Source organism: Agrobacterium tumefaciens (assembly GCF_031801495.1).
In the GTDB taxonomy this organism is placed as follows: Bacteria; Pseudomonadota; Alphaproteobacteria; order Rhizobiales; family Rhizobiaceae; genus Agrobacterium; species Agrobacterium tumefaciens_K.
Map to the genome: position 1 here is coordinate 2,328,286 of NZ_JAOEGC010000002.1, position 49,504 is coordinate 2,377,789.

The following is a 49,504-nucleotide window of genomic DNA, read 5'->3' on the forward strand; positions in this document are numbered from 1 at the left end:
CGATGGATTTCCTGTTCGTCAGCATCATGCAGCACCTGAAGGAGGCAGGCTACGAAAGCTTCAACCTTGGTATGGCGCCGATGTCGGGCATGTCGAAGCGCGATATCGCTCCGGTCTGGGACCGTATCGGCGGCACGCTTTTCGAGCACGGCGAACGCTTCTACAACTTCAAGGGCCTGCGCGCTTTCAAATCCAAATTTCATCCGAAATGGGAACCGCGCTATCTTGCCGTGCAGAACGGTGCGGACGCGGCGCTGGCGCTGATGGACGTCACCGTCCTCATCAGCGGAGGGGTCAGAGGAGTGATTGGAAAATGAGAAAACTGAGCCTGCTGAAAGCGGCTTTCGCCACCTTCGCCCTGCTTGCGCCAACCACGTCCTTCTCGCAGGACAAACCGGCTTATGAAACGGGCATGATCCCCGCCGATCACATCATGCTGCCGGATGGCGATATCCTCGCCAGCATCTTTCTGATCTCGGACGAGAACGGCTGGACTGACAGCGACGAACAACGCGCCAGGGCGCTGGTGGACAAGGGCGCTGTCGTCGTCGGCATCGATTTCCGCGACTATATCAAGACGCTGGATGCAGACGAAGACGAATGCATCTACATGATTTCGGACATTGAGGCACTATCGCAGCAGATCCAGCGCACCGCCGGTACCAGCAGCTACAAAACGCCGATTCTGGCTGGTATCGGCGAAGGCGGCACACTTGCGCTTGCCATGATCGCCCAGAGCCCTCCGGCAACGATTGGCGAAGCGATCGCGGTCGACCCCAAGGCTGGCCTGCCACTCCGGAAAATCCTCTGCACTCCGGCAAGCAAGGAAAAGGTAGGCAACGACACCGTTTACGGCCTGACGGACGGGCCGCTGCCCGCGCCGGTCAGCGTGTCGTTCACGCCGGATGCGGACCAGAAGGGGCGCGATCACGTCAATGACCTCGTGAAACTGCACCCCGACATCGATGTCGAGGACACGACCGACACGGCGGGGGATGCATTGTCGCAGGCTCTGTCCGACCATATTGATGCCGCAGGCGATTCCAGTTCGCCGCTTGGCCTGCCGATCACGGTTCTGGAGGCGGCACCAACCATGGACACGATGGCCGTGATCTACTCCGGCGACGGCGGATGGCGCGATCTTGACGAGGAAGTGGGTGGCGCACTGCAGAAACAGGGTGTGCCCGTCATCGGCGTGGACGCCCTGCGCTACTTCTGGAAGGAGCGTACGGCACAGGAAACGGCAAATGATCTCGGCCGCATCATCGATACCTACCGCAAGGAGTGGAAGGTTCGAAACGTGGTGCTGATCGGTTATTCCTTCGGCGCCGATATTCTGCCCGCAACCTACAATCAGCTGCCGGATCGCGACAAGTCGCACGTCGTTCAGCTGACGCTGATGGGCCTTTCCGATCAGGTGGATTTCGTGATCTCGGTTGGCGGCTGGCTTGGCATGGCCGGCGAAGGCAAGGGCGGCAAGACCGTTGACGACATCGCCAGGATCGATCCGAAACTCGTGCAATGTATCTACGGAACCGAGGAAGAGGAAGACGACCCCTGCCCACGGCTGAAGGCAACGGGCGTCGAGACGCTCGGCATCGAGGGCGGACACCATTTCGATGAGGACTACGAAGCGCTCGCCAGACGCATCCTCACCGCGCTCAAGACACGGCTTCCGAAATAAACGACGAAGACGACGCGGCGCACTGCCGCGTCGTCCATATGTCAAAAACTAAACGAACAGGCCATCTGCCAGGACGAAGCCACTCCTCTGCAGATCGCTGAGCGTCGTATCGAGAAACTGGATCGAACCGCCATCCGCCGTCGCAACGAAGAGCTCATTGGCCGAAACCACGGTGACAGCCGCCAGCAGCGCCGCCTTCGACGCGAACAGATCGCTGGTGAAAACCAATGTGTCGTCAGCCCGTAACTGATCAACGATATCGGCACCATGGCCGCTGCTGAACCAGAAGGCATCAGCACCCGCGCCGCCCTTCATGCGATCGTTGCCGGTTCCACCGTACAGCACATCGTTGCCTTCGTTGCCTTCCATGATGTCGTTGCCCGCACCACCAACGATAACGTCATCGCCCAGCCTGCCCTTGATGGTGTCGTTCCCGCCCCTACCCTCGATGATATCGTTGCCCGCAAGGCCGGATATGGTTTCGCCCGCCTCGGTGCCGACGATGGTGGGCGTGCCATATCCCGGCCCGCCGGAGGGTGGTGGAGCCGCCTTCACCGTGAGGGAAAGGCTCGCCGTCGCCGTCGCGCCCTGGCTGTCGCGGATCGTGTACTGGAAAACATCCGTGAGGCTGGAGTTTTGCGGAAGGCTGGCCACGGACGCATTCGTCTCGTCGACATCGTAGCTCCAGCTTCCATCCGCCTTCAGCAGAAGCGTTCCGAAACTGCCGGTAATCGTGGTACCGGAACCGCTGACCGCGACTGCCGCGCCGCTGCCGCTGGCGGACAACACCGTCAAGGTGTCGCCAACATCCGCATCGCTGTCGTTGCCAAGCACGAACCCGGTTGCGTTGGCAGCACTCGCCGTCGCCGTAGCCGCATCGTTTGCGGCGACAGGCGTGTGGTTCACGCCCTTGATCGTGAACACGAGGCTCGCAGTCGATTGCAGACCCGTCTCATCGCGGATGGTATAGCTGAATGTTTCCGTCAGTGTCGATCCGCCGGACAGACCGGAAACAGCCGGATTGGAGGTATTTGGCACGTAGCTGTACGTGCCGTCCGGATCGATGACGAGCAGGCCATAGGCGCCCGCGACCTGCGTATCGTTTTCGGTCACCGCCACGCTGGACGAACCGTTCACCACGCGCGTCACGGCCATGAAATCACCCGCATCGGGATCGGTATCATTGGCAATGACGTTGCCAATCGTGCTCGCATTGGCCGAAACGGTGGCGGCATCATTGACGGCCACCGGCGTATCGTTGCTACCCGCAATCGTGATCGACAGGTTTGCCTTGGCCGTACCGCCGCGGCCATCCGACACCGTGTATTCGAAACTCTCGACCAGATTGTCGAAATAGAGCGCGTTGACGACCGGGTTGGTGGCGGATGGCGTGAAACTGTAGGCGCCGTTCGCAGCAATCGTCAGTGCGCCATAATTGGTCTGGATGGTTTGCGATGACCCGAGCGAGTAGGTCACACCCTTGACCACGACAGACGCCACGGACAATGCATCACCATCGCCATCCTGATCGTTGGTCAGCAGGTTGCCGGAAACCGTGTTGGCCGGACCATCCTCGGCTACGGTTCTCGTCTCTCCTGTCACGACCGGCGCAGTGTTGGCTGGCCCGGAGGGAACCGATGGCGTGACGATGAACTGCGCCGCCTTGACATTTGCCGCGGCAATACCCGTGAGCGTTGCAACGGTCGCAAAGGCGGCGGGACCGGATGCACCATCCACGTCCACCTCGACGATGGCATCGGTACCTGACTGCGAAACGCGAATATAACCCGCTGCAAACGCGTTTGCGCCCGTCGTTCCGGCTGGCATCGCCAGTATGCCGGAGAGATCGAAAAAGTCCTCGGACCGGAAGTCGGAAACGATATCGCCGATCTCGCTCATGCTGTTGATGACGAAGGTATCCGCACCCGCGCCGCCTTTCAGCGTATCGATACCCGCACCGCCGATCAGCCGGTCGTTGCCTTCATTGCCTTCCAGATAGTCGTTCCCGTCACCACCGATAAGGATATCGTCTCCAGTGCCGCCCTTGATCGTGTCGTTGCCGCCGAGGCCCGCAATCACATCCGCGCCGGTGGCGCCACGCAGCGTATCCGCACCTGCCGTTCCGCTGATCGTCGGTTCGGGTTCGCCGCCCGAAGAAGAGGCGCGGATGGATACCGTCAGAGATGCCGTGGACTCGAGCCCGGCGCCATCGCGCACCGTATAGCTGAAAACCTCCGACAGGGACGCCGAACCGGAAAGTGCGGCAACGGCGGCATTGCTCTGGTTCGGTTGATAGACCCAGCTTCCGTCGCTTTTGAGGACCAGAGATCCGTAAGTGCCGACGATGGTCGTTCCGCCAGCCGTGACGCCCTGCGCGGTTCCGCCACCGGTGCTGGCTGAAAGCACCAAGAGCGTGTCGCCCGTATCCGGATCGACATCGTTGCTCAGGAGATTGCCGTTGCCCGATACGGTTTTGACAACCGAGGCCGTATCCGCAACGGCTGTCGGCGCATCGTTCAGGCCAGTGATTTTTACCGCGAGGACGGCACTCGCGGTTCCGCCCCGTCCATCGGAAATGCGGTAGCTGAGGGTGTCTTCCGCCGTCTGCCCGGCCGCAATGGCGTTGGTGGCGGCAAGGGTCGGGTCGGCCTTGTAATAATAGCTGCCATCGGGGCTGATATAGAAGGTGCCATATTTGCCTGCGACGGCAGTTTCCGCCCCCTGGATGGCTGTAGCCTTGGAGCCGTGGCTCGCCTGTGTCACGCGCAGAACATCACCATCCACATCGCTGTCATTGGCGAGCACATTGAAGGTGTCGCTCGCACTCGCGTCGTTCTCGCTGACGGTGATATGGCTGTCTGCAACAGCGACGGGCGCGGTGTCGCCGGGCTCCATCACCTCATCCGGGTCAGGTGAAGGTCGCGGCCCGGAAATCGTTGCCGTCAACCCTTCCGTATAAGCGATATAATTGGCCAACCGCCCGCCGACCACCTCGTAGGATTCATTGTCCGTGTGGACCTGATCCTTGAGCGGCAGATCCTCGGTGATTGCGCCGATATAGATATCGTCACGGCTGGCCGCGATTTCGCGCTGTGCCTCACGAACGATATCCTGACCGCCATTCCAGCGGGCATCCGAACCAGTATAGGCGGTATCGGCAACCTCCTGTATGAAAACCGGCGCGGACGGATCTGTCTGGGCGCGGATATAGTCCAGCACCTCCAGCGTCGCTTCCTTGTAGGTTTCGACGTCGCTCGTTCCGTCCATGATGCGCTTGGCATCCGCCTCGCCCTGCGCCCAGACGATTTTCAGCTCGACGGTGTAACCCTGCGCCTCCAAGGCAGCGATGGACGCGTTTATGCCCTGCACCGCGGCAGTGGCCAGCGATCCGGGCGTGTTTGTATCGGGATACCACCACAGGAGATCGGCACCCGGCGCATCGGACGCATTCCCGTCGACGCCGCTCGCCCCTTTGGCGAAATCCTGCACCACGACATTGTTGGCCGTCGCGAATTTCGAAGATGTCCCCGTGCCCTGTATGACCGTCTTCAGCGTGGATGCCGAAGCGCCATCGGGATCGCCGACATGGGAAGACAGATCCGCAGCAAGAACCGAAGCGCCTGAATCAGTGTCACCGTAAAGGTTGAACATGTTGTCGGCATTCGATTGCCCCATAAAGGCGATAAACTGAATGACTGTCATGGTTCTCTCCGGGCAAACGCCTTTTCGTTAAACTGACTGCCTTGTCTGATACCGGGCGTGACTGACGTTTGCCGTCCGGTTCAGTCCTCTCGAAACACGTGGTTGAGCTGGTCCGTCAACGGTTTGACGAGATAGGAAATCACCCGTCGCTCCGCTGCAGGCATCAGCACTTCCGCCGGCATTCCGGGATATAACTGCAGGCCACCAAGCCCCTGCAGACTGACCGCCTCCGGCCTGATCCGCACCGCATAAAAGGGCATTCCGGTTCTCTGATCGGTCAGCACATCGGGCGAAACGGAAACGATCTTCCCTTCGACAACGGGAGTCGTCGTGCGGTCGAAAGCGGTGAAATGCAGTTGCGCTTCCTGACCCGGCACGACCTGATCGATATTGCGTGGCGCGATTTTCGCCTCCACCATCAGGCCATCATCACGCGGGGCGACCAGCATCAGCGTTTCGCCGGGCTGCACGACACCGCCCACCGTATGGAGCGCCAGTTCAAAAATGCGGCCACTGACAGGCGCGCGTATATCCAGCCTGCCGAACTGCTCCATAACATCGACCCGGCGTGCTTCCATTTCCGCGATTTTCGCTTCGGTTTCCGCCAGCTCCTTGGCGTTTTCCCCACGGCGGTTTTCATCGAGCTGGAGGATCTGCAGCTCCACTTCGCTGATACGACCTTCCGCCTGCGCCCGCGACGCCAGCCGTTCACCGAGGTTGCCCTGCAGCTCCGCACGCCGCTGCTTCAAGGACGTCAACCGTTGCAGCGTGACGAGTTTCCGCCGATACAACCCCTCAACAGACGCGAATTCTTCGTCCACCGCTGCAATTGACGCCCGCAACGCATCGACCTGGACGTTTTCGCCGTTGATTTCATCGGCAAGCTGCCTCTTGCGCTCGGCAAGCTGACGCTTCATACCATCAAGACCGTCACGCCTCGTTTCGAGCAGGTTCCTCTCCAGAAACACAAGCTCACCATATCCGGGTCTGGTCAGCCCCTTCTGTCCGAGAAAATCCGCCTCGAAATCCTCCTGATCGGCAAGTTCCGCCCTTAGCCGCGCGGCCCGCACCAGAAACTGCACGAGCGCATTTTCAACGATTGCCAGATTGGCCTCGACGGTTGTGCGGCTGAGACGCAGCAGAACATCTCCGGCGGCAACATCACTCCCCTCCCGGACCAGAAGTTCCGACACCGTGCCGCCACTCAGATGCTGCACTTTCTTGACGTTGTTCTCAATTATGATGAAGCCTTGCCCGCTGACGGCACCTGCCAGCTTCGTGGTCGCCGCCCAGCCACCGACACCGCCGAACAGGGCAAGCCCAAGCCCGAATGCAAGGGCGATGTGACGGCGGATCGACCGGCGCCAGAAAGCTGTCGCTTCACCGCTCAATGTGACACCTCCAGCCTGCCGGTGGCGCCGACGACCTTGAGAACCTTTGCCGAGTGAGCGGCCGTGTCCTGGCGAACGACGTGCCCCATGATGGCCTCACGCGGACCGAACGCCGCCATTTTCCCTTCCTTCATCACCAGAATCTTGTCCGCATGGGTGAGGATTCCTGGCCTGTGGGTGATGACCACCGCAATCCCGCCTCGCACCCTGATCCCATCGATGGCGCGCGACAGGGCTGCCTCACCCTCCGCATCCAGACTGGCATTCGGCTCGTCCAGGACGACAAAAAACGGCTCGCCATAGAGTGCGCGTGCCAAACCGATGCGCTGCCGCTGACCGGAGGACAGCGCGGGAAACTGGGGATCGATCATCGTGTCGTAGCCATCCGGCAATTGCAGGATAAGATCGTGCACGCCTGCCGCCCGCGCAGCCGCGATGACCGCCGCAGATGGGATATCCTTGCGAAAGCGGGCGATGTTCTGAGCGATGGTTCCACCAAAAAGCGGAACCTCCTGCGGCAGATAACCCATATGGCGGCCGAACCGGTCGACCTCCCACTGATCTATGGTCGCACCGTCGAAACGAAGGGTTCCGGCACTGACGGGCCAGATGCCGAGAAGCAGGCGGGCGAGCACCGTCTTACCGGACCCGCTGTGGCCGATAATGCCAAGGATCGTACCCGATTCCAGTGAAAAGCCGACCTCCGAGATGAGTGGTTTTTCACCTTCCAATGGACCACCAGCCATGGCTTCCACGGTGACCCTTCGCGATGGAAGCGGCAATTCCATCAAATCCGCGCGTTCCGTTTCCAGCGCCGCACTATCCTTCAGGCGATGCCAGCTGTGCCGTGCGGCCGCGAATGCGCGCCAGTTCACGATGGCCGATTCCACCGGCGCAAGCGCTCGCGAGGTGAGGATCGACGACGCCAGAATGATGCCGCCCGAGGCGTCACCATCGATGACAAGCACGGCACCGACCGCCAGAACACCCGATTGCAGGGCAACACGAAAAACCTTCGTTATCGTGGCATAGGTGTTGGCCACATCGGCATGGCGCATGCCAAGCAGGCGGAATGCCGCATTCTGAGTGGCCCAACTGTCCGCAACATCGGCAGACATACCCATCGCCCGGAACGCACCAAAATTCAGCCGGACGGAATCGGAAAACATACGACGCGTCGCCGTCAGTATGGCCAGATCGCGTTGCGATCGCTTCAATCTGACATGGGCAAGCACCGTCAAGGCCGTCAATATCAATACGCCGGAGAGCGCCACGATGCCGATGACTGGGTGCAACATGAAGCAGATCGACAGATAGATCGGCAGCCAGGGAAGATCGAAAAGCGCTGATGGCCCCGGCCCGGAGAGGAAACCGCGCACGATATCGAGATCGTCGCTTGCGGACACCGTCTCAGATTTGCCGCCCAACAGCAGCGACTGCCGATACAGCACCTGATCGAGACTGGCTTCGAACAGACCGCCTAGGCGCGAAAGCATGCGGCTTCTGACGACTTCAAACACACCCTGGCAGATGAACAGCATGCCCGCCAGAAGACTGAGCGCAATCAGCGACCCGAAACTGCCGCTTGGAATGATGCGGTCATAGACCTGCAGCATGAAGAACGGGCTTGTCAGATAAAGCAGATTTATAAAGCCGCTGACGATGGCAACAACCGCAAAACCGCTCCTGCAGCGGGCGAAAGCCTGATGCAGGAGCGGGGCTCGGGCACGTCCCCCGCCCGTTTTACGGTTAAAAACGCCATCGTTCGGCATGATCATTCGCCTGCTGATGTTATTGCACAAAATTCGATATTGTTCGGACCTTGCAAACGGGAGCCTGAAATTACCCGACAAGCGTCAATTGGCAGGATGCGGCTCATCATCGAGATTGCTTTCCGGCACCATATTGAGGTCGAAGGCTGCGACATCCGCTTCGACGGAAATGATGTCGAGAAGCGTGTCGGCGGTAAAACGATGCGGCATGACGGCCAGATTGCGTTCGGAACTCCGCTGGCGGGTAACGACTATCGTCGTTTCCCGTGCCGCGCCATTGTAAAGCGAAAGCACCTCCCCTTCAGTAGGCGAAAGGCTGGCCATCGGGACCAGATGCCGGACGAAACCGTTGCGGATAATGTCGATCTTGCCGGCCGACACCGCCCAGTTCTCCCAGTAACCCTCCGGAATGCGCAGCGCGATGGTAGCATTGCTGCGCAACGTCACCGTAAACACCGATAGGTCGCCCTGATCGCTGAGCAGCCGCACCTTGCCCCAGCCATAAAGCTGTTCGCGCGTGGCACGCGACTCGGGCATCTTGTTTTGCTTGAGCAGGTTGACGGCGTCCTTGACTTTCTGTGCCTGGGACATCCTCGCAACAAGAACCGCATCGTCATCATCGATGACGATCATGTCTTCAAGGCCGATCAGCACGACTTTCCGCCCGCTGCGCGCATAAGCAAGGTTATTGCTGGACGCGATGGACAGAACCGGTCCGGAAACGGCATTGCCGTTTTCATCCTTTTTGCGGTCGATCTCATGCAGCGCTGAAAGGGATCCGATATCCGACCAGCCGATCCCCTCGCACCGGACAACCGCCCCACGAGCCGTACGCTCCATAATGGCCGTATCGATCGGAACATCCGCTGGCGCGGTACGAAACGCGGAAGCTTCCAGCATGATGGCAGGAATATCGTCAAACATATCGACAGTGGCGTTCTCGAACGCTTCCTCTGCAGCCTGCAGGGTTTCCGGCGCATGGCGTGCCAGTTCCTCCAACATGACGCCAGCGCGGAACATGAAAATGCCGGCGTTCCAGCAGAAACCCTCTGCGACATAACGCTTTGCGTTTTCAAGCGAGGGCTTTTCCAGAAAATCGCCTGCCGTGATGGCGTACCCCCTGACCTCACCGTCTATTTCGAGCGCCTCACCCGGACGGATGTAACCGAAACCGGTTTCGGGGTGCTCGGGTTTTATACCGAAAGTGACGATGCGATCGGCAAAACGGGCAATTGGCAGGGCAGCGGCAACAGTCGCATTGAAAAGCGCAGGTTCGGCAATGATGTGATCGGACGGCGCGACCAGCAGCACGGCATTACTTCCCGCCGCATCCATACGCGAGATCGTCACGGTCAACGCTGCGATAGCAGCTGCCGTTCCCTGCATCGATGGCTCCACAACCATCCCGTCAACTGCAAATCCACCAGCAGCGACCTGCTCTTCCGCGTGGATCAATGTGTCCCGTGCGCACATCAGCCACGGCAGGCTGTAACCTGGCACAGCGAAACGTCGCAGTGCCTGCTGAAAAAAGCTGTCATGCCCGTCACCGCCAAGTGCCAGAAACTGCTTCGGCTTGTTCGAACGGGACAGAGGCCAGAGCCGGGTGCCGGAGCCACCGATCATGATGGCGGGAACGATCCGGGCATTTTCCTCGGCAGCGGCGGTCGATACCTGACGCATATATTCCTCGCAAACTCAAAAAATATATATTTTTAAAACAGGCAGCGGACGTGTTTGCAGCGTCACCAGCAAAGACCGTGATAAACGATCTGACCGCTACGGTTCGGCACCTCGACACGCGCAAGATCAACAACCACAAGCGGCCTGCCTGCCGCCTCGATGGCCCCGGTCAGGCCCGCATATTTGTGCCCGACCACAACGATATCGGCATTGTCGATGACATCGTTGATGGATGGACGGACCCTTGGCGCGATGTGGCGCATATAGTTACGGCCCTCGCTCTCATCCTGGACGACGTTCGGATCGAAGATCGAAACCTCCTTGCCGTTGCCGATGAAGTTTTCGACGAGGTTGAGCATCGGGCTTTCGCGCATGTCGTCGGTATCGGTCTTGAAGGTGATGCCGATAAAACCGATACGATCCTTGCGGGCATCGGTAATAAGCTGCTTCGCCCGGTCTATCTGCACCTGGTTGGCCGCCTTTGCCGCATCGAGCATTGGCGTCGCAACATTCATGCGGCGACCGAAGGCCGAAAGCGCCCGGAGATCCTTGGGAAGGCACGAACCACCATAGGCAAACCCCGGCTTCATATAAGCCTTTGAAATATTGAGGCGCGTATCCGCGCACACCACATCCATCACCACATGGCTGTCGATGTCCTTGGCCTTGCACAGATTGCCGACCTCGTTTGCGAAGCTGATCTTCACCGCATGCCAGCAGTTGTTGACGTATTTGACGATTTCAGCGCTGCGCATCGGAATGACATGCGGAACGACGGCGATGTGAGCCACCATTGCCTTGAGAACGTCGATCGAGCGCGTATCGTCGCCATACTGACCGAAAACGATCGCACCGGGTTTGTAATAGTCGGCGATCGCCGAGCTCTCCCGCAGGAACTCGGGGTAATAGGCAACGCCGAAATCGACACCGGCAATTTTGCCGGAAGCTTCTTCAAGCGCCGGAATGACCACCTCTTCCATCGTACCGGGCAGGATCGTCGAGCGCATGACGACGACGTGAAATTCGCTTTTCCGTCGCAATGCGCGACCGATCTCAATCGAAACCTGGCGCACGTAGTCCGTGTTTAGGGTGCCGTCGAGCAGGCTGGGTGTACCAACACAGCAAAGCGAAACGTTGGTCATCTCGACGGCTTCCTCAGCAGAGGTCGTTGCCGTCAGCATGCCATTCAGGTTGGCTTTTTCCAGAAATTCCGCGAGATCAGGCTCGATGATTGGCGCCTCACCACGGGCAAGGCAAGAAACCTTGAAGCTGTCCGGATCGACCGCCACCACGCGGAAACCGTCGTTGCTCAGACATGCGGCCGAAACACAGCCCACGTAACCGGCCCCGAAAACACTGACCCGAAGACCCATTGCGCTGACGTTAATATCAATTTTGGTCATATGAACCCCCGAAATCAGACAAGCGATAAATTCAAGAAATCTGGAAAATGCACGTTTTTCGAAATATAAAAATCTGCCGAAATCGTCAGCATGACGTTCAAAACGCGATGCCGGTTTAGACCGGACGGCGCCCGAACCTCGACGAAACATATATTTTTATTTATTCCGGCTCCACCGCACACAGGAAACGAGAGAAGTCGGCCTGAGGATAAACGAAATAAGATATTGATATGAATTCTTAAAATTCACACGCCACCAGAAAAAGGTCGCGCCACCCAAATTCCAATAAATATATAAAAGGCCTACTGCTAAGTGGGCATGCGATTAAAATCGCCACTGCCCAGATCATTATTAATTGCAAATATATTAAACATTAATCAGAATTTTCAGTCAATTAATATTTACAATGAAAAGATGGAAACTTTACGAAACTTAAACAATACTTTTAATAAATGCAGGACCGTTGCCCATAAGCATCACCGGGCAGGTCTTCATTAACCGAACGTTTCCCCGGATCTGCTTTGATGGCCACTTGCCATTGCCGGGAAGTGAACCTTGTTGCGTTTTGCGTTGATTGCCTGTTCTGCATCCTTTCTGTTCAGCCTGCCCATGCTGGGCAGCGGTACCGATTCAGGCTCGCAGCCTCTTCAAACCGACTTCGCGCATCCTCGCCCCCCGACAGTCCAGGTGAAGCTGGAGACTTCCGGCAACACGCCGGTCTTTCATCGCAGGAAAGACACCGGCATGGGCTGCGATCAGGCCATGCTTCAGATCGAAACGCCGCAGCGGAAACTTGCCACCGTTTCGAAATATCGTGCCCCGATGCCTGTCGCTTCCGGTAAACATGAAAAAACCTCCCATGCCGAGATTTTCAAGCCGATCTGGCGCTCCATCCTCGAGCTGGAAAACATCGAGACCCGGTTCGGAAGCGAATGCGCGATGCGCATCCTCCACCAATGGGCCAGTTCCAGCGCGATGGTCGACGCCGCGACGCCCGATGCCAAACTGACGCGCGCCCGCATTCTTGCCGAGGTATCCGGGCTCATCGCCAGCTGGCATGTCACGGGCGATCTTACCGGACAGAAAGAGATTGCCGGATGGCTGAGCAAGCTTGCCAACGACACGATGCTCTTCTTCAACACCGAAGCTGGACCGAAAAGCGCCCGCAACAACCACCGCTACTGGGCGGCGCTGGCCCTCTCCAATGTCGGCAGCCTGACGCGGGACCAGGACAAGATCGAATGGGCGCGCCAGTCCTACCGGATCGGTGTCTGCCAGATTACGCAGGATGGCACATTGCCTCTTGAAATGCAGCGGGGAACGCTTGCCCGCAACTACCATCTCTATGCGTTCCGCCCGCTGGCCGGCACATTTGCCGTCTTTCGGAAAATCGGCCAACCGCTCGATGATATTTGCCCTGGGTCGCTGGACCGTCTGGCAAAAACCGCATTGGACGGCCTTCATGACGCAACGCTGTTCGAAACGGCAACTATGCAGCAGCAGACCAAGCCACCGCGCGAGGAAAGCTACCCCGCCCACCTGAGACTGGATGCTCTCGCACGTCAACTCTCCCAGGGATGATGCGGGAAGCAACATCATCGCTTACCTCGCCATGCCATCAAGCGAGATGAGTGCGGATCGCGCCAACAGATATCCACCATCGGCCGATCTGGTCAGCCAGTACTTCGCCTGCCCGATATCCTTCGTGACGCCGGTCGCCTGCGCATACATCAGGCCAAGCAGATATTGTGCTTCGCTGTCTCCCTGTGTCGCGGCCAGCTGCCGATAGGCGGCGGCCTTCTCAGGTGAAGGGCTCTTACCACGCCCCACGAAATAGGCATCGGAGACGGCACGGATGGCATCCAGATTGCCTTTGTCGGCATAGGGCTCAAGGACCTGCAGGATGCCCTCATGCATGGTCGCTGGCACGCCCGACCGGCTGAGCGCCTTCACCAGAAAAGGAATGGCCTTGTCATCGCCCGCCTTTGCCGCGTCTGCAAACATTGCAACGCCCTTCTGGATGTCTTCAGGCTCGTTGCTGTTCCACAGATTGCGGGCGATCTTCCCTTGTTCGGAAATCGGGCCACTTTTCGGTGCCGCAGCAATGATCGCCTGGGCCTTTTCGCGAGCCACGGCACTGAAACGGCTATCCGAAAGTTTCGTCGCAGCCGAGAGGGCTCGTTGCGGCGCAAGATCGATCGCCGAGAGCAGGAGCTTTTCACTGCGCGCCGTCGCATCCGCATCGACGCTCTGCATCAGAACAGATGCCGTTTCGATATAGCGCCCCGCCCGCCGCTCCGGCTGCAGCCTGTCCAAGAGGGCGATTGCCGCATTCACGTCGCGGTCGACACCGCGCCCTTCCAGCAAGGCAAGCGACGTTTCCTCGATACCCCGGAGATTGCCGACGACCGCCGCCCACCTGTACCATTTGTAGGCCAGGGCGTCGTTCCGCGGAACGTCGACACCACGCTGCTGGATGCGCGCCCAGGCAATCACACAACTCGAAGAGCCGCGCATGGCTTCCTTCGCCAGAAGGTTCATGACTTTCCCGATATTCGCACCGAACGAATAGTCGTTGTTGACAATACCCTTGGCCAAAAGACGCACCGCCTCCCGGTTCTTCGGCGCTGCGGATATCAGCAGGGAAAAACCCAGATCAGGATTGCGAAGATCCCGGCGTGGTTCATTCAGCGCGGCGCTGGCAATTTGCAGCTGTTTTGCAATCGGCTGTTTTCTGGCCTCCTGCAATGTGGGCAGTGGTGCGGCCACGTTCGAACCCTGCAGCTCGGACGTTACGACCTCGCGCGCCTTCGGCACAGGCACCTTCGTGTTCTTGCCTGCGGCCAGGGCCACACTCATCGTGATCGGCAAAACCATGATCACGGAGCAAACGACAGAAGGTCTCATCGATCAATCCTTTCTCCACCATCCGGATATCGTGACGGCGGTTTTCTCATTGGGTAATGGTCGCGGCTTTCCCCAGCCAACGTGCCGCTTCCTGTTCATCCGGCGAGACGCCGTAACCGATCTGCAACGCAATGGCGTAAGGCTCGAAGGCCTGGCGATAACCGGAAACGGCCGCTCTCGCGAGCCACACCGTGCTGTCGGTCGCCGATTGCGGAAAACCGCTGGTGCCGGTTGCATAGGCATCGGCGACCATGACCATGGCAGCGCCGTCACCGGCTTCGGCGGCTTTCGTCATCCAGGTTCTGGCCCTTTCGGAATAGGACCCGTCCTGTTTAGCCACGGTGGAAAGAACCCTCGCCAAGGCCTGAATGGCATTGCCGGACCCCGCATTTGCAGCGTCTTCCAGCGCCGGCAGGGCTTCGGCAACGATGGACGGAGAAGACGACGCCCGCGGTGCCTCGTCGCCAACCAATTGCTCGACCAGCGTCTTCAACGCGCCGTCATCGCCGGCCCGAACCGCGGCGAGCAGCCATCGTGTCGCCTTGCCCGGATCGACATGAGGCGCCTGCAGATACATGCGCCCCACCTCCCGCATCGCTTCGATCTTGCCCGCCTCGGCAGCCTTTACCATCGTCGTCAATGCGAGTTCTGGATTGGCAACACCGCGTTTTTCGTCATTCAGCAGGTTTGCAAGCTGATAAAGCGTGCTTGCATCATCGGATCCGGACGTAACCGCCCGGTCTACCAGTTCACGCGTCTGCCCGGCATAATCTGCATCCCTCGAAATGGCATCAGCCAGCGCGACCTCATCCTTGGCACTGCATAGCGGCTGTTTCAAAGCCAGATCAAACATCATGCGTCTGGATTTCTGGTCACCTGCGCGGTCGGCCGTTTTCAGCATCGCCCGTATATCACCATCCTCGACGGCCTGCTCAAGCCAGCCATCCGCAGCCCTGCCACCACCGGTCCTTGCGTCCACGCCGAGATCGGAAAGCTGGATCATCGAAGCCGTGTGGCCAAGGCGCGCTGCCTCGACAAGAAGTTTCACGCCTTCGTCAGGCTGGGGCGCGAACCCTGCCGCACCTTTCAGATAAAGCTTCGCGAGGTCATAACGCACCGAGGTATCGCCACTCGACAAGCCATCCTTGAGAAGATCGACTGCCGCCTTCACATTGGCCCTGTCGGCATTTTCGGACGAAAGCTGAAGCCGCGCCAGCAATACGAGCGCCTGTCCGCGCTCCTGACCTGCAGCCAGTGCCTTTTCGTACCATTGGTCAGCTTCCCGCGTATCGACGCCGGTGCCGATGCCATCCCGATAGGCAAGAGACAGAAGCACCATCGCGCGCCGATCTCCCAGTGTCGCGGCCCGACGGATATTGCGGAAATACATCATCTTTCCATCATCGCCGGACTGCTCCGCCAGCGCCTGCCTCGCAACCGCGATGAGGCTGGGACGGTTACCGGCAGCGGCGGCCCTCTCCTGCCAGCGACGTCCGATTTCCGCATTCCGTTCGACCCCGATACCGCAGGCATACGCATCGGATAGTGTCGCCATCGCTTCGCTGAGGCCGTTATTCGCGGCACGCCGCAGAATCGCGACCGGATTGACGCTTTTCGAAATATTATGCGTGCTATCGACCATCAACTCATACAGCTCGAGCGCGGCGGTATCCGACCCCAAAGCGACGGCACGCATCAGATATTCGACAGCCTTTTCAGTGCTGCGCGCCGTACCCGTGCCGCTGGCATAGGCACTCCCCAATCGTTTCAGAATATCTGTGTCGACCACAGGACTGCGAGCGGCCTGTTCGAGATAATCGACCATGGTCGGGTAATCGGGATTGCCGCCGAAATCTCCACGCGCTATCTGCGCCAGAAGCTCGAATGCCCGGGCATTTCCGCGTTCCGCTTCTTTTTTGAGCGTCTGCGTCGCCTTTGGAAGCGCATCTTTCAGATCGAGATTTGCAAGCAGAAGGCGGGCAAGCGAAATACGGCTCCCGGCATGTCCTTTTGCCGCGGATGTTTCGAGCAGTTCCACCGCCTTGTTGCGGTCCACCGGCACGCCATCACCGATCATGTACCGCTGCGAAAGACGTTCCGCGGCAACGAAATTGCCAGTCCTTGCCGCTGCCATGAGCCATTTGGCCGCGAGCTGCGGATTATAAAGACCGAATTCCTCAGTGGCATAAATGCCGGAAAACAGATTGAGAACATCGCATTGGCCCGCACCGAGCGACTGGCTGAGCTTGTCGATTGCCTGATTGAAAAGAATCTGCGGTGTATTCTCGGATGGCGACAGGTCCGGATTGTTGCGATAGAGCCGGGCAAGCAGCAGGGCGGCATCGGCATCACCGTTCTGCGCACCCATCTTGAGATATTTTTCGCCCTTCAGCTTGTCCTGCGGCACCACCTCGCCCGTGGAATACAGCCATCCCAGAAACGTCGCGCCTTCCAGAAAACCACGCGCGATCGCTTCGTCCTGAAGCGCCAGACCACGGCTGAGGTTCGGGGAACCGGACGTCGCGTCGAACATCAGGCGACCCAAGGTATGCGCGGCACGACCCGCCAGCTCATAATTGGCGTTTTTCAGATATTCGAGCATGCGGCGCGCAAGCACCTTGTCGCGCGGGGCGTTGCCGGTTCCACCGATATAAGCCTGTGCATCCAGAAGCATGTCATCGAGATTGCTCTGAACCGGTCCGCCGTCCCACTTGCTCCAATCCCGGGAGAGATCGCGCTGCTTCGTTCTGACCTTACAGATCGGCGCATAGTCGAAATCGGGGCTTGGCATCAGCCCATCCTGCAACGGTAATGTCGTCTGCGCCTGCGCTGGTTGTCCGGCCAACACCAACGCGGAAAACAGCAGAAGCACGCCAAGCCGTGTTTTCCCCTGTCGTACGGACCTGAAAGTTGCTCCGATTTTGAACGTTGTCATGCGCCTGCCCCTTCTCATCTTCCTGCCCCGCTCAGGCTTTCGCCGATACGGATGTGAGAACGACTTCATCCGGACCGTTGCCCAGAACAAAAATTGATGTCACCGAACGGCGCTTCAGGGTCGTTTTTTCAAAAGTTCTGATGATCGTGCCGGCAATTTCCACGTTCAGATCGATTGCAACGGCGTTGACCTCCAGCGAAACACCACTCATCGGCGCAACCGCCTTGATGACGGGCGAACGTTTCGCAAGCGCCGTGAGCGAGACCGGTGCATCGCTCAGATTGTAAAGCGCCAGCGCACACTTGGCCGGATCGGCGGTAAATGCGTCGGCCACGACGACGGGTTCTTTTCCACCCGCATCGGCCAGAATGGTAAGATATTGCCCCTGACCGACCGGAAGCCGCGTGGATTGCCCCTTGACCAGCAGAGTGTAGTCTCCCGGAGCCCGGGCAACGTATTCGGATACTCCGTCTGCCGATACCTTGAAGGGCTTTTCACCGATGGTCGCCGTGGCGACAGCAGCGGGATCACTTGCCGCTATGCGGATGAAGCTCCAGTCCTTCGGCACATCCGCGTCATAAATGCCGGCATCATCGCCCGCCGCAAGAACGGGCAGACCTGTCGCCATCACACTGCAAGCGGCGGCTGAAAGGTGAATGAAACGGCGACGGCCAACTCTGAAATCAATCTCGTCCGAAAACATCTGCTTCAGCCCTGTTTTTTGATGAATTGGTCGGGGACATGGCAAAGACGGGTCGTAACCGTGATATCGCCGAAGTTTCCATTGACGGAGACGCCTGTGATCGGCGTCGGAAACTCGTCGTTCAGCTTCAGGTAAAACGCGCCATCATCGACAAAGCGGGGAAAGCCGCCAAGTGTCAGTGTATCCTCACCGCCATCGCGATAGCGGACGGTGACGGTCATCTGGTTCAGACCGGCCTGCGATGCGGCAAACTCCAGATAGGCTTCGCCATATTGCTGCCCCTTGAGATCGTCAGCGCCAAGAAGGACCGTTTCGCCGTCAATTCTCTTCGGCTTCGAACCGACGATGCTGTTGTTTTCGCAGGATCCATAAACGGCAGCCAGCAGCTGCCGCGATGCCTGAAACATGGTCTGGTCGACAGCATAATATGACGGGGCTTCCCAGACGATCAGCGGCGACGGCTTCTCATGAAAGTTTTTCGAATAGAGAAGCGTTGCAAGCGAAGAAATGAACTGCGCTCCGTTTTCGGCATAATTCGTGAAATCAAGGCCCGTTTCCTGAGCCAGAAAACCTGCAAAATTGAACTCAGGCGTTGCACTGAAAGAGGAGCCGACAAGGGCCGCAGGCGCCGAATTTTCCGCGACATTACCCAGAAGGTCGCCGGCATCGTCGGCGGATCGGCTCGTCTGCCAGACGGTCTCTTTTTCAGGCTCCACCGTGGTTCCACACAAAGCCTGAATTTCATGGCCCATGGGCGCTATGTAATCCAGGCTGCCAACCGCTCTGGTTTCGAAATTATATGTCGACAGAGACGGATATTGCGGCAGCTTCTTTATCGCTTGGGCAGCAGCGGTCGCCACGAGATGCGCGCCTGACGACGTCCAGTGGTGATCGCGCGCGAAAAAGAAACTGTCCCGCGCCTGGTGCTCGTCAATCGCTTTCAGAACATCGACCGTCGTGATGCCGTTCTTCTGCAACTGCGCAACATGATGACGGAATTCCTGCTCCGCCGCGGAAGCATTGTATCGCGCCTGTATCTCGTCGCTGTCATCGAGTTTCGACTGCTGTACGATACCGCGCGGCGGCAGTGGCAGAAAGACAAGCTCGGTGCCTTTGACGCGCAGGGCATCCGAAATGGCACGCAGGGAAACCATCGTTTCCGACGTTCTGACGAAAAACTCCTCAAAGTCGGTATTGGTACGGAAGAAGACACCATCCCGCCCCTCGGCGAGATTGAAGGCCGTCTTCTTGTTGCCGATGTCGGGGCAGACCGTTCCCGCCAGGGCAGGTGCGGCGACAAGCGCAAGAAATGCCCCTGCCAAACCGGAAGTCATCCGGCTCAATCCGCCCGTGCTACGAAAATGAGAAACCTCAGGGGTCTTCGTTTTCATCGACCATCTCCATCTTGGGCACTTCGAAATGAGGATCGGCTGCCGCCATCTTCATGAGGATCTTGTTGGCCTGATTGTGCTTGAGCGCCTGCGCGCGCTTCAACCAGATCAGCCCTTCCGCCTGAAGCGCCTGCGAACTGTCCGCACGCAGCGCAAGCGCTGTCTGGAACATGGCGGAAGGGTTGTTGGCGGCAGCCGCACGGGCCAGCCATTCATTGGCCTTTTCGGCATTCCGCTCGACACCCTGGCCGGAACGGTACGCTTCATAAAGCCGGTACATGGCAAGCGACCCTTCCTCCGTCCGGGTTGCCGCCGCTCTTTCCAGCCACGCAACACCTGCCTCGCCGTCATGCGGAACACCGAAACCGGAAAGCAAGGACAGGCCCACATCGATCATCGCGGCAGCATCGCCGCGCTTCGCTCCCTTGTAGTTGAAGGCGAATGCTGCTTCGGGATCGACCGGTGCCGCAAAGCCTGAACTTTCCAGCATCGCAAGATCATGCCAGGCACGATCAAAACCGGCATCGGCCGCTGCCTGCAGGTTTAACCGTGCCAGCTCCCTGTCCTGCGGCAAGCCGGCGCCCCAGAGATAGGCAAGGCCGAGTTCGCGCTGTGCGGAACGGCTTCCGGCATCACTTGCCGTGCGCAGGTATTCTGCGGCACGCGCCTTGTCGACACCCACACCGACGCCCTCCGCATACATGCGGGCGAGCTTCAGATTGATCGTTGGATTTTTCGGCTGCACCGCCAGTACGCGGTCATAATAAGAGAGAGCCTTTTCAGGATCAGCAGGCATATGAACCCCGTCCAGCAACAGATCGGCCATCATGATCGTGGCCTCGACGTCGCCGTAGGCAATACCTGCTTCAAGAACCCGGCGGGCTTCATCGAAATTCCGGTCGCTTTGCTCACCGCCGAGGTAACTTGAAGCCAACATGGCAGCGGCGCCCGGATATCCCACACCGGCCATTTCCTTGGCGAGATTGACACCGCGCAGGTTGAGCAGGGTATCCGGAGATTTCAGCAAGGCTGCAGCCAGCAGAAAGCGGTCGGCAGAAGACAGATCAGGAAGACTGGCCGCAATCTCCAGAAATGCCTTGGCTTTTCCACCCTCTCCACCCTCCAGCGATAGAATATCGTAAAGGTCTATTGCCGCAGAGAAATTCCCGGCGCCTGCCGCTTTTTCAAGAAGCGGAATGGCCTCCGCCAGCCGACCGTTTGCCCTGAGAAAGCGGGCCATCTCGACTGACGCCTCGATGTTGCCTTGGTCGACCGCACGCTGAAAGATGGCATATGCTTTTTCGAACGCATCGGATTCGCCAACACGCATGTGCAGATTGGCAAGCTCGATCAGTCCATCGGTTCTACCCTTGGAAGCCGCCCGCTCCAGATATTCCGTCGCCTTGTCCACATCGACCGGAACGACCTGCCCCTCGGCGTAAAGCTTGCCTAGTTTCAGCATCGCCGCGTCGCTTCCCAAGGCATCGGCCTTTTCCAGCCAGTCGATAGCCATAATTTTCCGGTTGGCGTCCGGAGCGAGAAGAGCTGCGTCCGCCAGTCTGTTGAGGACGCGAACCGAAGAACGCACGGCAAGCGCCTTAGAGTACCAGGAGATTGCGTCGTCAACATCAGCCGCCTGTCCGATGCCATGAAGGCTGAAATCACCACGCAGAACGAGTGCATTGATGCTGCCCGCTGCGGCAGTGGCCTCGAGCGCGCTGCGCGCCGCAGCCAGCGGTTCCTGCGCACGCAGTTCTGGTTTTTCGAAAAGCAGCTGCGCGAAATGAACCGCTCCGTCTTTCGATTGACGTGCCAGCGTCAGCCCATAGATATCGAGGGCTTTGCGGGCATCGGCAATGACGCCATCGCCATCACGAAACATAGTGCCGATGCGCAAGAGCACATCCACATCACGCGTCTCGCCCGTCATAACCTGGGCAAAGAGATCATCGGAAAGCCTCGTGCGGTTTTCCAGCGTGTTCTGGAGCTGGACGGAAAAATAGAGAACGGCCTTGGCATCGTTGACACCGGCAAGGCGCCGCATCCACTTTTCAAACGTCGCCTGATCGACGTTGATGTCGCCGCCCTCGGTGAAATCCTTTGCCAGCTCCCGCGCCGCCTCGATATCGCCTGCTTCACCCGCCTGATCGAGATACCGAGCCGCTTCCACGGCATTGAAAAGCGTGGTGGCCGGATCCATCTGCAGGCGTGCGATCCAGAAAGTCGAGCGTTTGTGACCAAGTTCACTGGCCTTGCGGTACCAGCCGAGCGCCGTTTTCAGCGCCTCATCGGAATGCGCGTTTTCCCTGTAGTAGGTCGCGAGATCATAAGCTGCCCGCTCGTCGCCAGCCGCCGCACGGCGCTCCAACAGACCGATACCAAATCGGGCCATCGACTGCGCTTCTGCCTCAGGCGTGCCATTCAGACCCGCGAGCTCGAAGGCGGCGGCGCCATAGCCAAGTCGCAGAGCCAGTTGTAGCCTGGCTTTCGCCTCGGCGTCATCCATCTGCCGCTCCACCATCGTCCGTCCGGCGATGTAGGCCGCCTCAGCCAGACCGGCACGTGCGGCTTCGTCCAGCAGCGACAGGGCCCGATTGATATCGAAGGAACCACCCTCGCCCGACAGCAGCATCTTGGCCAGCGTCAGTCTGGTTTCGGGCTGGTGCGGTCCAGGTATCGTCAACGCTGCTTCGAGCACGCCTCTGGCCTTGCCAAAATCGGACACAGGCAACGGATTTTGCGCATCAACCGGCACACCCGCCCGCAAAAGCCGCGCATAATCCAGCATTCCCTGACCGTCGCTACGCTGTGAGAGCGCGGCTGCCGCCTCTATGATCTTTTCGGGCGCTTCCAGATCAGCAGCATAGGCAACCGCCACTTGGCAAAGAGCGGTACCTGCGGCAAGAGCGAGGGTAAGAAGGTGACGCCTCATCATCAGTTCCCCCAGAAGCAAGTGGCGTTTCCGCCAACGAATTCATCGATCAGCGGACGCTCGGAAGCGGCGTCCTTTTGCAGCAGAGCAACCGCGCGCTGCACGGAGATGTTCTCGGCGGGAACGGTGGAAAAAGCCTCGAGGAAAGCGAGATAGTGGCGACCATTGCCGCGATTTTCGAGGAACCCCACATCCTGATGCAGATAGTCGCGGCTAGGGCCAGGAATGTAATTTTCCGCCGCATAGGCATTGACCAGAACCGGATCATTGATGCCGTTCAGCCAGTAGCCGAAAATCGTCCAGATCGACCGTTTGACAGGATTGGCGTCGCTGGAAAACTTTGCATAGAGGTTCTCACCACGTCCGCGGGCAACCTCCGCCATCACTACCATGCTCGTCAGCGATTGTCGCATGTACCAGAGAGCGCGCGCACCACGGCGCGTTTCCAGCGGCAGCCCGCCATTGGCCCGCGCCTCATCGAGGATGGAAAGAAACCGCTCCTTGCCCTTTTCGTAGAGGCCATCATCCTTGACGATCCCGCCCCACGTCATCAGCACGCTGTCAGCCAGATAACGATGATTGTTGATATCCACGTCGCCATTGAATGTCTGGTCGACACGGCGAACCAGCGGGTCGAGCCATGTCTGGATTTTTGAACGTTCAGCGTCCGGCAGATCGTCGCGAATGATCGAAAAGGCTGTAATCGTCGGCAGAAGCGAACGCTTCAGCGCATAATACGCATCATGCCCCACTTCCGTTTTTTCGAAGGCACCGCGATCCGCCCAAGTGTTTAACAGCGTGCGCAGCATCCTGGTCGATGCGGCGTCACCGCCAAGCGAGCGGCCCGACAGCACCATGATGGCCCAGGCGAACTGAGAACCGGCACGATCGCTACCGTAGCCTGCGGTGGGACGAAACCCATCGACGATCTCAAGATCTATCCACTTCGGATCTGCCTTGATCGCAAGGCATTGTTTGCGCAGACGCCCCGACGCATCCGCCGCGATCGCCGCCTTGCGGGCCGCCACGTTGAACAGACCGTCATAGGCAGGCGCCGCCGTCGCAGCCGAAGAGACACAAACCCAGAGGGAAACAGCAATGCCAACACGACTGCGCAGCGTTGCCTGAAAACCGGAAAATACCGCCATCAGCTTCGGCCTCCCGTCCCGTTGAAGTTCTCATACTGAACGGAATTCGAGACGTTGGTGCAGGTATCGGTCAGCGCATCCTCGGCAAAGATGGCCGATTGACCGTCGCCATTGAAGAACCCCGCGTCGCGGAACCGGCAGGTATAGGCTTCCGGGCGTTTGGGGCGGCAGACCGTCGAGGTTATCAGCACGCTTTCACGCTCGTTGAAGCGCAGCATGTGACCTTCCATGGCCCGGCCATCGCCATCGATCAGCCGGCCGACCTGATTGAGATAATCGTTGCCCGAAAGACTGAAACCCGACGCCCCGTCAACCTTGATGCCGCCGCCATTGCCGTGGATGCGGTTGCCACTGGCGGCAAACGTCGTCAGCGGCAGATAAGGATCGAACTCGAAATCGCGCAGCGCATTGGCGGGAGATGCGCGCAAATTGCTGATATAACCGTGGATCGCATCCTGGGCGTTGTTTTCCAGAACGTTTTCATGAACGCCGACGTCCCAGCTGTTGCGTATCTTGATGCCGGCGCGCTCGTTGTCGAAGAACCGGTTACCTACGGCCAGATTACAGCTGCTTTCGAAGAAGGTCAGGCCATCCTGCTTGTTGTCGAAGGCGGCATTGGCGTAGATGAAGTTGTCGACACTGTTGCGGTCGATCATGAAGCCGGAGCCGGTGTTGGTGTGGGACACGTTACCGACGATCCAGGAAAAATCCACCTCGCGCGAAATGATGATGCCGTGTTTGGCCTTGGTATCGTAGGTGGTGTTGAGCGCGATCATCAGCCGGTGCGAACGGTCGTGCGGATCGATCGCATAGAGCACGTTGTCGCGATATTCATTGCCCACGAGGCTGACTTCATCGGCTTCGTAGGAATAGAAACCGTATTCGAAATTGTGGAAGAAATTGTCGACCACGACACCGGTCGGCGCACGCGGTTTGCTGATCTGTTGTGCCACGGTTTTCGGCCCGGCGGAAAATGCCAGTCCGAAAGACTTGGGCGCCGCGTAACCGAGCGAATCCAGCACCGAGCCGCCGATCATCAGCCGCGAATTGCTCCAGCCGATGATATACGGCCGGAACACATGGCGTTTTTCCTTGTCGGAGTAACGTGGCGCGGAAGTCTCCTCATCCCATGACGTGACCGTGGTATCCTGGACGTACAGCGTTCCAGCCACAGAAATGAAACTGCCAGCCGAGGCAGACAGGCGATAGGTCGCCGCTTCCTGACCTGAGAGGATCAACGTTGCGCCCTCCGCGACCAGAACCGGGGCGCGCAGCGTCACGACATCATTTTCGCGCGTCACCAGCTGGAAGCCACCAGCCGCATCCAGTTCGGTGGCGAGGCTGCCCAGCGTATAGACCCCGCTCTGGATAACGATGATACGGGGATATGGCATGCCCTGCGCTTCGGCAGCAAAGGAAAGGCCGGTGTTGCCCGCCGCCAGATCCTCCATGAACTTGTCGCTATAGGGGCTGAGATTGGCAAGCGTCACGGCAGCGTGCCCGCCCTGCGGCAGCGGCATATCCTCACGTACGGTCCGCACGCCGACCGACATATCGGGATAGGTGTAGCTTTCGGGAAGGCTCATCCGCCCGTCCTGCCGGGCAAGCGTCAGCCTGCCATCACTGAAAGCGACAGCAGGCATCACCTCCCCTGCGGTCCCGGCGGCCTGCTGCATCGTTCTGTAATCAACCGGAGTGCCCTTTCCCCAGCCGAGATTACGCACATCAAGCGATCGGAAGTTCGCCTCGGCAATGGAACGGGCCGTGCGGACACGCAGAATGTGATCCTTCAGCGTGGTTGACTGAACGGAAGCGAATTTGAGTTGCGACGGATTGGCGGCAGCAGCGACCAGAACATCCGCCTTGAGGGCTTCATCGTCCTTGGCGCCATCGAACGAGGCAAGATAGGTCAGCGCCTCTTCGCCGAACCCATCCAGCGCCGCGCGCTTGCCGATCATACCGGCAGCCCGCGCCTTGATCTTTTCGTCCGCAATACGGTCGACCAGCTGTTTTGCAGCATCGGTTTTGCGCGCATCGGTCAGTGCTTCGACAATCTTCAGATAACCCTTGTCCCGGTTATCCTTTTCGTCCTCACCCGCCGCGACTTTTACGGCTTCACCCACCAGCGCATCGAAATCGCCATTCCCCTTGCGGTCATTGGCAACGGAAGCAAGCCGCAGCAAAGCTTCTATGCGGAATTCCGTATCCTGAATGGACAGCGCAACGGACTTCGCGTCATCCATTTCACCATTCCTGGCAAGGGTACGCGCCAGTTCGGACTGCACACGCCCCTTGTCACGGCTGTTGCCAATGATTTCGAGCGCTTTTTTGCCAGCTGCGACATCACCTGCACGTACTTTTACACGGGCAATTCCGGCAACCGCCTTGTCACGATCGTTTCCGCCCTGGAGATAAGGAAGCAGGTTTTCCGCATCCGTCACCTTGTCCGCATCCGCGAGACTTTTGGCCAGATTGGCAAGGGTATTGCCGCCATTGCGCGCCGTCCGCAGTTCCGGCACCAGCGACAACGCATCATCCAGCCGCCCCAGACTTATGGCGCCCTCGGCTGCCGCCACAACCGCGACACCCCGCTCCGTTCCCGAAAGACTGGACAGAACGGCGTTTCCATTGGCGTATGATGCATCCGCCATTTTCTTCAGATCATTCTTGGCAAAAATGGCGGCCAGCGTGAAATCAAGCTCGGCACGGAGAGCGCTTTCCGGCAGATAATCTGCGATCTTCGCTGCATCCAGCCCACGTCCGGCTTGGATCCTCTGCTTGACGATCTTTTCGATCAGATCTTCCTGATCGCTGTTGTCCGCAAGGCTGGTGGCCAGAACCGGTATCCATTCCAGTTTGCCTGTCTTCAAAACCAGATCGGCCACGTTGCCGACGGCCTTCTTGCGCGCCTCGGAATCTTCCGGATTGATCGCAAGCGCCCACAACAGAGCGGATTCCAGATCGTCTTTTTTCAAGGCATCGGCGCTTTGCACCCCGATGCTGTCTGCCGTCGCTGCGCTGATGGGCTTCCCGTCGAGCTGTTTACCGGAAAGAATGCGCAGTGCCTGATCGTAGCGGGCGTAACCGCGCATACGCGTCGGCCACATGCGTGCAACCGCCTTGTCCGCAATTGATGATGCCAGCCGGGGATCGATGATCGTGGCCGTTTGCGCCAGAGTGTTGAGCGCTGCATTCTTGGCCGTATCGTCCCTGATGCGATCAATCCGGTCCTCAGCCTTGTCCAGCAGTCCCATGGCATTTTGCCTGTCGCCGGAAGCAACAAGGGCTGCGTAGCTTCCAAGGGCAGCGACCTGCAGCTCCGGCAGAGACAGCGCATCGATCAGTTCCACCATGCGAACCCGTGCCGACGTTCGTTGCTCCGGGTCGGCAATTCGCCCCGTCATCTGCTGCTGCAACGCGGAGATGCTGGCCGACACCAGGCTGTCGTTATCGATGCCGTCGGTCGCCAGATTGTCGAGAGCCGTCTTTGCCTCCGGAGCCGCTGCGGCCCAGGATATCAGCTGGGCGACACCTGCCCGCGCCGCATCGAGAGCTTCAAGGCGCTGGCGGGCGTCCGTCGCACCATCCGCCTTCAGGACGTTCGCCGTCACTTCCTGCAAGACGGCACTGGCCTTGCCTGCCGAAACAGGCTGTGCTGCCGTGCCCTGCTGCGCAAATGCAACCGTAGTGACAAGGGGCATGTTTCCAGCCGGGAGCACAAGGCAGAAAGACAACGCCACCGCGCGCATCGACACCGATGCGCCTGCTGTTTTCGGCAACCACCGGCAATTGGAACCTGTTGGGCGGATGATGTCGCGTGTCATCATGCTTCCTTCGTCAGATCAACGTCATAAAAAACTGCGATACCGTGTGCAGGCAAAACGGCGTCCTCTCGGATCCCATAAAGGGGCCTGCACATGAATTTCCTGCGATTGAGAACTACGCCGTGCCGACCAGCGGCACACGTTGACGGACGGGAGGCTCCATGCCTCCCGCACTCACCTAGTTCGGCAACAGTTTGTTTTTCAGCTCGGCGATCCTTTGATTCAGGCCGAACCACGGGCCATTATCAAATCGAACGACAGCGGGGGTGCCCACCGCCAGTGACAGATCATGACCACCAAGATCGATCTTCACGGGCACCCGATCGCTTGTTGCTGCGGATTGTTCGCTGACCTTCGGCAATTGCGCCACGGTCACATCGTGCAGCACCGTGCCTTGCGGCAGATCGACACTCACATGCGGCGACTTGTAGAGCGACATCAGATGAGAGCGATCCACCATGGCCACGATATGCGGCTTGGCATCCGCAGCACGCAGGCCCAGCACCTGGGTTCCAGCCTTCACCTGCGTATCGATAGCCGCTCCGGTTGACTCGGCAATGCAGTCACACGACGAGACGACGGAAGTGCTTTGTCCGCTCTCGGTCAGCACCGTCAGGATACGTTCACCGCTTTTCACCGAGCCGCTGACCACGTTGGTAATGATGCCGTTGGCAGGCGCAAGAACCGGCGTCGTATAGACCGTCACCACCGCGCTGTCCGCCTCGAAGACCCACAAACGCTGGTAAAGGCTGCTTGCCAGAAAGGCGGCGAGCGCAAGTGACAGGCCAAGCGTTGCCACGACACCGGTGGCCTGCCGTAATTTGCCGGCGCCCGATACACCTTCGGCAGCTTTCCGTGGACGCAGCTTCACATCCCCGGATGCGCGCTTGGCGAAATCCAGAATGTCATTGCCTTCGACGATCTCGCCGCTGATATAGGAATCGTGGATGTAACGCAGCATGCGCTGGGCTGCGGGAGAAGGATCAACGAACTTCAGGCCGGTCCGGCCGGCTTCGGAACTGGAATGGCGCACTTCGGCCTTCACGTGCAGCACCATATCGAAGCCATCGAGAGGGATCTGCAACTGAAGAGGCAGAACCTTCCCCGGCTCGAAGTTTTCATTACCCGTTGCGACGCCGACGCCACCCAATGACCAGTCAATGGAGGAATATCTGTGCTGGTCGATGACGCATTTCAGCGGCAGCTTGTAGCGTGTATGCTGGCGTTGCTCATCCGCTTCGAAACTCACGACGCTCATATTCATTCTGGGCTCCTTCGCGGGTCAACGCATACCGAAGATCGCAGTCGTCGCCCCGATACCGGGGACCGACAATTGACCGACGAGCAACGCTATGAGGGTTACAAACAGGGTAATCGATAAGAGATGCATGTAGGTGGAAGACGCATTTTTCAGCGCAATCGCCCGGCTGGCACCGTTCGAGGACAGCGTTGTTTTCTGGCGCGTCCATTTCTGGCGGTCGAGATGGAAGAAAATATATGTTTTTATCACTGATCCGAAGACCTGGTTAAAATAGATGAAGAAAGGATAGAAAATCGATACGCGTGGCCGGGAATTGAACAGCATCAACGTCATGATGTAACGGGTGAGCAGCACCCAGGCGATATAGGCCGGGAAAATGAACGGATTGTCGAAAAGCCCGATCAGGATCACCATCACCAGCCCTGCCAGCGACGTCCACATGGAGATTCGCTGATCGAAAATCGTCCACCAGGTAAAGTAACCGATGCGCCAAGGACCGAGCGCAAGAGCGCGGCTGTTGGTTCGCAGCATGTTGCCGAACCAGCGGGTCATCAGTTGCCCCGCCGCCTGGAAAAAGCCGGATGTCGGCGGATCTTCAACCGTCGCAACGCTCACGTCCGGCACGTACAGCATGTGATAATTGTTGCGCAGCAGCCAGTACCAGCTCGATTTGTCATCGCCGGTCAAAAACTTCAGCCGGCCAAGCCGCCAATGCTCGATGTGGTCCGACTCCACCTGACGGATGAACTCCGGATCGGTGATGACGGATGCCCGGAACATCGACATTCTGCCGGTCAGCGTCAACACCCGCCGGGAAAGACCGTTCGAGGACATCAGAATGTGGCGCTGCGCGAAACGCAGTGAGTACCAGATGTGGAAAGATGACTTTCCGCGCACACGTGACGTTTCATCAGTCGTCAGCGCGCCAACCTTGCCATCGGCGAAGAAGCCAGCGCAACGGTCGACAAGGTTCTCCGGCACGATGGAGTCGCCATCGATGACGGCAACGACATCATCAGCGCGCGGCGCAAGCTTGGAAACGGCGCGGAAAGCATAGGCCAGCGCATCACGTTTTCCGCTGCCGTTGATCCGCACGATCACCAGCCGCACGTCGGTGTTTTCGCCGCAGATGAGACGATGCATCGAGCGGATCAGCCGCTGGTCGGACATTTCCACAATAGACGCAACGATAGTTGCCCCGCCCTGGGACAGAAGTGCGGCACGGAATGCAGCGCGATAGACTTCCGCAGTCGTATCACCGTCAATGCGAAAGCTTGTTACGATGAGGTAGGCATGCGGCGCCTGTCCGTTTTCGGCACCCCGCTGCATATGGAGATCGGCGCGGGTCCGCATTTTTGGAAAAACGATACCGCGATAGATGTTGGAACGCACAAAATGGAGAATGCCCCAGGAGTAGCGCCATACGGCAAGAGCACCCAGACCGAGCAGAAGGCCGGTATTCGCACCAAAAAGCACGCCTTCCGGAACGACAACGATCAAACTGGCAAGAGCAAGCACAAACAGCAGGTGCGCTGGAAGGCTCTCACTCCAATAAACAATAGCGGACTGCTCCCCCGCCTGAGAAACCGGCGCTGCCGACAATCGATCAACAGGCAATACTTCACCAGGGAGACCGAGCATTCTCGTTTCGAGATTGCGTCTCATGGTATAATCCATCAATAAAATAAAGTTGCGCACTTACATGAAATGCTAATTAAAATAGAGAAATTAAATGCGATATACCATTTTATATTAAACCATTTTTAGAATAATTCAAACTATAAATTCGAAAATAAACCATTATTTATTATATTTATACAGCATCATCCAGATAGCGGACGGGTATTTCCCATAACACGACCTTTGGAGGGACTTTTGAATCCAGATTTTGCAGAAATTCCCGCATGGGTATGAATGGCCCCTTGCCCTCTTTGGCGTAATTGAGCACGTCAACCCCGCAATGCGTTTTCAACTGGTCCTCGAACGACCAGAGTGGATTCGCGCTATAGCTCGTGCCTACAAGGACAACCTGATCGTCCGGCTCCGCACCGGACTCCCCACCCGCAAACAGCGCATCGGCATCATCAATCTTGGCAGCGGCCGAAAGGGGCTCGATGACATCAGCGGCGTATCCGGACAACATCCAGCCAGCATCGACAAACTTCGCCAGATCACCAACGTGATGGACTCTCGCCTGGGATACACTGTCGAACACCGTCTTTGTCAGCTGCTCGCGACCGGGCATCGCCAGGCAGGCGGCCTTGGCCGCAAGACCGCTGCCTTTGACGGTCCAGTGCGTATCCGACCGAAGAAACAGTTCTTCCGGCTTTGCCGACCCAAAGGTGACAGCTACATCCGCAGCAGATATCCCCTTGTCGCGCAGAAAGATCATGAAGCGTTCATAGAGATCGGCGTTGGCTGCCGGCAGGATGTTGTTTCCCAGTTCGTCGGCGACAACCTGCGCCTTGGGCGGGATCGGCACGATTACGAGGGTACTGCCTTTCTCCGCCAGCGTGGCACGAATACCGGCAATCCTCTCGAAAGACGTTTTCAGGTTGTCCTCGGATGTCCGGCTCCACGCAAATTCCTCTGCCGTAAAAAGCCAGCCATTGCTGCCAACGATTGCGCCTTTCCGTGCCTCACCGAAAACGCCCAGCGAAACGGCATTGAAGAGCTCGACGGCAAAACCGGTGAACGGCAATTCCCTCTCATAGCTCTCCTCAAGACGGCTGGTCACCTTGCCGGTCAACACATCGGCAAAGGCATCCACCTTCAGGTCTTCATCCGGCATGTCAGCCACATAGTTGGCCGTGATACCCGCCCCTGCCAGCAGAAGAAAAAGAACCGACGCGGTTGAAAGCAAACGTGGTGAAATCATGCGCCGGACTCCCTAGAACTGGAAATAAAGGAAGGGTGAATCATTGTCGGCGGTCAACTTGAGGATCGACACCATGCCAAGGAAGCACACGATCCCCGTCGCGGCCAGCGCCATGCCCGCCGTCGATGGATAAAGTTGCATGTGGATCAACCGTTCGGCCGGGAAGGTCCGGTTGAACCATGGCTCGACAAACACCACCACCACACCAACCGCAAGCGAGGCGACAGCGAAGTTTTTGATCTGCCAGGAAATATCCGGCTGGATGCTGAAACCGTTCAGGCCAATCATGCCACGGTACATGTCGAGCGCGCTGTGAACGTCGAGCGACCGGAACATGACCCATCCCAGCATCACAAGCACCAGGGTCCAGCCAAGAGCCAGGACGGAACGTCTGTCGGATGGCTTGATACCGGCAAGACGCTCCAGCGCCAGAATCCCGCCATGCCAGATACCCCAGAGCACGAATGTCCAGTTGGCGCCGTGCCACAGACCACCCAGCACCATGGTGATGAACAGGTTGAAATATGTTCTCGCCGTTCCAAGCCTGTTTCCACCAAGCGGAATATAAAGATAGTCACGCAGCCACGCAGACAGGCTGAGGTGCCAGCGACGCCAGAATTCGGTAATGGAGCGAGAGACATAGGGGCAGTCGAAATTCTCGATGAAGCGAAATCCCATCATCATCCCGAGGCCGACGGCCATGCTGGAGTAACCCGAGAAATCGAAATAGAGCTGTATCGAATAGGCAACGGCCCCCAGCCATGCCTCGGCAAAAGTCGGATCGGCCTTGGCGAAAATGGCATCGGCAATGGGCGCGACCGAATCCGCGATCAGAACTTTTTTCGCCAGCCCCGCAAAGAAGCGAATTCCGCCTTCGGCAAAAAGCTCGAGGGAATGCTGGCGATACATGAACTGGTGCGCGAGATCCTTGTATCGCAGCACAGGCCCGGCGACGAGCTGCGGAAAAAGTGCCTTGAACGCCGCAAAATCGAAGAAGTTCTGCGCTGGCGGCGCGTCTTCCCGATAAATATCGATGAGGTAGGAAATTGCCTGAAATATATAAAACGAGATGCCGATAGGCAGCAGGATACGTGCATGCCAGGACGTGAACGGCTCTCCGCCATTAAACAGGTCCGCTAGACTATCCATGAAGAAATTGCAGTATTTGAAGTAACCCAGCACCAGCAGTGGCCCGGTTATCGAAATGATCAGCAATCTCTTCCGCGCTTGTGCCGTATGTTCCACATGGATCAGCTTTCCGAAGACGTAGCTCCAGAGCGTCACCAGGAAGAGCAGAGCAAGATAATCCATCCTCCACCATCCATAGAATAGATAGGAGAACAGAAGTATAACCAGAGATTTATACCGGAAAGGAACGGAGAAATAGACACCGAACGCAATCGGCAAAAACATAAATATGAATAAAACTGATGAAAAAACCATGTTCATCGACTTTCTTCATGAAGGTCGAATTAAATATGCCGATATAAGAATATGAATTATTGCGGGAGTCAACAATTGTGTTAATAAAAAATTAATCAGCTTGAAAAGACGTCGGAAATTGACATTCAATTCACAATTGCAGAAAATGGATTTTAGAATTTTTTTTCACGCCGCATACAGAACAGCCTGCGATCATTGTCTTTGTTTTATCACGTCATTTGCAAAGTACGGATAAAAACTACCATATAATATCTGCCTAAAAGAAAAAATCAGATTATTTTTTTATATTTTTTTACAAGAATGGAAAATAAATCCAACAAGCACTGAATGAAGCCTGACCGGGCAGGCGGCAATTTCGCCCGCAGGGACGACGATATCCGAATAATTTTACCCGATGAAAGTCGGGGCATCACTGAGCCAGTGTCGAGGAGCAGGCATGAAACAGCGCAAGCCTGCAACCGCACAAGTACCATCATCAGGGACATTTGCTTGACGCCTGAGACGCCCTCACTCAGGTCATCCATGTTTTCTGTTGCTTGCCGATTATACATTTTATATGTCCGGAACGGTTGCAGGGAGCCGCCGAATGTCCGCTTTGAAAAGAAGAACAAAAACACCGGTCCTCGTCGATCGTATCGAAGAGTTTGTCGGAAAAGTAAGCCAGGCAATGGCCGACAGCGAGGAAACCCGCAACAAGCAGATCCGCGACCTGTGGGACGAGGAAGTCCGTTTCCATTTCGACAATGGCCGAACGGAAAAGACACTCGAACTCTACATCATGAAGTACCGCTATGCCTTGAAGGCAAAGTTCGGACCGAAAAGCACGCCTCTTGCCATCTGCAACATGAAGAAACTGCGCGAGCGGCTGAAAAACTACATCGCCTCCGCCGAATATCCGAAGACTGGCGTGGCCACATCGATTGTCGAGAAAATCGAACGGGCGGAATTCAACACGGCCGGGCGCAAGCCGACAGTCCTTCTGCGCATTTCCGATTTCATTTCGGCCATGAATGGCATGTCGTCGAGGGAAGATATGGCCGCTCTCTGGGACAATGAACTGCAGACAATGCAGGGCAAGGCCCGCACGACGATCATCTCTTACATCACCAGATATCGCAACGCCATCAGGGAGGCGTTCGGCGAAGAGCACCCCATGCTGAAGATCGCCACCGGCGACGCGGCGATGTATGATGACCAGCGTCGGGCCAAGATGGAGAAAATCGCAACCAAACACGGCGCGCTGGTTACATTCGAAAACTACAAACAGGTCTTGAAGATCTGCAATGACTGCCTTCAATCCACCGACCCGCTGATGATCGGCATCGGGCTTATCGGCCTGACGGGACGGCGGCCTTACGAAGTCTATACACAGGCCGAGTTTTCCCCCGCCCCCTATGGCAAGGGCGTTTCCAAGTGGAGCATCCTGTTCAACGGACAGGCCAAGACGAAGCAGGGCGAAGGCACGAAGTTCGGCATCACCTATGAAATTCCGGTGCTGACCCGCTCGTCAACCATTCTGGCGGCATATGACCGGCTGCGCAAAAGCAGCCAGGGCATTCTCTGGCACAAGATGTCGATCGACGATTTTTCCGCCGAAACCCGCCTGCCGCTGCGCGATGCCGTTTTCAACCTTTTCGAGACCATCTGGCCGAAGGAGGAGATGCCCAAGCCGTATGGACTGCGCCACCTCTATGCCGAGGTTGCCTACCATTTCTTTGCCCCGCCGCATGTCACGAAAAACAGCTACTTCGCAGCCATTCTCGGTCACAACAACAACGACCTAGAAACATCGCTATCCTACATGACCTACACGCTGCCGGAAGATCGCGACGACGCCGAAGTGCGCGCAAAGCGCATCACGGAGCGTACCTTGCGCCAGTTGGCGAACATCACCCCTGCATCCTTCGAAAACGAGACGAGATAAAGATATCCCGACCGTATCGGGGATAAAGCCTATTCTCAGATGAGATGCAAATGCGCGTCCCGACCAAGGCTGGGCGCAAAACCGCCGAAGCGAGAAAAAGCTGATCGTGTTCGTTGACAATGCCCGCGAAGAAACGTCTTCGCGGGCATTGCTTCAGGTCAGAAACTTAGTAATGCACCGACAGGCTGTCGATGGGCTTCGTGTTGGGCGGAGTGAACTTTGTCAGGTCGATTCCTTCAACGGCAGACCGGTACTCTTCCATGCTCGGCGTGCGACCAAGGATCGCCGACAACACCACGACCGGGGTCGAGGCCAGCAGGGATTCGCCCTTCTTTTCACTGGAGTCTTCCACGACGCGGCCCTGGAACAGACGGGTCGAGGTTGCAAGAACAGTATCGCCCTTCCCGGCCTTTTCCTGGTTGCCCATGCACAGGTTGCAGCCGGGGCGCTCGAGATAGAGGATGTTCTCATACTCGGTGCGATTGACCGTTTTCGGCTTCACGTCATCGAACTCGAAGCCCGAATACTTCTGAAGGATTTCCCAGTCGCCTTCGGCCTTCAGCTCATCGATGATGTTATAGGTCGGAGAGGCAACGACGAGCGGTGCCTTGAACTCGATCTTGCCTTCCGCCTTCTCGATGTTCTTCAGCATCTGGGCCACGATCTTTATGTCGCCCTTGTGAACCATGCACGAACCGACGAAACCGAGATCGACCTTCTTGGCGGCGCCATAGTAGGAAACCGGGCGGATCGTGTCGTGGGTGTAACGCCGGGAAACATCGGCATTGTTCACATCGGGGTCGGCGATCATCGGTTCATCGATCAGATCCAGATCCACCACAACCTCGGCGAAGTACTTGGCATTGTCGTCAGGGGTCAGCGCAGGCGTTTCACCCGAGCGGATCTCGGCGATGCGCTGATCCGCCTTGGCGATCAGTCCCTTGAGCGTGCCCGCGGCATTGTCCATGCCCTTGTCGATCATGATCTGGATACGCGACTTGGCGATCTCCAGCGACTCGATCAGCGTCTCGTCCTGGCTGATGCAGATCGAGGCCTTGGCCTTCATCTCGGCCGTCCAGTCGGTAAAGGTGAAGGCCTGGTCGGCGAGCAGCGTGCCGATGTGGACTTCGATGATACGACCCTGGAAGACGTTGTCGCCGTGCTGCTGAAGCATCTGCGCCTGCGTGGCGTGAACCACGTCGCGGAAGTCCATATAGGGCTGCATCGTGCCCTTGAACGTAACCTTGACCGATTGCGGGATCGGCATGGTCGCCTCGCCGGTTGCCAGCGCCAGCGCCACGGTGCCGGAATCCGCGCCAAAGGCCACACCCTTCGACATGCGGGTGTGGCTATCGCCGCCGATGATGATCGCCCGGTCATCCACGGTGATGTCGTTCAGCACCTTGTGGATTACGTCCGTCATGGAGTGGTAGACGCCCTTCGGGTCACGCCCTGTGATGACGCCGAAATTGTGCATGAAGGACATGAGCTTCGGAGTGTTGGCCTGCGCCTTCTTGTCCCATACGGATGCCGTGTGGCAGCCCGACTGATAGGCGCCATCCACCAGCGGCGAAATGACGGTGGCCGCCATCGCTTCCAGCTCCTGCGCGGTCATCAGGCCGGTGGTATCCTGCGAGCCGACGATGTTGACCTTGACGCGAACGTCGGAACCGGCATGCAGCACCTTACCCGGTGTTACGCCGACGGCATTGCGGTTGAAGATCTTCTCGACAGCCGTCAGGCCTTGGCCCTCGATGCTGATTTCCTTGTTCGGGGCAAAGACCGGGGTCGGCTCGACGCCGAGCGTCTGGGCGGCAAACGTCTGCAGCTTCTTGCCAAAGACGATGGCATAGGAGCTGCCAGCCTTCATGAACTCCATCTTCTGCGGCGTGAAGGCGGCAGCGACATCGACCAGTTCATTGCCGTTCTCGTCGCGAAGCTTCTTGTTCTTGGCGTCGATCTTCAGCACGGTACCCGTCTCGACCGAATATTTCTGCTCAAGGATCGGGTTGCCGTCATTGTTGAGGATCGGCTTGCCGTTCTCGTCGAGCTTCTTGACCCAGTTCTTCAGGTTGATGCCGATACCGCCGGTCACGTCGACGGTAGTCGCGAAGATCGGCGAGATACCGTTGGTGCCGGCGACGATCGGAGCAATGTTGACGAAGGGCACATAGGGGCTGGCCTGCTTGCCGGTCCAAAGCGCCACGTTGTTCACGCCCGACATGCGCGAAGAGCCGACGCCCATCGTGCCCTTTTCGGCGATCATCATCACGCGCTTGTCCGGATGCTTCTGCTGCAGCGCCACGATTTCCTGCTGCGCTTCCGGCGAGATCATACACTGGCCGTGTAGCTGGCGATCGGAGCGCGAATGCGCCTGGTTGCCCGGCGACAGAAGGTCGGTCGAGATATCACCTTCGGCGGCGATGAAGGTCACAACCTTGATTTCGTCCTCGACATCCGGAAGCTTGGTAAAGAACTCGGCCTTGGCATAGCTTTCGAGCACATCCTTGGCGATGGCGTTGCCCGCCTTGTAGGCATCGCGCAAACGGAACATGTCGGCGTCGTAGAGGAAGACCTGGGTCTTCAGCACCTCGCCGGCCTTGCCGGCAATCGCTGCGTCATCGCCAAGCGCGATGTCGAGCAGCACTTCGATCGAGGGGCCGCCCTTCATATGCGACAGAAGCTCGAGGGCGAATTCGGGAGTGATTTCCTGAACGACCGCTTCGCCGAGAATGATCTTCTTCAGGAACGCAGCCTTTACGCCAGCCGCGCTGGTCGTGCCCGGCAGAGTGTTGTAGATGAAGAACTTCAGGGCATCCGGCCGGTGCTCGCTTCCGGCATCCTCAATCAGCGTGATGATTTCGCTTAGGAGCGCGCCGTCATCGATAGGTTTGGGAGCGAGCCCTTGAGTTTCTCTGCTTTTAATTTCTGCCAGGTAATCGGAATACAGGTTCATCACAGTCCCAACGTCATTAGTTTATTGGCGCTGAAACGCAGCACCACCGAACGGTATCGTTAGACGGCCCAAGGCCTTCGGGTTTGGAGTACGTCAACAAATGCCGTGTGACAAGATACCGCATTTCACTAAAAAAATGGTTTTTTCCGATCAAGTTTTAGGACTCGAACTGATCATATTCACATGCCCGCAATTTCATGGGCATGCCGCGACGTATTCAGCGAACTGTCACAACATATCGCAGAAGGTTGGTCAGCAGTGCCCGCCCATATAGCCGCGGTTTATCCCGACTTCGAACACAAAGGTAAAGCGCACGCTCAGATCAGGCTTCATCAAGCGCTAATGTGCGGAAATCCATGATCTTGTCGCAACGGACAGCCGCCGTTTCGGGAACGGACCCAAGGCCCGTTCCGCATGAAATCACACCGCGCAGCGCCTTGAAACTCTCCACCCGCATCCGAATGGTCGGCCGCCTGCCGGGTTCATTCGCCAACCGTCTGAGAAACTGCGACGAAGCCACATTCTCGTTCAGTGCGATCAGCGGATGATCCCGAATACTGGCATAGGTGAGCGACCCGCTCAGCGAAAAATCTCGCGGAACGATCGCCACCAGCCTGTCGGGTAGAAATCGCCACCGCTCCAGACCGTCCATGTCCGCCTCACCTGCCCTGAGAAGATCGACCCCTTCCAGAGTGGGTGTGTCTTTCACCCGGACAAAGGCAAACACGGCCACGATGCTACCCTATCAGATGCTGCGATGAGCCTTATCTGGAGTTTGCTTTTCGCCACTCTGCAAACATTGAAAGGTTGTTCTCGTCGGTCGCAGGATAAAGTCCGATGATCGTATGCCCGGCCTTCACCCGCTCTATGACGAAATCCTCGTAAGCCGTCATCTCGACGGCCTCATCGGCAATCTCGTCGGCGATCTCAGCCGGAATGACGATAACGCTGTCGTCGTCGCCGACCATGATATCGCCCGGGAACACCGCCACATCGCCGCAGCCGATCGGTACATTTATATCGATCGCCTCATGCAAGGTCAGGTTCGTCGGGCTGGAGGGGCGATTGTGATAGGCTGGAATGTCCAGTTCGCCGATCGTCATCGCGTCTCGGAAACCGCCATCGGTCACGACGCCTGCCCCGCCGCGCACCATCAGCCGGGTGATCAGGATATCACCGGCGGAGGCCGCACGCGGATCCTTGCGGCTATCCATGACGAGAACCGAACCTTCAGGGCACGTTTCGATGGCATGACGCTGCGGGTGCTTTGGATCACGGAACACTGTCATCGGATTGCGATCCTCGCGTGCCGGCATGTAGCGCAGCGTAAACGCTGGTCCGACCATGTTGCGGCCCTTGGGCCGGACAGGACGTACATCCTGAATCGTCTGGTTCTTCAGACCGCGCTTGTAGAGCGCCGAGCAGAGCGTCGCAACGGAGACGCCCATCAGTTTTTCACGGGTTGCGGGGTTCATTTTTCCTCCTCGATAATCCAGTGAGTGCATTTGTCAGTTGATCGCCGGTTCCGGCACCTTGGCGCCGAATTCCGTCTTCAGGAAATCGAAATCGCAGCCTTTGTCGGCCTGCTCGATATGCTTGGTGAACATGAAGCCGTAACCGCGCTCGTAACGCGGCTCCGGCGCCACCCATGCAGCCTTTCGCACCGTGAGTTCCTCGTCGGACACCAGCATGTTGAGACTGCGGGCCGGAATATCGAGTTCCACCATGTCACCGGTCTTCAGGAGTGCCAGCGGACCACCGACAAAGGCTTCCGGTGACACATGCAATACGCAGGCGCCGAAACTGGTGCCGGACATGCGGGCATCCGAAATCCGCACCATGTCGCGAAGACCGAGCTTCAACAGCGCCTTCGGCATGGGAATCATGCCCCATTCCGGCATGCCCGGCCCACCTTGCGGTCCGGCGTTGCGAAGTACCAGCACCGTCTCCGGCGTCAGCGGATAATCCGGATCGTCGATGATCGTCTTCAGTTCCGTATAGCTGTTTGCGACCAGAGCCGGGCCTTTATGCCGGTGGAATTTCGGATCACAGGCAGCAGGCTTGATAACCGCGCCATCGGGGCAGAGATTGCCCTTCAGGACCGCCAGCGACCCTTCGTGATAGACCGGGTTGGAAAGCGGGCGGATGACATCCTCGTTGTAGATTTTCACCTGATCCAGCCCGTCTGTCAGCGGCTTGCCGGTCACGGTGATCGCGGTTGGATCAAGCTTGTCACCGAGTTGCTTCATCAAGGCCCGAAGGCCGCCTGCATAGAAGAAATCTTCCATAAGGTAGGTCGTGCCGGAAGGGCGAATGTTGGCGATGACCGGCGTCTTGCGACCGATACGATCGAGATCGTCGAGTTCCAGCGGCACGCCGGCGCGGCGCGCCATGGCGATCAGGTGGATGATCGCATTGGTCGAACAACCCGTCGCCATCGCCACCGTCACCGCATTGTTGACGGCAGCGGGGGTGATCACCTTCTCCGGCGTCAAATCCTCCCACACCATCTCGACGATCCGCCGCCCGCAGGCAGCGGACATGCGCTGGTGGTTGGCGTCAGCGGCCGGAATGGAAGAGGCGTTCGGCAGCGTCAGCCCCATCGCTTCGGCAATCGCCGTCATGGTCGAGGCGGTCCCCATCGTCATGCAATGACCGTAGCTTCGGGCAATGCCCCCCTCGATGCCCTGCCATTCCTCTTTGGAAATCGTCCCGGCCCGCCTCTCGTCCCAGTATTTGAAGCCGTCCGTGCCGGACCCCAGCGCCTTGCCGGCATAGTTGCCGCGCAGCATTGGTCCGGCAGGAAGGTAGATGAAGGGAATCGCCATCGACACCGCGCCCATGACCAGGCCCGGCGTGGTCTTGTCGCAGCCGCCCATCAGCACCGCACCGTCGACAGGGTGCGAGCGTAACAGCTCCTCCGTCTCCATCGCCAGCATATTGCGATAGAGCATGGTCGTCGGCTTGACGAAGTTTTCCGACAGCGACAGCGCCGGCAATTCTATAGGGAACCCGCCTGCCTGCAGCACGCCGCGCTTCACCCATTCCGCCCGTTCACGGAAATGCATATGACAGGGCTGCGCATCCGACCAGGTGTTGATGATCGCGATGATCGGCCGGCCTTCCCAGTCTTCCGGCGCATAACCCATCTGCATAGTACGCGACCGGTGGCCGAAAGACCGCTGGTCATCCGGCATCATCCAGCGCGCCGAGCGCAACTCCTCGTAAGTCTTCTTTCTGCCTGCCATTCCTCACTCCTCGCGCCACAAGGCGCTCCCGACCTGCTCTTCAGAAGCTGATCTCGTTTTCTGCAATAAAATTCGAAAGGGTAGCCTGTTGCTGCGCCGTCAAAGGCCAGGCCGAAGGCGGGCGGGTCCTGCCGCAATCATGCCCGATCATTGCAAGCGCCGCCTTCACCCCGGTCACATTCGTTCCGTTCATTTCTTCCGCGCGAACGGCCTCGAATGCCTTCATGCCATCGATGAGCCGGTTGGCGCCCGCATAGTCGCCCGCCGCCAGCGCCGCATGGATGGCGACCGACCTTTGCGGCCAGACATTGATGAGGCCGGACGTAAACCCTTTGGCACCCACGGCGTAAAGCGCCGGTGCCCAGATCTCCGCCAGACCACCCACCCAGACGATCTTCGGGTCGCACGCCGCCATGGCTTCCGACAGTTTCAACGGGTTGGGCGTCGCCCATTTGACGCCGATGACGGACGGGATCGCGCAGAGATCGGCGATCGCCTTTACGCCGATCGCATCGTTGCGCAGGTATAGTACGACCGGCAGTCCGTCCGCGGCATCCACCACCGCACGCACGTAATCGACAAGCCCTCGCGGTGAAGAAAACGGATCGGGCGGCTGATGGACCATCAAGGCCCAAGCTCCGGCCCGGCGCGATACGGATGCCAACCGGCAGGCATCGCGGATGCCTCGCCCTACGCCCGCCACCAGCGGCACGCGCCCGGCCACATGTTCGGCAGTGGCCTGCACCATGGCCTCGGCTTCATCGAGCGTCAGGGCGTAGAATTCGCCGGTATTGCCATTGGCGACCATGATATGCACGCCCGCAGCGATCGCACGATCAACGATGGGCTTTTGCCGCATGGGAAGGATATCTCCTCCCTCGTCATAAGGCGTCACAAGGATACCGGATATGCCGGTGAGCGCGGATTTCAGCTCTTCTGTCATCGCGTCCTCACCATGCATGCGAAGGGATATGGAAACAGCACAGCCATCTCGTCACTCCGTGAACGCTTCTTCACGTTTGCGGCTGATACTCGGCGACAGCACGAGGACCAGAACCAGAACCGCAAAGACCAGAAGCGACAGGCTGAGCGGGCTGCGCACGAATATCGACGGATCGCCCTGACTGATCAGCATGGCGCGGCGGAGGTTCTCCTCCAGCATCGGCCCTAGAATGAAGCCTAGCAGCAGCGGCGCGGGCTCGAAGCGCATCTTGGAGAGCGCAAAGCCGATGACACTGAAACCGGCCATGACGAACACGTCGAAAACGCTGTTGTTGATGCTGTAGGCGCCGATGCAACAGAAGCCGATGATTGCCGGGAAGAGCAGATGGTAAGGCACGGTGAGCATGCGAACCCAGAGCCCGATCAGCGGAAGGTTGAGGATGACGAGCATCAGGTTGCCAGACCACATGGAGACGATCATGCCCCAGAAAAGATCAGGCTCGTCCGAAATCACGTTCGGACCGGGGGTAATGCCCTGGATGATCATTGCGCCCACCATCAGCGCCATCACCGGATTGCCGGGAATACCGAGCGTCAACATCGGAATGAACGAGGTCTGTGCACCGGCATTATTGGCGCTTTCCGGTGCCGCAACGCCTTCGATGGCACCCTTGCCAAATTCGGCGCTGTTCGGCGAGATCCGTTTCTCCACAGCGTAGGAGGCGAAAGAGGCGAGCATTGCACCGCCGCCCGGCAACACGCCGAGAAATGATCCAAGCGCCGTACCGCGTAGGACAGGAGCGACAATCCGTTTGAAGTCATCTTTCGTCAGCATCAGCCCGGTGACGCGCTTCACGCCGACCGAACGTTCATGTTCGGTTTCCAGATTGCGCAGGATTTCGCAGATACCGAAGATTCCCATGCTGACGGCGACGAAATTGAGCCCGTCGTAAAGCTCAGGAATATTGAAAACATAACGCGGTGTGCCGCTTTCCACATCCGTCCCGACCGTTCCGAGGATCAGGCCGAAAATGATCATCGCAAAGGCTTTCAAAAGCGATCCGCTGGCGAGTGCCACGGAAGCCACGAGCCCCAGAACCATCAGCGAGAAATATTCCGCCGGTCCGAAATTGAGCGCGACGGCGGCAAGCGGCGGCGCGGCAACCGCCAGCAGAATGGTCGCCACCGTACCGGCAAAGAAGGATCCGAGCGCTGCAGTCGCAAGTGCGGCACCCGCGCGGCCATTACGTGCCATTTGATAGCCATCGATGGCCGTCACGACGGACGAGCTTTCGCCCGGAAGATTGATGAGAACAGCAGTGGTCGAGCCGCCATATTGCGCGCCGTAAAAAATGCCGGCAAGCATGATAAGGGCCGATTCCGGTGGCAGGCCGAACGTGATCGGCAGAAGCATGGCGATGGTCGCCGTCGGCCCGAGCCCCGGCAAAACACCAATCGCTGTGCCGAGCAGACAGCCGATAAAACCATAAAGCAGGTTCATCGGCATGAAGGCGGTCGAGGCACCAAGCCACAGGTTGGAGAAGATATCCATAAACAATCCAATCGGTTTTCGTCAGCCGGCCAGAGGCCCCGGATACAAAAGTCAGAATAGTTCGCCGATGAAGGGAACCCATGGACCGAAGGCTGAGACGGGAAGCGACAGAAGCTTGGTGAACAGCAATACGGAACAGACCGAAAGAAACAGGCCGAGCAGGATCGAATGACGCCAGCTGGAATAGCGGCTAGCGGTCGCAACCCCGATGATCAGCAGGAACATGGTGGGTGCCAGCCCAAGCCCGGAAAGTGCCAGACCGAAACCGACCGGCCCCAGTATCACCAGGACATAGGCCTTCCAGTTCCAGCTTTCCGGCTCGTTGTCTTCAGCGACAACCATCAGCGACTGGATAATGATGAGAGCGCCGATCACCATCAGAAGAAGGCTCAGCATGGTCGGAAAATAGCCCGGCCCCATCTGAAAGGAATTGCCGACCTGCAGGTCCCGGCCAAACCAGATGAACAGCAGGCTGACACAGATCATCGTCAGGCCGCCAAGAAAATCTCGGCCATTTTTAATCTTCAGCATGGCATGATACTCGCGTGGAAAAGATGTGCCGGCCGGCGACAAAACCGGCCAGCAGATTGCTTTACTGCAGCGGCACGTTGGCAGCCTTGATCACCTCGGCCCATTTGGCCGTTTCCTTGTCGATGAAAACCTGGAACTCGGCGGATGTATTGCCGATCGGCGTCACGCCCATCGCCTTGAGCTTTTCCTGCATCGCAGGTTCGGCAATGATCGCCTGAACTTCCTTGGAAAGCTTCTCGACGATTTCCGGCGGCGTACCGGGAGGAGCAAATAGACCGTGCCAGGAGGTCGCCTCAAAGCCGGGAATGACGCTTGCCATGGTTGGCACGTCAGGCAGAAGATCGGCCTTTTCCAGACTCGTGACGGCAAGCGCCTTCACCTTTCCGCCTTTCACCTGCTGGGCTGCCGTCGGAATGTTGTCGAACATCATGTCCACATGCCCGCCCACGACATCGAGGATCGCCTGGCTGCTGCCCTTGTAGGGAACATGGGTGATCTTGATGCCGGCCTTGGTCGCCAGCAGTTCACCGGCCAGATGGATGGACGTACCGACCCCGGAAGACGCATAGGTATGCTTGCCTGGTTCCGTCTTCAGGAACGCCACAAGCTCCTCGACGTTGTTTGCCTTGATCTTGTCGGGGTTGACGACAAGAACGTTCGGTAGGCTGGCGATCAACGAAATCGGCGCAAAGCCCTTTTCCTTGTCGTAAGGCAAGGTCTTGTAGAGTGTCTGGTTGATAGCGTTCGAGCTGACCGTACCCATGCCGATCGTGTAACCATCCGGCTTGGCACGGGCGAGATCGCCGAGGCCGATGTTACCGCCTGCACCAGGCTTGTTTTCAACGATGAAGCGCTGCCCCAGCCTCTTGTCCAGCTCCTCGGCGACGAGGCGACCAAATGTGTCTGTATTGCCGCCCGCTGCAAATGGAACGATCACCGTCACCGTTTTGGTCGGGTATTCATCAGCCCGGCTAGCCTGAAAGCCAGCTGCGCATAATACGGCCGTTGCGGCCGCCAGCGTCATGAAACGCTTGAGGTTCATTTTACTTCCTCCACTTTTCTGGCCTCCGGCCAGTGCTACCGATCCACTCTTCGAAACCCTCCTTGCGAAGAAATGGAAGCGCTTTCATTTTAGCGCCAAAAAGCCTGTCGGCAAGCATGCGGTCAATTTTTTTAAATCAATTTATTCAATGTCTTAAATAAAACAGTATCAAAAACTTCATATCGCCTCTTGATTGATTGCAAAATGAAAGCGTAAATCATTTTTGGCTAGGAGTGCCCAGAATGTACGAACTCGACAAAAACAGATATGCCAGCACGAATGGTCCGGTGACACTTGCCGACATCGCCAAGCTGGCGGGCGTTTCTCCGGTCACGGTATCCCGCGCCATCAACACCCCCGCGCTTGTCAAACCCCGGACGCTGGAAGCAATTGAGCGTGTGATCGCCAAAACAGGCTATGTGCCTAACCTTCTCGCGGGTGGCCTCGCTTCCAGACGAACACGCCTCATCGCGGCCGTTGTCCCCTCGGTCGCCAGCACCATCTTCGCCGAGACCATTGAAGGCCTTAATGCCGAACTGGTGTCTGCCGGTTACCAGCTGTTGCTCGGTCTCTCCGGTTACGATCCCACTCGCGAACTGGAACTCACACGGGCAATTCTCGCGCGGCGGCCAGATGGTATCATCCTGACAGGCATCACCCATATGAAAGAAACCCGCGCCATGTTGACGGGTGCCGGACTGCCGATTGTCGAGATATGGGATTCCACCCCCTCGCCGCTCGACACGGCGGTTGGCTTCTCACATTCCGCCGTTGGCGCACTGGTCGCCGAGCATCTGCTGATCAGGGGTTACGATCGCTATGCGCAGGTCGGCGCCAACGACCCCCGCGCTGTCCAGCGCCGGGATGGTTTCGTCAATCGCCTGAAGGGTATTGCCGATGTCGAGTTGCCGGCTCTGGAAATGAATTCGCCTTCAACGTTCCGGGACGGCCGTATCGCCATGGCACAGCTTCTTGATCGTGGCGAAGGCTCTCTTGGGGTGTTCTGCTCCTCGGACGTCGTTGCTCATGGCGCCTTGGCGGAGGCACATGCCCGTGGGTGCCGCATGCCGGATGAACTTGCAATCGTCGGCTTCGGCGACTTCGATTTCGCGCCTTATACCCACCCGCCACTCACAACCGTGCGGATCGATCGCCGCGAGATTGGCACCAAAGCTGCACGCTCCATCCTGCGCAAGATTGACGGCGACAAGAATGTGGAAGCGATGATCAACATCGACTTCCAAATCGTTGCGCGTGGAACGGCCTGATAGGGCCAGACTTACGGCCGCTTGCCGAACTCCGCCGTTGCCCGCGTCCAATGCGCTGCCTGCTCCGAAAGGGTAATTCCGAGGCCTGCACGGTTCGGAACCAGCATCCGGCCGTCCTTGATCTCCAGCCGCTCATTGAAAAGCGGATCGAGCCAGTCGAAATGCTCCACCCAGGGCTCAAGCTCGTAGGCCGCGGCCAGATGCAGGTGAATTTCCATGGCGAAATGCGGCGCAAGCTGCAGTTTCTTTGCTTCCGCCAGCGCGCAGATCTTCAGGAACTGGGTGATGCCACCAACACGTGGCGCATCCGGCTGAATGAAATCGACGGAATTGTTCTGGATCAGCGCGATATGCTCCAGCACGCTGACCAGCATTTCGCCAGTGGCAATCGGTGTATCGAGTTGCGCCGCCAGTGCTGCATGGCCTTCAACGTCGTAGGCGTCGAGCGGCTCCTCGATCCATGTTAGATGATAAGGCTCCATGAGGCGACCGAAACGTATGGCGTTGGGACGATCCCATTGCTGGTTGGCATCAACCATCATCGCCGCACGCCCGCCGATTTTCTCATGAACGGCAGCGACGCGTTTCAGATCGACCGCCATGTCGGGCTGACCGACCTTGATCTTGATGCCGCCGATACCGGCCGCGATCGACTGCTCCACGTTCTCGATAACCTCCTCGATCGGCGAGGAGAGGAAGCCGCCGGAGGTATTGTAGCAGCGCACGCTGTCACGATGTGCACCGAGCAACTTGGCGAGAGGCAGGCCGGCACGTTTCGCCTTCAGATCCCAGAGCGCTACATCAAAGGCCGCGATTGCCTGCACGGCAAGACCGCTACGCCCCACGGAAGCTCCCGCCCAACACAGCTTGTTCCATAGCTTGCCGATATCGTTCGGATCCTCGCCGATCAGGATGTTCGCAATCTCTTTCGCGTGCTCGTACTGCCCGGGCCCACCGGCACGCTTGGAATAGCTGAAACCGATACCGCTATGGCCGTTCTTTGTCTCTATTTCGGCAAACAGGAACGCCACTTCCGTCAACGGCTTTTGACGTCCAGTCAGAACCTTGGCATCGCTGATCGGTGTCTTCAGCGGCAGAAAGATCGACGAAAGTTTGATCCAGGCAATGCTATCCGCCTCTACCGTCTTTTGCGCGGCCTGCGTCGTCCGTTGCGTATCCATATCCTCACCTCTTCTCGTCACCCTCCTCGGGGCGTCTCTTTCGCTTGACTGATACCGCTGCAATCAATTTAAGTCCAAGTTGTTTATTGTTGGATATCTATACCGGATTTGAATAGATGCTGGATTTGGGACAGGTCCGTTCCTTTGTCGTTGTCGCCACCGAGCTGAACTTCAGCCGTGCCTCAAAACGCCTGAACATCACCCAGCCGCCGCTGAGCCGGCAAATCAAGCTGCTGGAACAGCAGCTTGATGTCACCCTCTTCGAAAGAAGCAGTCGGCGTGTCGCGCTGACACCGGCCGGCCTCGCATTTCTAGCCGACGCCCAGAAACTGCTTGAACTGAGCAACGCAGCAGTCACCGCAACGCGAAGGGTGGCCCGCGGCAGCGCCGGAACGGTCAAAATGGCATTTGTAGGCGCCACCACATACAGCTTCCTCCCGAGGTTCATTGCTCAGGCCCGCGCTGCTGCGCCTCACATAGAACTGGAACTGGTGCAGATGGAGACGGCGGAGCAGCTGCAAGCCATCAATTCAGGCGATATCGATCTCGGCCTGTCGCGCCCGCTCACCGGTAATCATCATCTCGAAAGCCTGTGCGTTGAACGTGAACCCATGATGCTGGCCATTCCCCGCACCCATCCGCTCGCGAACAAACGCCGACCAACGCTGGCCTCCCTCAGCGACCAACCTTTCATCATGTTTTCTTCGCCAGCGCGTTATCTGCACGAGAAGCTTACAAAACTGATGGCGGAAAACGGAATCACGCCCCACGTCGTTCAGAGCATGACGCATTCTCAGGCCATCCTCTCGCTCGTCAGCGCAGGGATCGGCCTCGCTCTGGTACCCGCTGGCACCCAGAACGCCTGCTTCGACAATGTGGTCTTTCGGACAATCGATATGCGCGGCGAGTTTACTGCCGAGCTTCATGCCATCTGGAACCCCGACAACAGCAACCCGCTTCTGGAAGAAATACGCGAAATCCTGGTGTTTCGGCAGGACGTATGATCGCTCGCTACCATTTTCCAGCATCAAGGCTATGAAGCCTTCAGGCATGCACCTATATCGACATGGAGCCCGGCCTTCGTTCGATTCATCAGTCACGACATGATCCCGCAAACCCGCTGCCGCAAACGCGAAGGTATGAAGACCTCGCACACCAAAGATCGGGCTTTCAGTGAAATCGCTTATGGGTATCTCGCCAAGCTCGTCTATGACGCCAACGGCCACCGCATCAAGGGCCTGCGCGAGCTCACGCCTGCCTAGGCCGAGATCGTCCGCCGGATCTTCGAGCAATATGCAAACAGCGTCAGCTCGGCAGCTATCGCCCAGAGCCTCAATGCGCGGCGCGTTCCCGCAATGCAGGAGGAGTAATGCTTGACGCACACCAGCCGCGCATATGGCAGACGTCGGGCCGACTTCCTCCAAAACTAGCTCTTTGTCAGCAGAGGGTCTGGAGAACATGCAGAACTACCACAGGAACCTGGAGAACGTCACGTCGCGCCTGCCTCAAGGTACGTCTGAAGCAAGCAACGGTCGAAGAGGATTTCGGGGAGAAGATCAGGAAGCTGAAGGCGCAGTTCAATCCGGCGAACACGGAGCTCGCAATTCGCGAGCTGATCTTCCTGGCTCGCAACAATGCCGACGAGCAGGCTAAGCGCCGGCTGATGCCGATCGTGCGCCAGTTCATCCAGAAGGTGGTGATCGGCAAGCCGCCGGGGCACCAGCTGGCATGCCTCGGGGTCCCCGGCCGGATCGCCTCGATCCTGGCTGCGATGCAAGCGGCAACGATCCTGGAGAAACAGTTCGA

General features: G+C 58.2%; 33 protein-coding genes and 1 pseudogene (1 of these 34 cut by a window edge). 9 read left to right on the forward strand and 25 right to left on the reverse strand.

The window, feature by feature from the left end:
- Positions 1-317, forward strand: the final stretch of a protein-coding gene (gene mprF, locus N7578_RS20765; RefSeq protein ID WP_311112112.1) for a bifunctional lysylphosphatidylglycerol flippase/synthetase MprF. It extends 2,287 nt beyond the left edge of the window; the window shows 317 of its 2,604 coding nt (coding positions 2,288-2,604); its start codon lies beyond the left edge, outside the window; it ends in the stop codon at positions 315-317.
- Positions 314-1,684, forward strand: coding sequence for a virulence factor family protein (locus N7578_RS20770; protein ID WP_311112113.1), 1,371 nt, complete (start codon positions 314-316; stop codon positions 1,682-1,684). Before mprF ends, N7578_RS20770 begins: the two co-directional genes overlap by 4 nt.
- Positions 1,685-1,732: 48 nt before the next feature.
- On the opposite strand, the gene N7578_RS20775 is transcribed toward N7578_RS20770, so the two are convergent.
- From N7578_RS20775 to N7578_RS20795, 5 genes are all read right to left on the reverse strand, one after another.
- Positions 1,733-5,386, reverse strand: coding sequence for an Ig-like domain-containing protein (locus N7578_RS20775; RefSeq protein ID WP_311112114.1), 3,654 nt, complete (start codon positions 5,384-5,386; stop codon positions 1,733-1,735).
- Between the two features lie 80 nt (positions 5,387-5,466).
- Positions 5,467-6,777 carry an HlyD family type I secretion periplasmic adaptor subunit gene (locus N7578_RS20780; RefSeq protein WP_311112115.1) on the reverse strand — a complete coding sequence of 437 codons (1,311 nt, stop codon included), beginning with the start codon at positions 6,775-6,777 and terminating at the stop codon, positions 5,467-5,469.
- A complete protein-coding gene (locus N7578_RS20785) occupies positions 6,774-8,549 on the reverse strand; it encodes a type I secretion system permease/ATPase (RefSeq protein WP_311112116.1) in 1,776 nt (591 codons plus the stop codon). Before N7578_RS20785 ends, N7578_RS20780 begins: the two co-directional genes overlap by 4 nt.
- Before the next feature lie 84 nt (positions 8,550-8,633).
- Complete coding sequence (locus tag N7578_RS20790; protein WP_311112117.1) at positions 8,634-10,229, reverse strand: sugar phosphate nucleotidyltransferase; 1,596 nt, start codon at positions 10,227-10,229, stop codon at positions 8,634-8,636.
- A 62-nt stretch (positions 10,230-10,291) separates the two neighbouring features.
- The gene (locus tag N7578_RS20795; RefSeq protein ID WP_311112118.1) at positions 10,292-11,632 is read right to left on the reverse strand and encodes a nucleotide sugar dehydrogenase; all 1,341 of its coding nucleotides are present in this window, start codon (positions 11,630-11,632) and stop codon (positions 10,292-10,294) included.
- Positions 11,633-12,319: 687 nt separating this feature from the next.
- Between N7578_RS20795 and N7578_RS20800 the strand changes: the two genes are divergently transcribed.
- Positions 12,320-13,213 (forward strand): alginate lyase family protein, encoded by an 894-nt coding sequence (locus N7578_RS20800; RefSeq protein ID WP_311112119.1) that lies wholly within the window; start codon positions 12,320-12,322, stop codon positions 13,211-13,213.
- A 21-nt stretch (positions 13,214-13,234) separates the two neighbouring features.
- On the opposite strand, the gene N7578_RS20805 is transcribed toward N7578_RS20800, so the two are convergent.
- From N7578_RS20805 to N7578_RS20855, 11 genes are all read right to left on the reverse strand, one after another.
- Positions 13,235-14,539, reverse strand: coding sequence for a tetratricopeptide repeat protein (locus N7578_RS20805; RefSeq protein WP_311112120.1), 1,305 nt, complete (start codon positions 14,537-14,539; stop codon positions 13,235-13,237).
- 46 nt (positions 14,540-14,585) lie between these two features.
- Complete coding sequence (locus tag N7578_RS20810) at positions 14,586-17,474, reverse strand: hypothetical protein (RefSeq protein ID WP_311112121.1); 2,889 nt, start codon at positions 17,472-17,474, stop codon at positions 14,586-14,588.
- Positions 17,475-17,505: 31 nt separating this feature from the next.
- Complete coding sequence (locus tag N7578_RS20815) at positions 17,506-18,177, reverse strand: alginate O-acetyltransferase AlgF (RefSeq protein ID WP_311112122.1); 672 nt, start codon at positions 18,175-18,177, stop codon at positions 17,506-17,508.
- A 5-nt stretch (positions 18,178-18,182) separates the two neighbouring features.
- Positions 18,183-19,511, reverse strand: a complete 1,329-nt coding sequence (locus tag N7578_RS20820; protein WP_311112123.1) for an alginate O-acetyltransferase — start codon at positions 19,509-19,511, stop codon at positions 18,183-18,185.
- 37 nt (positions 19,512-19,548) lie between these two features.
- Positions 19,549-22,503 carry a sel1 repeat family protein gene (locus N7578_RS20825; protein WP_311112124.1) on the reverse strand — a complete coding sequence of 985 codons (2,955 nt, stop codon included), beginning with the start codon at positions 22,501-22,503 and terminating at the stop codon, positions 19,549-19,551.
- On the reverse strand, positions 22,503-23,648 hold the full coding sequence (locus tag N7578_RS20830; protein ID WP_311112125.1) for an alginate lyase family protein: 1,146 nt from the start codon (positions 23,646-23,648) through the stop codon (positions 22,503-22,505). The genes N7578_RS20825 and N7578_RS20830 overlap by 1 nt, the downstream gene beginning before the upstream one ends.
- A complete protein-coding gene (locus N7578_RS20835; protein WP_311112126.1) occupies positions 23,648-27,349 on the reverse strand; it encodes a right-handed parallel beta-helix repeat-containing protein in 3,702 nt (1,233 codons plus the stop codon). Before N7578_RS20835 ends, N7578_RS20830 begins: the two co-directional genes overlap by 1 nt.
- Before the next feature lie 301 nt (positions 27,350-27,650).
- Positions 27,651-28,736: a PilZ domain-containing protein gene (locus tag N7578_RS20840; RefSeq protein WP_311112127.1), complete on the reverse strand. Its 1,086-nt coding sequence runs from the start codon at positions 28,734-28,736 to the stop codon at positions 27,651-27,653.
- Positions 28,737-28,754: 18 nt separating this feature from the next.
- Entirely contained in the window at positions 28,755-30,398 is a 1,644-nt protein-coding gene (locus tag N7578_RS20845; RefSeq protein WP_311112128.1) for a glycosyltransferase, read from the reverse strand.
- Positions 30,399-30,546: 148 nt separating this feature from the next.
- On the reverse strand, positions 30,547-31,611 hold the full coding sequence (locus N7578_RS20850; protein ID WP_311112129.1) for an alginate O-acetyltransferase AlgX-related protein: 1,065 nt from the start codon (positions 31,609-31,611) through the stop codon (positions 30,547-30,549).
- Positions 31,612-31,623: 12 nt separating this feature from the next.
- Positions 31,624-32,922, reverse strand: coding sequence for an MBOAT family O-acyltransferase (locus tag N7578_RS20855; protein WP_311112130.1), 1,299 nt, complete (start codon positions 32,920-32,922; stop codon positions 31,624-31,626).
- 718 nt (positions 32,923-33,640) lie between these two features.
- Between N7578_RS20855 and N7578_RS20860 the strand changes: the two genes are divergently transcribed.
- A complete protein-coding gene (locus tag N7578_RS20860) occupies positions 33,641-34,978 on the forward strand; it encodes a telomere resolvase (protein WP_311112131.1) in 1,338 nt (445 codons plus the stop codon).
- A 166-nt stretch (positions 34,979-35,144) separates the two neighbouring features.
- On the opposite strand, the gene N7578_RS20865 is transcribed toward N7578_RS20860, so the two are convergent.
- The 8 genes from N7578_RS20865 to N7578_RS20900 all read right to left on the reverse strand — a co-directional run bounded on the left by N7578_RS20865 (position 35,145) and on the right by N7578_RS20900 (position 45,249).
- Positions 35,145-37,934 carry a bifunctional aconitate hydratase 2/2-methylisocitrate dehydratase gene (locus N7578_RS20865; RefSeq protein ID WP_311112132.1) on the reverse strand — a complete coding sequence of 930 codons (2,790 nt, stop codon included), beginning with the start codon at positions 37,932-37,934 and terminating at the stop codon, positions 35,145-35,147.
- Positions 37,935-38,256: 322 nt separating this feature from the next.
- Positions 38,257-38,667 carry a LysR substrate-binding domain-containing protein gene (locus tag N7578_RS20870; RefSeq protein ID WP_311112133.1) on the reverse strand — a complete coding sequence of 137 codons (411 nt, stop codon included), beginning with the start codon at positions 38,665-38,667 and terminating at the stop codon, positions 38,257-38,259.
- 31 nt (positions 38,668-38,698) lie between these two features.
- Entirely contained in the window at positions 38,699-39,409 is a 711-nt protein-coding gene (locus tag N7578_RS20875; protein ID WP_311112134.1) for a ribonuclease activity regulator RraA, read from the reverse strand.
- Positions 39,410-39,442: 33 nt separating this feature from the next.
- Positions 39,443-41,182, reverse strand: a complete 1,740-nt coding sequence (gene araD, locus N7578_RS20880) for an L-arabinonate dehydratase (RefSeq protein WP_311112135.1) — start codon at positions 41,180-41,182, stop codon at positions 39,443-39,445.
- A gap of 40 nt (positions 41,183-41,222) precedes the next feature.
- A complete protein-coding gene (locus N7578_RS20885; protein WP_311112136.1) occupies positions 41,223-42,125 on the reverse strand; it encodes a dihydrodipicolinate synthase family protein in 903 nt (300 codons plus the stop codon).
- Between the two features lie 51 nt (positions 42,126-42,176).
- A complete protein-coding gene (locus N7578_RS20890; protein WP_311112137.1) occupies positions 42,177-43,676 on the reverse strand; it encodes a tripartite tricarboxylate transporter permease in 1,500 nt (499 codons plus the stop codon).
- A 51-nt stretch (positions 43,677-43,727) separates the two neighbouring features.
- Positions 43,728-44,207 carry a tripartite tricarboxylate transporter TctB family protein gene (locus tag N7578_RS20895; protein ID WP_311112138.1) on the reverse strand — a complete coding sequence of 160 codons (480 nt, stop codon included), beginning with the start codon at positions 44,205-44,207 and terminating at the stop codon, positions 43,728-43,730.
- A 61-nt stretch (positions 44,208-44,268) separates the two neighbouring features.
- Positions 44,269-45,249: a tripartite tricarboxylate transporter substrate binding protein gene (locus tag N7578_RS20900; protein WP_311112139.1), complete on the reverse strand. Its 981-nt coding sequence runs from the start codon at positions 45,247-45,249 to the stop codon at positions 44,269-44,271.
- A 242-nt stretch (positions 45,250-45,491) separates the two neighbouring features.
- On the opposite strand from N7578_RS20900, the gene N7578_RS20905 reads away from it, so the two are divergent.
- On the forward strand, positions 45,492-46,517 hold the full coding sequence (locus N7578_RS20905; protein WP_311112140.1) for a LacI family DNA-binding transcriptional regulator: 1,026 nt from the start codon (positions 45,492-45,494) through the stop codon (positions 46,515-46,517).
- 11 nt (positions 46,518-46,528) lie between these two features.
- On the opposite strand, the gene N7578_RS20910 is transcribed toward N7578_RS20905, so the two are convergent.
- Positions 46,529-47,698 carry an L-talarate/galactarate dehydratase gene (locus tag N7578_RS20910; protein ID WP_311112141.1) on the reverse strand — a complete coding sequence of 390 codons (1,170 nt, stop codon included), beginning with the start codon at positions 47,696-47,698 and terminating at the stop codon, positions 46,529-46,531.
- Between the two features lie 116 nt (positions 47,699-47,814).
- Between N7578_RS20910 and N7578_RS20915 the strand changes: the two genes are divergently transcribed.
- The 4 genes and pseudogenes from N7578_RS20915 to N7578_RS20925 all read left to right on the forward strand — a co-directional run.
- Positions 47,815-48,702 carry a LysR family transcriptional regulator gene (locus N7578_RS20915; protein ID WP_311112142.1) on the forward strand — a complete coding sequence of 296 codons (888 nt, stop codon included), beginning with the start codon at positions 47,815-47,817 and terminating at the stop codon, positions 48,700-48,702.
- Between the two features lie 99 nt (positions 48,703-48,801).
- Positions 48,802-48,960, forward strand: a complete 159-nt coding sequence (locus N7578_RS20920) for a hypothetical protein (RefSeq protein WP_311112143.1) — start codon at positions 48,802-48,804, stop codon at positions 48,958-48,960.
- Between the two features lie 18 nt (positions 48,961-48,978).
- The gene (locus tag N7578_RS23790; protein WP_422646737.1) at positions 48,979-49,068 is read left to right on the forward strand and encodes a hypothetical protein; all 90 of its coding nucleotides are present in this window, start codon (positions 48,979-48,981) and stop codon (positions 49,066-49,068) included.
- Positions 49,068-49,504: pseudogene (locus N7578_RS20925) on the forward strand (hypothetical protein); the annotation flags it as partial. The gene N7578_RS23790 and the pseudogene N7578_RS20925, both read left to right, overlap by 1 nt.

Excerpts from the sequence above, each read along its gene's own strand:
- N7578_RS20770 (WP_311112113.1), top strand. The coding sequence starts at position 314 with ATGAGAAAACTGAGCCTGCTGAAAGCGGCTTTCGCCACCTTCGCCCTG.
- N7578_RS20795 (WP_311112118.1), bottom strand. The coding sequence starts at position 11,632 with ATGACCAAAATTGATATTAACGTCAGCGCAATGGGTCTTCGGGTCAGT.
- N7578_RS20825 (WP_311112124.1), bottom strand. The coding sequence starts at position 22,503 with ATGATGAGGCGTCACCTTCTTACCCTCGCTCTTGCCGCAGGTACCGCT.
- N7578_RS20900 (WP_311112139.1), bottom strand. The coding sequence starts at position 45,249 with ATGAACCTCAAGCGTTTCATGACGCTGGCGGCCGCAACGGCCGTATTA.
- N7578_RS20875 (WP_311112134.1), bottom strand. The coding sequence starts at position 39,409 with ATGAACCCCGCAACCCGTGAAAAACTGATGGGCGTCTCCGTTGCGACG.
- N7578_RS20775 (WP_311112114.1), bottom strand. The coding sequence starts at position 5,386 with ATGACAGTCATTCAGTTTATCGCCTTTATGGGGCAATCGAATGCCGAC.
- N7578_RS20810 (WP_311112121.1), bottom strand. The coding sequence starts at position 17,474 with ATGACAACGTTCAAAATCGGAGCAACTTTCAGGTCCGTACGACAGGGG.
- N7578_RS20910 (WP_311112141.1), bottom strand. The coding sequence starts at position 47,698 with ATGGATACGCAACGGACGACGCAGGCCGCGCAAAAGACGGTAGAGGCG.
- N7578_RS20830 (WP_311112125.1), bottom strand. The coding sequence starts at position 23,648 with ATGGCGGTATTTTCCGGTTTTCAGGCAACGCTGCGCAGTCGTGTTGGC.
- N7578_RS20905 (WP_311112140.1), top strand. The coding sequence starts at position 45,492 with ATGTACGAACTCGACAAAAACAGATATGCCAGCACGAATGGTCCGGTG.
- N7578_RS20790 (WP_311112117.1), bottom strand. The coding sequence starts at position 10,229 with ATGCGTCAGGTATCGACCGCCGCTGCCGAGGAAAATGCCCGGATCGTT.
- araD (WP_311112135.1), bottom strand. The coding sequence starts at position 41,182 with ATGGCAGGCAGAAAGAAGACTTACGAGGAGTTGCGCTCGGCGCGCTGG.
- N7578_RS20885 (WP_311112136.1), bottom strand. The coding sequence starts at position 42,125 with ATGACAGAAGAGCTGAAATCCGCGCTCACCGGCATATCCGGTATCCTT.
- N7578_RS20805 (WP_311112120.1), bottom strand. The coding sequence starts at position 14,539 with ATGAGACCTTCTGTCGTTTGCTCCGTGATCATGGTTTTGCCGATCACG.
- N7578_RS20820 (WP_311112123.1), bottom strand. The coding sequence starts at position 19,511 with ATGACTTCCGGTTTGGCAGGGGCATTTCTTGCGCTTGTCGCCGCACCT.
- N7578_RS20915 (WP_311112142.1), top strand. The coding sequence starts at position 47,815 with ATGCTGGATTTGGGACAGGTCCGTTCCTTTGTCGTTGTCGCCACCGAG.
- N7578_RS20785 (WP_311112116.1), bottom strand. The coding sequence starts at position 8,549 with ATGCCGAACGATGGCGTTTTTAACCGTAAAACGGGCGGGGGACGTGCC.
- N7578_RS20855 (WP_311112130.1), bottom strand. The coding sequence starts at position 32,922 with ATGGATTATCTTGCTCTGCTCTTCCTGGTGACGCTCTGGAGCTACGTC.
- N7578_RS20835 (WP_311112126.1), bottom strand. The coding sequence starts at position 27,349 with ATGCCCCTTGTCACTACGGTTGCATTTGCGCAGCAGGGCACGGCAGCA.
- N7578_RS20890 (WP_311112137.1), bottom strand. The coding sequence starts at position 43,676 with ATGGATATCTTCTCCAACCTGTGGCTTGGTGCCTCGACCGCCTTCATG.
- N7578_RS20895 (WP_311112138.1), bottom strand. The coding sequence starts at position 44,207 with ATGCTGAAGATTAAAAATGGCCGAGATTTTCTTGGCGGCCTGACGATG.
- N7578_RS20840 (WP_311112127.1), bottom strand. The coding sequence starts at position 28,736 with ATGAATATGAGCGTCGTGAGTTTCGAAGCGGATGAGCAACGCCAGCAT.
- N7578_RS20860 (WP_311112131.1), top strand. The coding sequence starts at position 33,641 with ATGTCCGCTTTGAAAAGAAGAACAAAAACACCGGTCCTCGTCGATCGT.
- N7578_RS20815 (WP_311112122.1), bottom strand. The coding sequence starts at position 18,177 with ATGTTTTCGGACGAGATTGATTTCAGAGTTGGCCGTCGCCGTTTCATT.
- N7578_RS20865 (WP_311112132.1), bottom strand. The coding sequence starts at position 37,934 with ATGAACCTGTATTCCGATTACCTGGCAGAAATTAAAAGCAGAGAAACT.
- N7578_RS20845 (WP_311112128.1), bottom strand. The coding sequence starts at position 30,398 with ATGAGACGCAATCTCGAAACGAGAATGCTCGGTCTCCCTGGTGAAGTA.
- N7578_RS20920 (WP_311112143.1), top strand. The coding sequence starts at position 48,802 with ATGATCCCGCAAACCCGCTGCCGCAAACGCGAAGGTATGAAGACCTCG.
- N7578_RS20850 (WP_311112129.1), bottom strand. The coding sequence starts at position 31,611 with ATGATTTCACCACGTTTGCTTTCAACCGCGTCGGTTCTTTTTCTTCTG.